Raw genomic sequence first — 57,671 nt, 5'->3', positions numbered from 1 at the left:
GCAAAAAAATCCAACGCCCGGGTCGTACTGGTCGGCATGCAACTGCCACCGAATTACGGTACCGATTACACCAAACGCTTCGCCGCGATCTTCCCGACTTTGGCGAAAGACACCAAATCGGCACTGGTGCCGTTCATGCTCGACGGCGTGGTCACGCAGCCACTGCTGTTCCAGGCCGACCGCATCCATCCGACCGCGCAAGCCCATCCGATCATCCTCGACAATATCTGGCCGCAACTCAAGCCGCTCTTAAGCAAATGAACTCATGAAGTATCCGGCCCTGCTCCCTTTTGCCGAAGTGCTGCCGCAACTGGCACAGTTCGACGCCATCATCGATGTACGGAGTCCCGGCGAATTTGCCGAAGACCACCTACCCGGTGCCATCAATTGCCCTGTGCTCGATGATGCCGAACGCATCCGTATCGGCACGCTGTACAAACAGGTCAACGCTTTTGAAGCCAAGAAAGCCGGTGCGGTACTGGTCGCGCACAACATTGCGCGGCATATCGAGACGGCGTTTCTTGACAAGCCCAAAGACTGGCAGCCGCTGGTCTACTGCTGGCGTGGCGGCAATCGCAGTGGCGCGCTGACGCACATCCTGGCCAAGATTGGCTGGCCGGCGATCCAGCTTGATGGCGGTTACCGGGAATTTCGCCGGCACGTCAATACCAGTCTGCCGGAACTGGCAGCACGACATCATTATCGGGTTGTCTGCGGGACCACCGGCAGCGGCAAAAGTCGCTTGCTGCAAACACTGGCCGCGCAAGGTGCGCAGGTACTCGACCTCGAACAACTGGCCGAACATCGCGGCTCCGTACTCGGTGGCTGGCCCAGTGCGCCGCAACCCAGCCAGAAAATGTTCGAAACCCGGCTGTGGCAGGCACTGCGCGGATTTGATAGCGGACGTGAAGTCTTCGTCGAATCGGAAAGCAAGAAGGTTGGCAATGTCCGCGTGCCGGAAGAATTGATGGAACGTATCCGGGCTTCGCCGTGCATCGCATTGGGCCTGTCGCAACCGCACCGGGTGCAACTGCTGATGCAGGAATATGACAATTTTGTCGACGCCCCCGACACGCTGGCCGAACAACTGTCCTGTCTGGTAACGATGTACGGCAAAGAGCGCATCGGCGTCTGGCAAACAATGGCCCGCGATGGCCACCTGCCGTTACTGGTCGACGAACTGCTGGTGCAACACTACGACCCGGCTTATCTGAAGTCGATCGAACGCAACTTTAGCCAGTACACGCAAGCAGTCAAACTGGATTTGCCGGATATATTGCCGGCAACCTTTGAAGCTGCCGCGCGACATTTGCATCCGGCCTGATCGCCGTCAGGCCAGCACAAGATCCGGCTCGGTCTGCCGCGCGGGAACCGATGCGGTCATTGTCAATTGCAGTGACGGTAGCGAGCCGCCGGCGCGGTAACAAAAACTGACCTGCAGCACGTCACCTTCGATCACATCGACCGGTTCATTGAACGGCAGGATCATGAAATTATTGAGCCAGTCGATGGTCGATTGCTGATCCATCAGGACTGCCAGGACATTTTTGGTAATGAAGCGCAGCGAAGTGACCGTGCCGCTGTGCGCCATCGTGAATTGCCCGCTCCAGCTAATCAACGGCTCGACATCGGTCTGAAAATCGAGCGTGCTGTAGACCTGCGGCTCGGCCATTTCAATCGTGTCGTCGGCATCCCGGGTCAGTTCGCGAAATTGCACGATCGGCGCGTTATACCCTTCAAAGTCGTAGTCCAGCTGCAATGGTTGCACCGCCATGATGATCGCATCCGGCACGAACAGCGGCAGTGGTCCGCCGAAACGGGCCAGGTAGCGCTGCTTGAACGAGTCCATCATGTCGACCTGTTTTTCCCGCAGCATCGCGACATGAATCATTTCGCAGATCACCACATCGACCGGTTCCGGCGGCAGGTAGTCAAACGCATCTGCCTCGATGACCTCGACCTTGTGGACGTGCAGGTTGCGCGCGAGCAGGCGACGTGCTTCATTGACCATGTCCGGATTGAATTCCACGCACCAGACTTTTTCAGCGGTCGCCGCAGCAAAAAAAGACAGGACGCCGGTGCCACCACCCAACTCAAGAACTTTTGCGCCAGGGAACACCACCGCGTTGATCGCCGCCTTGAAATTTTTCATCCGGCGCTGATCCATCAGCATGTTGTGATGGTATTGCAGTGGAATGAATTGCCCTAGATAACAACTTTCGATTTCACGTTCGGTCAACATCGGTATTTCCTGATTGTTAGGCTCGAAATGATTATCCATGGCATTCCCCGGTTCAATTAAAAGAGCAGACGCACTTTTCTGCATTTACTTGTTTTAGACCAACATAATCTAAAGTCACTCAGATGTACATCTAGTTTCATTGCTGATGTGAGTGCCTGTCCAGCATGGCAAGCCGGGATACGTAGCTGGAGATACCGTTGACGAAGAAGATGCTTTTGTCGAGACGCGACTGGCCCGGTGAAGAGAAAGTCAGGAGATCTGAAGAAACGTTTTATGCGGATAGATCAACAAATAAGCAATGTGGCAGGTGGAACAGGCGTGGCATCGTCGCAAGAAAACGCGACGCCAACCACGCTAAACAAGCTTGCTTCAGACGGCATCCGATCCGGTCTCACCAGTACGAATCCTGACGACTTGTTCGACATTTTGAACAAAAATCTTGCCATCACCAATCTTGCCGGTACGTGCCGCCTTGATGATGGCATCGACCGCCGCATCCATTGCGGCGTCGTCGACGATTGCTTCGACCTTCACCTTGGGCAGGAAATCAACAACATACTCGGCACCACGATACAACTCGGTATGCCCTTTTTGGCGACCAAACCCTTTGACCTCGGTCACTGTCAAGCCGGTAACACCCACTTCGGCGAGTGCTTCACGAACTTCATCAAGCTTGAATGGCTTGATGATGGCGGTTATCTGTTTCATGGTGGATCCTTTGATGGGCTGACGCCGTGACGACAACAATGATGAATTGATTGTAAACTACGCACGAAATTTCGATGTGATCGGATAGCGCCAGTCGCGCCCGAAAGCGCGATGCGTGACACGAATACCGACGGGCGATTGACGACGCTTGTATTCGTTGATCTTAATCAAATGAGTGATGCGGGCGACATCTTCGGTCCGAAAACCGGCTGCGACAACTTCGTCAACACTGCGGTTTTCTTCCATGAACAGCTGCATGATACCGTCGAGTATTTCGTAAGGCGGCAAGGAATCCTGATCCGTCTGGTCCGGCCGCAGTTCGGCCGATGGCGCGCGGGTCAGAATGCGTTCGGGAATAATCGGGGAAATCGTATTGCGATAGGCGCACAAGCGGTAGACCAGCGTCTTGGCGATATCCTTGAGCACGGCGAAACCACCAGCCATATCACCATACAACGTACAGTAGCCGACCGCCATTTCACTCTTGTTGCCAGTGGTCAGAACGATCGCCCCATGCTTGTTCGACAAAGCCATCAACATCGTTCCGCGAATGCGAGCCTGAATGTTTTCTTCCGTCGCATCGAGCGGCAACCCGGCAAAGTCGGACGCCAGTGTGCCAAGGAATGCATCGAAACAAGTGGCGATGGGAATTTCGTCGTAGCGCACACCGGTGCGCTTGGCCATGTCGCGTGAATCAATCCATGAGATTTCAGCGGTGTAGGGCGACGGCATCATCACGGTACGCACTTTGTCTGCGCCGAGCGCATCGACGGCGACTGCCAGCGTCAGCGCCGAATCAACCCCGCCCGACAAGCCCAGCAACACACCCGGAAAACCATTCTTGCCAATGTAATCGCGCACGCCCAGTACCAGCGCCTGATAGACCTGCGCCTCGACAGACAGGCGTTCGGCAATATTGCCAGGCAACGGCACAGCGCCATCGAACTCAATCAGCTGCAAGTCTTCTTCGACATGCTTGAGTTGCGCTTGCAACTGGCCGGCCTGATCCATCACGAACGAATTCCCGTCAAAGATCAACTCGTCCTGACCACCGACCAGATTCACGTACACCAGCGCCAGTCCCTGCGCACAGACATTGGCGCGCATGATGTCGTCACGCAGATGCAGCTTGTGCATGTGATACGGCGAGCCGTTCGGCACCAGCAACACCTGCGCGCCGGCAGCCCGGGCGCGACCCGGTGCGCGCTCGAACCAGGTATCTTCACAAATATTGATGCCAAACGTCACACCCTTGACCGTGAATAGACAGACTTCCTCACCGGCGGAAAAATACCTTTTCTCGTCGAAAACAGCGTCATTGGGTAATTCAGCCTTGAAGTAAGTCGCGCTGATGCGACCGTCGACAAGCACCACGACGGCGTTGAAACGCGCACCCTCTTTCATGATCGGCAAACCGACCAGAACATGGAGGCCGGGAAACACTGCCAGGTCAGCAGCCAGCCCGGCGACTTGCTCGGCAGATTGTGAGTAAAATGCTTCGCGTAGTAGCAGGTCTTCGGGAGGGTAGCCCGCCAGTGACAGCTCTGGCGTCACCACGATGTCAGCACCTTGCGCGGCAGCACGCTCGGCAAACGCAAAAATCCTTGCGCGATTACCGCTCAGGTCGCCGACGGTACTGTTAATTTGTGCAATGGCAACTTTGACTGTCATGGATGCAATTCTTCAAGCAAGAGATTCAAGCGGGTCGGCAGCATAGGCAACCGGAAGAACTACCGATGGTTGTCACACGCCTCCGCTCGCTACGTTAAAACGGCATAAAAGCCACATAGGGAAACTCTGTGAATTATCGCACGCAAATCATCTCCTCCCTGAGTGCCGTCGGCCAGCCTGCATGGGATGGCCTGCTGGCTTTGCAGGACGATGCCAACCCGTTCCTGTCGTACGCTTTTCTGGATGCTTTGCATGAGACCGGTTGTGCGTCCATCGCCTCCGGCTGGCAACCGCAATTCCTGATTTTATGGGATGACGAGGCGTCAACACCGCAGCTGGTCGCAGCTATGCCGCTCTATGCAAAGATGCATTCGTACGGCGAGTACGTGTTCGACTGGGCCTGGGCCGATGCCTACCAGCGCAATGGCCTCGACTATTATCCGAAGCTGCTGTCATCCATTCCCTTTACACCAGTAACAGGTGGCCGCTTGCTGGCGCGCGATGACGCTGCACGCACTGCGCTGGTGGAAGCGCTGTGCGCCATACAGGTCAACAGCCAGGTGTCCTCGACGCATGTGCTGTATCCCCCTGAAGCACAGGCAAGCCAGTTGAAAGAGGCCGGCTTCATGTTGCGCGCCGGCGTACAGTTTCATTGGCTCAATCCTGGCTATGCCAGCTTCGATGATTTCCTCGAGTCGCTGGAGCGCAAGAAGCGCAAGAACATCCGGGCCGAACGACGCAAGGTTGCCGAACAAGGCATTGTTTTCCGCCAGGTTGCCGGCACCGATGCCAGCGCAGCTGATTGGGAATTTTTTAATCGCTGCTATGCGCAAACCTATACCGAACACCATTCAACGCCGTATCTCAGCCTCGAGTTCTTCCTGCGCATCGGTGCCACGATGGGTCACAACATCCTGTTGATCATCGCAGAGCGGGCCGGCAGTCCCATCGCGGCATCGCTGGTTATCCACAATGGCCATACGCTTTACGGGCGCTATTGGGGTGCCATTGCCGATGTCCCTTGTCTGCATTTCGAGACAGCGTATTACCAGCCACTCGAATATTGCATTGCCAATGGTCTGACCTGTTTTGAAGGCGGCGCTCAGGGCGAGCACAAGATGGCACGCGGTTTCCTTCCACAAAAAACCTGGTCCGCACACTGGCTGGCGCACCCGTCTTTTTCAGATGCGATTGAACGCTTTCTGGAACGTGAAACCGGCGGTATCGAGTCCTACATGGATGAACTGCACGAACGCAATCCGTTCCGCACTGCCAATAGCGCCGACATCTGACCAGGTCGGTTGACGGCAGCGTCCGTGCGCGGGTAGCGTGTAGCATGTTTATTTGACACGTTCCTTACCATGAGCCTGCACGCCTCTTCGACTCCCGCCATGCCGTCCCGCAACCGGATCGGGCGCTTTCACATCACGCGCGAACTTGGTCGCGGAACGCTCAGCACCGTGTATCTGGGACATGATCCGATCATCGACAGACCGGTCGCGATCAAGACGTTTCACTGCAACCTGTCGCCGCAACAACGCCGCATGCAGGACCGGCAACTCATCAACGAAGCGCGTGCGACAGCGCGACTGTCTCATCCGCACATCGTGACGATCTTTGAAGCCTCCATTGAGGGACCGGAAACGTATCTTGTGATGGAGCACCTCGAGGGCAGTGCGCTGAGCACCCTGCTCAACACCGGCCACAACTTTGAATTCGACGGGATCGCCGCGATCTGCTCCAAGCTGGCCGGTGCGCTCGATCATGCCCATCGTCACCACGTCGTGCATCGGGATATCAAGCCGGCCAATATTTTTCTGGTCGACGATCATCAACCCAAGCTGATTGACTTTGGCATCGCACGCGCACCGAACCGCGTCGCTGTCCACATCGCTTCCACCGACAATCCCAACACGCTGTTTTGCAACAACCTGCTCGGCACGCCCAACTACATGTCCCCCGAGCAGGGCAGCGGCCAGCGCGTCGACCACCGGACCGATATCTATTCGCTCGGTGCCGTCATGTATCAAATGCTGACAGGGCGCACGCCGTTTCATGCGGTCGAGACGGACACGCTGCTTGAACTGATCAAGAACGACATTCCGGAGCATCCCCATGCGCTCGATGCGAGGATGCCGAAGGCGTTATCACGCATCGCCATGAAAGCCATGAGCAAGCAGCCCAACAAGCGATATCAACACGCGGCCGACATGATGCTGGATATCCGGCGTTATCTGGCCGCCAGCAAACTCACCCGGCGACGACTGCGCATGGCCTTGAGCGAACCTGAAGCACGACACGCGACCGCTGGCATGCCGACGCCACGCAGCGTCCTGCTACTCTGCTGTGCTGCATTGGGCGCAGCGCTCGCCGTCTGGTTACTGCTGCGCTAGGATCATGGCGATCAATGGTGCGGCTTCAGTACTGCCAGGACCTGCCCTTTCAGCATCTTGATCAGGGCGGTCTCTTCACTCGGGATACCCTCCGGTGCCGTATGAATTCGATCGGCATACACCAGTCCGAATGGCTTTCCCGTGATCAGCAACGGCAAGACAATAAAACTGCGGGCATCGGGCAACAAGCTGCGATGCCAGGCGGGAATCAGTGCGGCAATGTTGGTCGCGCCGGCATCCGAAATCAGCAAGTCGGCGTCATTGGCCAATGCCAGACCAAACAGATCGCGGCCATTCGCCGTTGAGAAAACGAGTTCGGGCTGAACCGATGGCGGACAATGCCCCAACGACAACCGTGCACGACATTGACCACTCCGGGAATCGAACACGCACAGCGTCGCGAAGCGAAATCCCAGACTATGGATGAGCGTTTCGAGGACCAGCAATATCAACTCATTGGTCTTGCAGCGGCCTGAAGAGATCATTTCGGTGACGTCTTTCACGCCAGCCAATAGCCGCAACCGTGCGTTCATCGGCTTTCCGCTCGGGTAAAAGGTCTCGACGACCATGTCCATGTCCGGTTCACCGTGCAGCATGATGTCTGATGGCAATATCGAGTCCTGCGCGATAGAAATCTGGCTTGCCTCGGGCAATGGCTCCGGTCCATTCAACGCAATCAGTGCCCGGCTTTGCGCGATCACCGTTTTATACAACGCGACCATGTCAGCCTGATCAAGGTTCAGTGCCGTGCCGAATTGCTCCAGCAGCAAGCGACTGGCCGTGTCGTCCGCCGGATCACGCTTCTCGATAATCAGGGCCGCTGCAGCCGCGCTAAATGCCGCTACCTGCTGCAGCCACTCAGGTCGGCTTCGCGCAACCTTGACGGCTCCAACCGGCAACGGCGCGAGCGCCTTGACAATACTGTCGGGGATCTGCCATTCATTGAGTACGCCTTCGGCCAGCGCTTCGTAACTACACCCGATACATACCAGCGAAGCCCGTGCAGCCGACAGGCCGCTGGTACGCATCAGCGTGGCAATCTCCTCATAAAGCGGGTGATCACGCGACGCCACCAGCAAGCGTCCCATGTTCTTGAACAGGGCAGCCACGGCCGCTTCTTCGGAATCCTTGAAATGACTGCGTCGCGCCAATTCACGGCCGACGATACTGGCGCACAGGGCTTGTGATAACTCGGCCCTCACATCTTGCGCATGCTTGCCCGACATCCCGTCGACCAGCAGCATCGCCAGCGCACTGGTTTTCACTGCATCGAAACCCAGCAAGAAAATGGCCTTCGAGATCGTGGTTACCTGTCCGCCGGAGGCGGCGCGATAAAACACCGTGTTGGTAAGGCGAAGCATTTTCTGAGTCAGGCCAGCATTCGACAACACGTAATGCGCCAGATTGCGAACTGCCTCATCACCGGATGAAGCCAGCTGGATCACCTGGCAAATCGAACTGCCCAGTGCCGGCAAGGCCGAGTCGCTGCTGATCTTTTGCAGAAGTGCATCACGGACCGACGTCTTGTCAGTATTGGAGGGTGGAGAATAATCAGCTGTCATGGACGCAATCACAGGTAACGGGTTGAACTCAGGTCACGGCCACGCGCAGTGATGCGTGCAATGGTTTCGATCATGCCGCATCCGGTCAACTCTGTCGATATCGCTCAGCAATCGGTTCTGCAAAAGGGTAATGTCCCGGACAACCTGCCGGCAAGCCGTACAATCGGGCCTTCATTTCCATTCGCCCCGATCATGCAACCCACCGATATCCTGCTCGCTCTCGCTGTCGTCATCATCTGGGGATCGAACTTCGTCGTCATCAAACTGGGCTTGCAGGGTTTGCCGCCCATCCTGTTCACCGCGCTGCGTTTCCTGTTTGCGGCCTTGCCGCTGGTGTTCTTTGTAAAGCGTCCAACGCTGCCATTTCGTTTGCTGGCGGGCTTCGCGCTGTTCCAGTTTGCGCTGCAGTTCACGTTGTTGTACTCGGGTATCGAGCTGGGATTTCCACCGGGGCTGGCGTCGCTGGTCATCCAGCTGCAAGTCTTTTTCACGATCGGCCTGGCCGTGTTGCTGCTGGGCGAACGCCCTCACTTGCCGCAAATTGCCGGTGCCCTGATCGCGCTGGCCGGCATGGCGCTGGTGGCCTCGCAACTGGATGCGAAGCCGACTGTCATTGGTTTCGTGATGGTGATCGCCGCCGGTCTGTCGTGGGCAACGGCAAACATTTTTTCCAAGCAAATGGGCAAGGTCAATGCGATCGAACTGGTGGTCTGGGCCTCGTTGCTGGCGGTGCCACCGTTGGTCGTGGCCTCGCTGCTGGTCGAAGGTGTCGATGCCTGGATCAAGGCGGCCACGCAACTGAACTGGACATCGGCGTGGGCGATCCTGTTCCAGTCGTATCCGAACACACTGGTCGGATTTGGCATCTGGTCGATTTTGATGCGCAAGTACCCCACCTCGACCATCGCGCCGTTTGCGCTGCTGGTGCCGGTCACCGGCATGCTCAGTGCGACGCTGCTGTTGGGCGAACCAATGCAATGGTGGAAGATTGTTGCCGGCATGCTGGTGCTGGGCGGGTTGGGCGTCAATCTCTTCGGCACACGCGTTGGACGATGGCTAAACCTTCAGCGGGCTGGCTAGCAAGTGCACGCTGCAGTGGTGCCGACGCACTTTGCCGATCTGCGCCAGACTCATGGTTTTTCATCCCGATGAGTGTTCATGGCTGACCTGATTGTTGCCCGCCCCGAAGGCTTGTACTGCGTACCGGGACAGTTCTATATCGACCCGTGGCGCAAGGTCGACCGCGCCGTCATCACGCATGGGCACGCCGACCATTCACGTACCGGCCATGGCCATTATCTGGCGACGGCGGCCGGTGCCGGCATCCTGCACAGCCGGCTCGGCAAGATCAATTTGCAGACACTGGCCTACGGCGAAACCCTGCTGCATAACGGCGTGACGATTTCGCTGCATCCGGCCGGCCATGTGCTCGGCTCGGCGCAGGTCCGCATCGAATACAAAGGCGAAGTCTGGGTCGCGTCAGGCGATTACAAGGTCGAGTCAGACGCTACCTGCGCTGCGTTCGAGCCGGTCCGTTGCGACACCTTCATCACCGAATCCACCTTCGGCCTGCCGATTTATCGCTGGCAACCACAACAACGGATCTTCGACGAGATCAACGACTGGTGGCGCGCCAATGCCGCCGACGGTCGCGCCAGTGTGCTGTTCTGCTATTCGTTCGGCAAAGCGCAGCGCCTGCTTGCTGGCGTCGATCACACCATCGGTCCGATCATTTGTCACAGCGCCGCAGAGCCGCTGAATCGCGTCTACCGCGCCGCCGGCATCGCCCTCCCCGACACCCGACTGGTCACCGACATCACGGACAAGGCCGATCTGAAGCGCGCACTGGTACTGGCCCCGCCGGCGACAGCAGGCTCGTCCTGGCTCAAGCGCTTTGGCGATTACAGCGACGCCTTTGCCAGTGGCTGGATGCTCATGCGCGGTGCCCGGCGACGACGTGCGGTCGATCGCGGCTTCGTGCTGTCGGACCACGCCGACTGGCCCGGCCTGATGCAGGCCATCAAGGCGACTGGCGCACAGCGGGTCATCGTCACGCACGGACAGGTTGGCGTGATGGTGCGCTGGCTGCAGCAAAACGGCCTCGAAGCCGGTGCTTTCCAGACCGAATACGGTATCGAGGAAGACGATAGCCAACCAGAACCGGCGGTGGACCATGCGTGAATTTGCCAGCCTGTACGACGCACTCGATGCGACCACCTCGACCACTCGCAAGCTGGCGCAGCTGGTGGCGTACTTTCGCTGTGCGCCAGCGGAGAATGCCGCATGGGCTGTGTATTTCCTCGCCGGTGGCAAGCCGCGTCAGGCGGTGCCGACCAAGCTGCTGCGGCAGTACGCAACCGAAGCGGCCGGCCTCGATGACTGGCTGTTCGACGAGTGCTATCACGCGGTCGGTGACCTGGCCGAAACCATTGCGCATATCCTGCCGGCACCGCAACGCCAGAGCGATCTCGGACTGGCACGCTGGATGGATGAGCGCATCACGCCATTGCGCGGTGCGCCACCCGAAACCATCCGCACGGCGATGCTGACGTACTGGGATGAACTGGAACCGCGCGAACGCTTCTTGCTGGTCAAGCTGATCGGTGGTGGCTTTCGGGTTGGCGTGTCAAAGCTGCTGGTCACGCGTGCGCTGGCCGAAGTCGCCGCGCTCGACAGCAAGCTGATCGCGCAACGCCTGATGGGCTGGACCGATGCGCGCCAGCGTCCCAGCGCCGCACGCTTCACGGCACTGGTGGCAGCGACCTCGGATCAGGAGCAGGCACTGCGAGGCGGCCAGCCGTTTCCGTTTTTTCTGGCGCATCCGTTGCAGGCCGAACCGGCCTCGCTGGGACCGCTGGCCAATTGGCAAGTCGAATGGAAATACGATGGTATCCGCGCCCAGCTCGTACGTCGCGATAACCAGTCCTGGGTCTGGTCACGCGGCGAAGAATTGATCAGTGAAGGCTTTCCGGAAATCGCGGCCATCACTCTGCCCGAAGGAACCGTCATCGATGGCGAAATCCTGATCTGGGGTACCGATACCCATGCGCCTTTTTCCGAGCTGCAAAAACGCATCGGACGCAAGACACTGAGTGCGAAATTGCTTGCCGAACTGCCGGCCGTGCTGATGGCCTATGACGTGCTCGAACACGACGGCATTGACTTGCGCGAAGAAACCCAATCGGCACGGCGTGCCGTGCTGGAACGCGTGGTCGCCGGCGTCGGTTCGGACCAGCTAAAACTGTCGCCGCTGATTGTCGCAGCCGACTGGGAAACGCTGGCCGCCGTGCGGTCGCAGTCCCGTGCACGCGCCGTCGAGGGCATGATGCTCAAGGCGGTCGATGCCCGCTACGGCGTTGGCCGGACCAAGGATGTGGGCGTCTGGTGGAAATGGAAAGTCGATCCGTATAGCGTCGATGCGGTATTGATTTACGCCCAAAGCGGACATGGCCGGCGCGCCTCGCTCTATACCGATTACACCTTTGCCGTGTGGGATGAAGCCAGCGATGGCAGCCGCACGCTGGTGCCGTTTGCCAAAGCGTATTCGGGCCTCACTGATGCTGAAATCGCGCTGGTTGATGCACGCATCCGCAAGACCACGATCGAAAAATTCGGCCCGGTGCGTAGCGTTACGCCGACACTGGTATTTGAAATCGGCTTTGAAGGCATTGGCCGTTCACCGCGCCACAAGTCGGGGATTGCGGTCCGTTTTCCGCGCATGTTGCGCATGCGCGATGACAAGCCGGTCGACGAAGCCGATACCTTGCAGACATTGCTCCGCATGCTGGTCTAGAGCAGGATTACTCGTCCACGCGGAACACGACGACATGATCCACATCAAGTCGCATGCCGATGCGTTCGCCGATCGCATGATTGTGGTGGCTAGGCACCAGCGACAGCACCTGCGCGCCGCTGGCTAGCTGCAAGGTGTACAAGAAATGCGCGCCGCGAAAGGCCTTGGCCAGCACCTCTGCCTGCAGCGGGCTGGCATCGTCGTGCACCACGTCATCGGGGCGCAGCAGAACCGTCACGCGGCTGCCAACTTTACCGGCGATGGCATCGGCATCGCCGCCAGCGAGCATGTTGCTCGACAAGATGCCCAGCTCAATCTGGATGCGGCTGGCACTGACCACTTCGCCCGGCAGGAACACGCCCTGCCCGACAAAATCCGCGACGAAGCGGTTTGCCGGCTGATGATACAGGTTGTAGGGCGTATCCCATTGCTGGATGCGGCCCTCATGCATGACGCCGATCACGTCAGCGATGGTGAACGCTTCATGCTGATCATGCGTGACCAGAATCGCAGTGATCCCTTCGGCAATAAGAATGCTGCGCACTTCCAGCGCCAGTCGCTCGCGCAACTCGACATCCAGGTTTGAAAATGGCTCGTCGAGCAACAGCAGTCGGGGACGCGGTGCCAGCGCCCGGGCCAGCGCGACCCGTTGCTGCTGGCCACCCGACAATTCATGCGGGAATTTTTCGCCCTGACCTGCCAGGCCAACCGTCTCCAGCAATGCCTGCACGCGCGCCTGCTGCGCCGCCACCGGACTGCCGCGCAAACCAAAGGCGATGTTGTCGATCACAGTGAGATGCGGAAACAGCGCGTAATCCTGAAACACCATGCCGATGCGGCGACGCTCGGCCTCCACATGCAAGGCCGGACTGCTGAGCAGATCGCCAGCCACCCGGATCGTGCCGCTGCTGACCGTTTCAAATCCGGCGATGCAACGCAACACCGTCGTCTTGCCGCAACCGGACGGACCAAGCAGGCAACCGATCGAACCGGCGGGTAGCCGCAACGACAATTGCTCGACCACTTTTTGCGCGCCATAGGCGTAGCTCACGTCCTGCAATTCCAATAAAGCCATTGCGTCGCCCAGTGAATAGAGAGCGTCAATTATAATTCGCCTTTTGATACAGGCTTATTTTGCAGACCATCACGACATCCATTGCGCGAACAGCGCCCCGTCGACACTGGTCATTGCTGGGCATACTGGCCATCCTTATTGCGGCATTGGTGGCGTTACCGATCCTGAGCGTCGTGGCCAATCTGTTTGCTGTCGGCGACGGCTCCGATACCTGGGAACACCTGGCCTCCACCGTCTTGCCAACCTACATTGCCAACACGCTGATCCTGTGCGTCGCGGTCTCGGTCGGCGTCATTCTGGTTGGCGTCCCGACCGCCTGGCTGGTCAGTGTTCATACCTTTCCGGGTAGGCGTATTTTTGAATGGGCTCTGGTTTTGCCGATGGCGGTACCGGCCTACGTGATGGCTTACACCTATACCGACTTCCTGCAATTTGTCGGACCGGTACAAACCTGGCTGCGCGATGGTCTCGGCTGGGAGCCGGGCCAATACTGGTTCCCCGATGTGCGCACGCTGGGCGGCGCGGTCGCGGTCTTCATTTTTGTGCTGTATCCGTATGTGTATCTGATGGCGCGCGCCGCCTTTCTGGAACGCGCCAGCGGCATGCTCGAAGTCGGCCGTTCGCTCGGACTGGGACCGTGGCAAAGTTTTTTCCGGGTTTCGCTACCGCTGGCGCGCCCGGCCATTGTCGCCGGCACCTCGCTGGCGCTGATGGAAACGCTGGCCGACTACGGCGCGGTCTCGTATTTTGGCGTGCAGACTTTCACCACCGGCATATACCGCGCGTGGTTTTCCCTCGGTGATCATATCGCCGCGGCACAACTGGCAACCGGGCTACTGTGCTTCGTGGCGCTCATCCTTTTTCTGGAACGATTTTCACGCGGCCGCGCGCGCTTCAACAACACGACCGGACGCAATCGCCCGCACGCCAGCATGCGCCTGCAAGGCTGGAAAGGATGGGGCGCTGCGCTGATTTGCCTGATTCCGCTGACGCTCGGCTTTCTGTTGCCGGCCGGACTGCTGTTGGATATGGCACTGAACAATGGCGATGCGCAGTTCGGTGCGCGCTTCCTGGTCCTGGCGCGCAACAGCTTCATCCTCGCGGCAGTGACCGCCCTGATCGCGGTATCGATCGCCGTGCTGCTGGCATACAGCGCACGGCTGTCCCGAAAAATCTGGCCGATCCTGCTCAACCGCACCGTCGGACTGGGCTACGCCTTTCCCGGATCAGTGATTGCCGTCGGCGTGCTGATACCGGTCACCCGGCTCGATGCCTGGCTGGCTGCCAGCATCCTGTCGTGGACCGGACACAACCCAGGATTGCTGCTGACCGGTGGCATTGCCGCTCTCGTCTATGCCTATCTGGTGCGCTACCTGACGGTATCGCTGCAAACCGTCGAAACCAGCCTGAGCAAAATTACGCCATCGATGGATGATGCCGCCCGCTCGCTCGGTTATGGCCAGGCAAGCACGCTCTGGCACATCCATCTGCCATTGCTGCGCGGCGCATTGCTGACAGCCGGTTTGCTGGTATTCGTCGATGTCATGAAGGAGTTGCCCGCCACGCTGGTGATGCGACCGTTCAACTTCGATACGCTGGCCACGCAGGCCTTCACCCTAGCCTCCGACGAGCGACTCGGCGAAGCCTCGACATCGTCGCTGGCCATCGTTGTGGTCGGGATCTTGCCGCTGATTCTGGTGTCCTGGCAAATTACACGCAGCAAAAAAGTTAGATAAAAAAAGGCGCCGCAGCGCCTTTTTTTAAAAACTGCCTGACTTTATTGCCAGCCCGCCCGATCATAAATCTTCTGCACTTCATTCTGGTTTTTCGCCAGCACACCAACGTTGAGCGTCTCGGGCTTGAACTTGCCCATTTGCTCCAGCGCCGGATTGCTGATCTTGACGCTAGTGACCACTGGCCATTCATTGTTACCGTCCGCAAAATACACTTGCGCCTGATCCGACGCCAGATACTCAAGGAATTTCACCCCAGCTTGCTTGTGCGGCGCATTTTTCAGCAAACCGCCACCGGAAATATTGACATGCGTGCCGGTGGTTGCCTGATTCGGCCAGACAATACCGATCGACGACATCGCCTTGCGGTCTTCCGGCTTGTCCGAGCGCATCAGGCGCGCGACGTAATACGAATTGGCCAGCGCCACACCACACTCGCCTGCGGCCACTGCGCGGATCTGATCGGTATCGCCGCCCCTCGGTGAACGAGCGAAATTACTGACCATACCTTTGGCCCAGGCACTGGTTTTTTCTTCGCCCTGGTGCGCCAGGAACGAGGCACCTAGCGACAGGTTGTAAGGATGGGATCCTGAACGCACACAGACTTTACCCTTCAGACGCGGATTGGCAAGGTCGTCGTAGGTCTGTATTTCAGCTGGATTCATCGCCACCTTGTTGTAGACGATGACACGGGCGCGGGTCGAAAACGCGTACCAGTCATCAGTACGCAAGTTAGCCGGTACGCGTTCGGCCAGCAGCGTCGAATTAGTCGGGCCAAACAGATTGAGCTCGTCGGCTTTGGCCAGACGGGCCGCATCGACGGTGATGAACACATCGGCCGGACTGTTGATGCCTTCGTTCTTGATTCGCTCCAGCAATTCGTTTTCACCTGCTTCGATACGGTTAACCTTGATCCCAGTGAGCTTCGTGAAGTTTCCGTACAGGGCTTCGTCAGTCTGGTAGTGCCGTGCCGAATAAATATTGACGACATTTTCCTGTGCCGCTGCCGGGATCGCCGCCAGGATGAACAATGATGCTACTGCTGTGCCAAATGGATTCATGGAGCCCGCCCGTTAAAAAGAGAAGGCAAGCGTAGCAAAGTTCGCTTGCGAATGCAAACCAGTCGCATTTACGGGCGATTGCCTGCGCCGCAATACGGTAACTTCGGCAGGCAAAGCAGCCCACTCGCTTATAATGCGTCGCTTGACCAAGACAAGGAATTTTTCGTGGACGTAAAAGATAGCAATGGCAACCTGCTCGCAGACGGTGATTCAGTCAGTCTCATCAAGGACTTGAAAGTCAAGGGCACCTCGGTCACGCTCAAGCGCGGCACCATCGCCAAGAACATCCGATTGACCGATGACCCGGAAGAAGTCGAATGCAATGTCGACAAAGTCAAAGGACTGGTCCTGAAAACCTGTTTCCTGAAAAAAGCCTGACCCGCACCGTTGCCATGGACATCGACACGACCGCCGTCAATCGTCTGCGGCATCGCTTTGGCGAGCACGAACAAGTCTGGCTGTTTGGCTATGGCTCGCTGATTTTCAAGGCAGATTTTGCTTACCTTGAGCGCAAACCGGCCAGCATCCATGGTCATGTGCGGCGCTTCTGGCAAGGCTCGCACGATCATCGCGGCACGCCAGACTATCCGGGGCGTGTCGTGACGCTGGCACCACAAGCCGGAGCGACGTGTTCCGGCATGGCCTATCTGATCCGGCCTGACGTTTTCGATTACCTTGATCATCGTGAAAAAAATGGCTACCTGCGTTTCAGCACGACCCTGACATTTGACGATGGCAGCAACGCCCAGGGGCTGGTGTATATTGCCGACCCGGATAATGCGGCCTACCTTGGACCGGCAGCCGATGCCGCGATCGCCGACCAGATTGCCGCTGCCAGCGGACCAAGCGGACGCAACCGCGATTACCTGACCGAACTGGCCGACGCCCTCGACCTGCTCGGCAAAACCGATCCGCACGTGCAAGCCCTCATTGATTGCCTGCCTCCCGACTCTTCACCCCGACACCCTTAACAACACCGATTCACGATGAACATCCTCTACCTCGATTTCAATGGCGTACTGCACGACAGCATGGTCATGCGCAACCGCAAGCGCGGCCTTTACCTGGCCAAGGCCGAACGGAGTTTTTTTGAATGGATGCCCATCCTCGACGAACTGCTGGCCCCCTATCCGGACCTGAAAATTGTGCTGTCGACCAGCTGGGTGCGCGCCGTCAGTTTCGATACGGCCAAATATGATTTATCGCCGGGCTTGCAGGACCGCGTGATCGGTTCGACCTTCCATCATCCCGGTCTGTCGCAAACGGCATTCGATACGATGTCGCGTGGCTTGCAGGTGCTCGGCGATGTCGAACGACGCAAGCCAGCTAACTGGTTTGCCATCGACGATGATGCCTTCGGCTGGCCGGCGGCACACCGCAGCAAACTGGTCGAGACCAAACCCGATCTGGGCTTGAGTGATCCGGCCGCGCAGGATGCCGTGCGTTCGATGTTGAAGGCGCTGTAAGCGCATGAACAGCCTGTTGTATGTCATGGCATTTTGCGCTGGCGCGGCGATCTCGATGCAGGCCGCCATCAATGGCCGGCTCGCGCTAAACGTCGGCGGCAACACCGTGATGGCTGCATTGATTTCCTTTTGTATCGGTACGATCGTGCTGACCATTGCGGCAGTCGCGCGCGGTGGCGTTGGCAACAGCCTCGCTGCCCTGCCCGGTCAGCCGCCGTGGGTATTTGCCGGTGGCGTGCTGGGGGCAGGTTTTCTGTTTACGACCGCCTTCCTCGCACCCCGCATCGGCCTGACCAGCATGCTGGTGCTGATCATCGCCGGACAATTGCTGATGTCGATCACGGTCGACAATTTCGGATTGTTCGGCTCGGACTTGCGCCCCGTGTCGCCGGTGCGACTGATCGGTGTCGCGGTGGTGTTGGGCGGCGTGCTGCTGACCCTGTTCGGTGACCGGATCGGCAAGTAGCCGCAGCGCCGCAACCTTAGCCGGCAACGCCGACCGGCACACCTTCCTCGTCAAAACCCTGCGCAACCGAGATCGCCACGATGCCGATCATGCCCAGCGCATCGCGCACGTCAGCCAGTTCGCTGTCGAGATCGGCCGTCTGTAACAACGGCTTTTCCGACGATGCCACCAACGCCGCATCACTGCTGGCGTACAGATTGACGCGCAATACTTTCTCATCACCGACTTCGGCCGGTCCGACTACGGCATAGGTCGCGGCAACGTCCACGCCCTGCTCGCTCAACGCATGGTTCAGGTCCGACATCATCTGCAACATGAAGTACTCGGCAATCCCGCGCTCTTTGCCGCCATGAAACAGATCCTGATAAAGGAAATGCACGTCGACCTCCCGCTCGGCCGGACCAAAACAACGCCGTACCAGGGGCGTGACTTGCTCGGTCCATTGCTGGAAACGACTTTCACGTGCGGCGTACCAGGCATCGGCAGCGGCTTCGTCGGCCGGTGCCTGATAAAACTTGTCGTCCACCGATTTCATTGAAAAGCCGAGCAGAAAACGCAATTCAACAGCCAGGTCATCGGCCGCAAACGGTTCGTCGATCGGCTCGGCAAAGCTGCGCGAAATCGCTGTCGCGGTGGCCGCGCGCATGTCGTGCATCGATGCATGGGCGTCGCGGACCATTTCATGCAGATGGCTAAACGTGATGCTGTCGATTTCATCGAGCTGATAAGCGTGATTGACCAGCACGACCGTGGCGTCCGGACTTTCCAGTCCGGCTTCCTGCAAGCTGCGGGTCAGCAGTTCGTAGGCTTCCTGATCCTGAAAACACTGCGCGCCTTTCAAGCCGCCGGTGGTGTGCAGGAACAGCGGGATGACGAAGGCATTGATCTCGGTGGCTGCGCCACCCGGGCGGGCGATCACGACGACTTCGGCGACTTCTTCCATGGCTTCTTTGAGCAGCACATGCGCACGGACGGCATCCTGACGGGTCCATTCCAGCGCTTCGTAAAGGATGTCGTCTTTTTTCTGATGCAGGCATTTCCTGATGATCTTGTAAAAGTCTTCCCGGTTCTGCACCGTCGTGGCATTCTTCGCCGGGCTACCCGCCAGGTAGGCTGACAACGCACATAATTGCCGCGTCATCGCTTCGTCTTTTTGCTCCGGCGATTCGGCCGATTTACGGGGAGCGGGCTTTTTATTTTTTGGCATGGTGTTCTTCAGGGTAAGGTCAACATAGTAATGAAATCGGAACTGCCTGCGCGGCGCGCGCACTGTGCGCGCTGTCTGCGACCGCAGACCACCTGCATCTGCGCGTGGATCACGCCGGTAACTGTATCGACCGAGGTCGTCATCTTGCAGCATCCGCTGGAAACCGACAACGCCAAGGGCAGCGCACGACTACTGCAACTGAGCCTGTCCGGTAGCCAACTGGTGCAGGGTGAAACATTCACCGAAGCACAATGGCAAACGCTGCTGGCGGACCGTCATACGGTATTGCTGTATCCGGATCAGCCCGGAAGCCCGGCATCGCCGTCGCTGGCCGGTACGGACTTGATGCGATTGCGCGTGATTGTACTGGATGGCACCTGGCGCAAGAGCCGAAAAATGCTGTTTCGCGATCCACGCCTGCAGCAATTGCCGCGCCTGACGTTGCAGGATGCGCCGGCCTCGCACTATCACATTCGCAAAGCCCAGCGCGCCGACCAGCTATCAACACTCGAAGCGACCTGCCATGCACTGCTGCAACTGGGCGAACCGGCAGGCGAGCTGCAACACTTGCTGCAAGCATTCGATGGTTTCGTGACACGACAAGCGCGCTACAAAATAGACCATCAAAAATAAGCACGGCGATCAGCACGACAGTATTGCCAAGAGTAAAATCCGCACTCCAAAATAAGTTTGCCCACCTCGATGCCGATCACTGTTCCCAGCCGCCGTACCGCCGTTCTCACCGAAGTGGCCAAGTTATGGCACCTGGCCTGGCCTGTGGTGATCGGTCAACTGGCTACCGTGGGCATGTCGGTCGCCGATGTGGCAATGACCGGCCACCTGAGTGCCGACGACCTGGCGGCCGTGTCGCTGGGGGCGTCGATCTGGACCATCGTGATCGTCACCGTGATGGGCATCATGATGGCCATCAATGCCGTGGTCGCCCACGAAGTCGGTGCCGGCACGCCGTCGCGGATTCCGCATGCAGTACGACAATCGCTATGGAAAGCCGTTGGCATCGGTCTGATCGCGACGGTACTGACCAACTGCTCGACGCTCATCTTCGACCACCTCGGCCTGGAACCGCTGGTGCGCGACAAGGCCACGCTATTCGTCCACATCATCAGCATCGGCGCACTGCCGTTTACAGCATTCCGGGTCTTGTACGGCTACAGCGCCAGCCTGAACCAGACCAAACCGGCGATGGTAGTTGCCCTGATCGGATTGCTGTTCAATGTCTTCGTCAACTGGTTGCTGATTTTTGGCAACTGGGGTTTTCCGCAACTCGGTGCGGTAGGTTGCGCATGGGCCACCTGCCTCGGCTTGTGGCTGATGCTCGCAGCCATGATCTGGTGGATACGGCACGCGCCGGCGTACCGCAGCAGCATGCCATTCACCCACTGGGAGCGGCCTGACTGGCCTGAAATCCTGCGTCTGCTGAAGATGGGTTTGCCAATTGGCGTGACCTATTTTGCCGAGGTCAGTGCCTTCTGCATGATCGGTTTGCTGGTCGCACGTTTCGGCGCGGTCACCGTGTCGGCGCACCAGATTGCGCTGAATTTTTCTTCGCTGGTATTCATGGTTCCGCTCGGGATCGGCATTGCGCTGCTGACCCGTGTCGGTCAGGCCGCTGGCGAAGGCGATCCGCAACGCGCCCGCTTCGTGGCGTGGGTCGGAGTCGGTTTGTCGCTTGCCTTTGCCGTCGTGTCGGCCGCCTTCATCACCCTGTTTCGCTATCAGATCGCCGCGGCTTACACCTCCGATCCGGCAGTCCAGGAACTGACCGCGCATCTGCTGCTGCTGGCCGCCTTGTTCCAGCTGTCCGATGCGACCCAGGTCGCGGCCTCGTGTGCGATCCGCGGTTACAAGGTCACCCGGCCGCCAATGCTGATTCATCTGATGGCGTTCTGGGGGTTTTCGATTCCGCTCGGTTGCGTGCTGGGACTGGCACCCGCCTGGATGCCATGGGCACCCGCGGCACCGATGATGGCGACCGGTTTCTGGATCGGACTGACACTGGGTCTGTCGATCGCGGCAGTCTTGCTGGTATGGTATCTGCACCATTTGTCGAATCAACGGATCGCGCGCTGGCGCTCCGATGCGCTTGGCATCTGACGCCCTTTCAGTAGGTTTTACTGAGAGACAACGCGCATCAGGTACGATGCAGCGAACTCTTCCGCCTTTAGACCAGGAGCGCCCATGACGCATCCCGCATTACACCAAAAATTCTTCCTGCTTTTGCTGGTCGTGGTCACCGTTGCCTTCGGCTGGATCCTGCTGCCTTTCATTGGTGCCGTGTTCTGGGCTTCGGTGCTGGCGCTGCTGTTCGCCCCCCTGCACCGGCGTCTGCTCACTCGCTTAGGCCAGCGCCCTACGCTGGCAGCACTGGCCACGCTGATGCTGGTGCTGTTCATCGTAATTCTGCCGCTGACACTGATCGGCGTGTCGCTGGCGCAGGAAGGTGCCCTGGTGTATCAGAAAATTCGCACGGGTTCGCTCGACTTTGGCACGTACTTCCAGCAGATTATCGCGGCGCTGCCGCAGTGGCTGGTCACGCAATTGCAGCGCGTCGGCATGGCGGATTTCACCGAACTGCAAGTCAAGGTGTCGCAGGTCATCCAGCAAGGCAGCCAGACCATCGCGAGTCAGGTTCTCAATATCACCCAGAACACGTTTGAGTTCGTCATCGGTTTCGGCATGATGCTGTACCTGCTGTTTTTTCTGCTGCGCGATGGCGCGACACTGTCTGCCCGTATCAAGCATGCCATTCCGCTGGAACGTGAACAGAAAAAGCAGCTGATTGCCAAGTTCGCCACCGTGATCCGTGCCACCGTAAAAGGCAACATCGTCGTTGCCGCTAGCCAGGGTGCGCTCGGCGGCATCATGTTCGCGTTCCTCGGCATTCAGGGTGCGCTGCTGTGGGGCGTACTGATGGCGGTCTTGTCGCTGTTGCCGGCTATCGGCGCAGCGTTGATCTGGGGCCCGGTGGCGATCTACTTCCTGCTGACCGGCGCGATCTGGCAGGGCGTCACGCTGATTGTCTTTGGCGTGCTGGTGATCGGTCTGGTCGACAATATCCTGCGCCCGCTGCTGGTCGGCAAGGACACCCAGATGCCGGACTACGTGGTGCTGATTTCGACCGTCGGCGGCATTTCGATCTTCGGGCTCAGTGGCTTCGTGGTCGGCCCTTCCATCGCCGCGATGTTCATGGCAGGCTGGACGCTGCTGGAACGCGAACAAGACCAGGCAAGGACCTGACATGATCCCGGACGACACCCCAGCAGCGGCCCCTCTCCTCGACACCACCATCACTGCCCAGCATTACCGCTCGCTGTTCGATCAGCATCCGGACGCGGTCGCTTCGTTTGACATACGCGGCAATTTTGTCGCACTCAATCCGGCCGCCGAAATGCTGCTCGGTTACAGCGCAGCGGAATTAATCGGCACCACCTATTTTTCGCTGATCGCCGAAAGCCACCAGCAAATCGTGTTCGACCATTTTTTGCTGGCGCTCGCTGGTACCAGTGCGACCTACGAAATGCGGAGCAACGTCAAATCCGGCACAACAATTTTGCTCCAGGTAACCAACCTGCCGATCATGATCGATGGTGTCGCCATCGGCATCTATGGCATTGCCAAGGACATCACCAACGCAGCAGCAGCGGCTGACCACCAGCGCATTACCAATGAACGCTTTCGCAATGTCGCCCGTGCCACCACCGATACGATCTGGGACTGGGACCTCGGCGACGACTCGATCTGGTGGAGCGACGGCATGCACGCGCAGTTCGGCTACCGGGCGGGTGACATTGATCCCAACAGCCACTCCTGGTCCGAACGCATCCATCCGGAAGACAGGCAACGCGTGCTGCGCGGTATGCGCGCCGTCATTGACGGAAACGCTAACGACTGGACCGACGAATATCGTTTTCGCCGACATGATGCCAGCTATGCCTTTGTCGCCAACCGTGGCTTCGTGATTCGCGATAACGACCAGCATCCGGTACGCATGATCGGTGGCATCAGCGATGTCAGTGCGCGTCATGCATCGACCTTGCTGCTGGATCGTCTCAACCGTGCCCTGCGCATGCTCAGCGCCAGCAACAAAGTACTGATCCGCGCACGCTCCGAACAGGAATTGATCGACAGTATTTGCCGTATCGCCTGTGACTTCGGCGGCTACCGGATGGCCTGGGTCGGCTATGCAGAGAGCAATCCGCAATGCAGCATCCGCCCAATGGCACATGCCGGCATCGATCCGGGCCTGCTCGCCAGCACGCCAGTGAGCTGGTCTGCCGACTTGCCCACCGGTCAGGGACCATCCGGTCAGGCGATCCGCAGCGGCGAACCTGCCGTGATGGAAAACGTCCTGCAGGATGCACGCTTTGCGGCGTGGTGGTCGCATGCCGAACGAATGGGATTTTCCACCGTCATCAGCCTGCCGCTGCGCCATGACGGCAAGACCTTCGGTATCGTCACGCTGTATTCCTGCGAGGCCCGCACGGTGCCGCCGGAAGAAATGACATTGCTGTGCGAACTGGCCGACAACCTCGCCTTCGGAATCGAAAACCGCCGGATTGAAGAAGAACGCCGGCGCCTGCAAGTCACGGTCGAAAAAGTCGCTGCGGCGGTATCGTCGACCTCGGCCAGCAAAGCCGAACTGTTCTTTGAACAGCTCACGCGCAACATGATCGACGCAGTCGATGCGCAGGCCGGATTCATCGCCCGGGTGGATGGCGACCACAAGCAATCCACCCGGACGGTGGCGGCGATCACGGGTACCGAAGTGCATCCTAACTTTGTCTGTACATTGCATGCCACGCTGTGCGCCGACCTGCTCGAGCGCGGTGAATGCGTGATGTCGGATGTGCTTGGAGCGCACTTTCCTGGTCCGTCTACTTTTCTGGGCGAAGCGATGCGCAGTGTCGTCGGCTTGCGACTCGACAGCGCCGACGGACGGCCGATTGGCATGCTGTTCGTCCTGTTTAGTGATCGTCTGGAACGCACCAACCACATTCGTTCGACGCTGCGTATTTTTGGTGCCCGTGCCAGTGCGGAACTGGAACGGCAAAGTGCCGACGTGCGCCTGCGCGACCAGGCCGCGCTGCTTGATCTGGCGACCGATGCGATCATCGTGCGTGACATGCAGGGTGCGGTCACTTTCTGGAACCTTGGCGCACAACGGTTGTATGGATGGTCCAGTATCGAGGCACAGGGTCAGGATATGCCCAGCCGCACCAGCGCCGAAACACTGGAGTTGCACGACCCGCTGGAACGTATCGTGCAGGATGGCGACTGGCGCGGCGAACTGCTGCAGCGACGCAAGGATGGCGGTTCGGTCGCGGTCGAGGCACGCTGGACCCTGATCCGTGGCGACGATGGCGCACCGTTGTCGATCCTGGCCATCGAAACCGACATCACGCAGCGCAAGTTTGCCGCCAGCGAAATCGAACATCTGGCTTTTTATGATCGACTGACCGACTTGCCAAACCGGTTGTTGCTGCGTGACCGGCTGCAGCACGCGGTCGAAGCCAATGAACGCAGCGGCCGCAACGGCGCACTGCTGTGCATTAACCTCGATAATTTTAAAACCCTCAACGACACGCTCGGCCATGACATGGGCGACTTGCTGTTGCAACTGGTGGCGGTCCGCCTGAGCTATTGCCTGCGTGCCAGTGATACCGTCGCCCGCATTGGTGGCGATGAATTCGTGATCTTGCTGGTCGACCTGAGTGCGCAGTCGGATGAAGCGGCCTCGCGCGCCAAACTGGTTGCCGAAAAAATTCTCGATGCCTTCAAGGACCCTTTCCAGCTCGGGGACGACGAGCCCTGCACCACACCGAGCATCGGCATCACGTTGTTTTCGACGGCTACCGACAGTATCGACGAACTGCTGCGTCGTGCCGATCTGGCGATGTACCAGGCCAAGTCGGCCGGTCGCAACACGATGCGGTTCTTTGATCCCGACATGCAGGCCGCCATCAGCGCACGTATCGTGCTGGAAATCGAATTGCGCAGTGCGCTACGACTGGGCCAGTTTCTGCTGCACTACCAACCACAGGTCAATACAACTGGTCGACCGACTGGTGCCGAAGCCCTGGTGCGATGGAATCATCCGCAACGCGGCATGGTGCCGCCGTTTGCCTTCATTCCGATCGCCGAAGAAACCGGCCTGATCCTCGCGCTGGGTAGCTGGGTGCTCGAAACAGCCTGCCTTGAACTGGCCAGCTGGGCCAGCGATCCGGTACTCGCCGAGCTCAACATGGCAGTCAATGTCAGTGCCCGTCAGTTCCGCCAGAGCGGGTTCGTCAACGAAGTGCTCGACATCGTGCAGCGCAGCGGTGCTAATCCGCACAGGCTGAAACTGGAGTTGACTGAAAGTCTGCTGATCGACGACGTCGAACAAACTATCCTGACAATGACGCAACTCAAAGCGCATGGTGTCGGTTTTTCGCTGGATGACTTCGGCATTGGTTACTCGTCCCTGTCGTACCTGAAACGCTTACCGCTCGACCAGCTAAAGATCGACCAGTCGTTCGTGCGCGACATTCTGACCGACGCCAACGATGAAGCCATCGCCGGCACCATCGTGGCACTTGGCACCAGCCTCGGACTGGCGGTCATTGCCGAAGGGGTGGAAACCGCCGAACAAAAATCGCGGCTGGCCGGACTCGGCTGCTTTTCCTACCAGGGGTATTACTTTAGCCGGCCCGTTCCGGCCGACGTCTTTATCGCCTTCGTGCGTGATCCGGTACCGGCTGGTTAGTGATGGACCAGGCGTGTCACGCAGCACCAGGAAAGGACCGAATAAAACAGGACAAGCGCCATCACCTTTAAGTGCGGTGGCGCACAATCTTCCGCATGCTTTGTCACTATCCTGTGGCTTTAGCTATCCTGAAGCGGAACCTGTGGCAGCCCACGCGCCATCTGTTTCCGCAGACCGCAGACAACATGCTCAGCGAAGAAGACATTCATTCAGCAAAAATCCTCATCGTCGACGATAGTCAGGATAACGTCAGATTGATGCTGGCTGTCCTTGAACAGGATGGCTACGTCAACGTCAGTGACACGACGAAGCCGCAGGACGTGGCAGAATTGCACCGGCTTAACAAGTTCGATCTGATCCTGCTCGACATCCAGATGCCAATGATGGACGGCTTCAAAGTCATGAAGGCATTACAAGACCTGGCGCAGGATGCGTGGCTGCCGGTACTGGCTATCACAGCCCATCCGGATCACCGGATCAGCGCGCTCGAAGCCGGTGCGATGGACTTCATGGTCAAGCCATTTCACCTCGATGAAATTCTCCATCGCATTCACAACATGCTGGAAGTACGCCTGTTGTTCAACAAGGCCACCCGCAACGGTGACGCGATGTATCAGCTAGCCCTGCATGACCCGCTGACCGGCTTGCCGAACCGGCGCCTGCTCGACGACAGGATCAGTATCGCGCTGGCCCACGCCCGGCGCGACCGCACGTTGGTCGCACTGATGTACATGGATCTCGACGGTTTCAAGCAGATCAACGACACCATGGGCCACGGGCATGGCGACGAGTTGCTGCAACTGGTGTCGCAACGCCTGGTGGCAACTGCCCGCAGCGAAGATACCGTGGCCCGTATCGGTGGCGACGAATTCGTTCTGGTCATGGGCAACCTGACGAACCTGCAGGATGTCCACGCGACGGCGCAAAAAATGATCAATGCCGTCGGCAACCCGTACACGATCTGCGATGCCGAAGTCAATATCACGGCAAGCATCGGTATTTCCCTCTCTGGCACCGCTCCGGCCGAGGGCTTGATCCAACTGGCCGACGCGGCGTTATACGAGGCCAAACGCAATGGCAAGAACCGTTACCATGTCGACGCACCACCGTGCGCGACCGATGCCTTTCAACAAAGGAATCTGCAATGATCGCCAGATTCGATTTTTCCCACGTGATGCAGGCGCTGCCCGCCAACGTCGTCGTGCTGTTACCAGACCGGCACTATACGATCGTTGCAGCCTCCGATAATTTTCTCAAAGCAAACGCCAGGGAACGCCAAGAAGTGATTGGTCGCCCCTATTTCGATGCTTTTCCCGAACCGGTCGACGCCGACACCGGCGCGTTGCGCCTGAACCTCGATACCCTCTGCGAAAACCGGATTGACGCAGCAACGCCCGCGCCACCGCACCCTATCGTGACAGGTCAGCAGTGCTGTCCCGCGCTGCATCCGGTCATGAATGCCAATGGTGAACTGGAAGCCATCCTGCTGCAATTGCAGGAAACCGCCATGCGAAGTGACGATACCGATGACTACATCATCCGGCTGGCACGCTGTGCTGCGGCCGCTGAACTGGGCACCTTCGAATACCAGCCCGATAGCGACCTGGTGGTCGGCAATCCGGCATTCCTGTCGCACCTGTTCCTGCCGCCCGACACGGTGCTGACGCTGGAACAGTTACTGCACGTTTTGCATCCGGAGGACAGCGCCCGTACCCGTGCCGCACTGTCGACCGCCATCCGTAACGCCACTCCCTATGACGTCCAGTATCGGGTGCTGGCAGCGGACGGCCGGGTGCGCTGGTTGCGCGCCAAGGGCTGCATGGCCGGTAACGCCGCGCTGGGCACCGCCAGTTTCAATGGCATCACGATCGATATTTCCGCCTGCAAGCTGGTGGAGCAAGCCCACAACGACAACGCCGAAGAGTCCGATCTGGCACGTACCTCTGCCGAGCATGCCAGCCTGATCAAGGATGAATTTCTGTCGACGCTGTCGCATGAATTACGCACCCCGCTCAATTCGATCCTGGGCTGGACGCAAGTCCTGCAACGCAGCAGTGAAAGCATGTCCGACAAGGCTGTTGCTGCGCTGGCCATCATCGAGCGCAGCGCACGCCAGCAAGCCCGGCTCATCGATGACCTGCTCGATGCCAGCGCCATCATGGCCGGCAATATTCATCTGAACCTGCAGCCGACGCGCTGCAACGACGTCATCAGTGCCAGCGTGGCATTGTCGGCACCGATGGCTGCAAGCAAAAATATCCAGCTCGATGTCCGCATCGACGAACCCGGTATGGTGATCGAAGCCGACCATTCGCGCCTGCAGCAAATCCTGTTCCGCTTGTTGTCCAACGCCATCAAGTTCAGCGCCAACGACAGCACGGTGACGATCCGTCAGATGACCAGCAACCACCGCGTCATCATCACCATTACCGATAGCGGCCAAGGTATTGCACCGGCCTTTTTGCCCTCTTTGTTTGCCCGTTTTTCACAAGCCGATGGCAGCATCACGCGCAGCCATATGGGACTCGGGCTCGGACTATCAATCGTCAAGTCGCTGATCGAACTGCACGGCGGCACGGTCAGTGCGACCAGTCAGGGCATTGCACGCGGTGCCACTTTCACGATCGAATTACCGGTTCTGCAAGCCGGCCTGCACCCGCAGCAGGTTGCCCGGGCGGATCGTGACGTCGTTGCCAGCGAGTCCGGTATCAGCTGGTTTGCTGATATCGTCGTCGTCGACGACGAGCACGACACAGGCACCGTGATACAGGAGATTCTGCAAAACGCCGGTGCCACGGTAAGGCTGGCCAGCTCGGCCATCGAAGCGCTGGCAATGATCAGCGCGCACCGTCCCGACCTGCTCATCAGTGATATCGGCATGCCGCAAATCGATGGCTACCAGTTACTGCATCTGTTACGCAAGCAGGACGCACCTGACGCACCCAAGTTACCAGCGATAGCACTGACCGCCTTCGCCCGCCCCGAAGACAAGCACCGTGCAATCGACGCCGGCTACCTGATCCACCTTGCCAAGCCGGTCGAGTCAGACGATCTGGTGACCGCCGCCAGGCTGGCAGTGCGACGGCCTAGCAGGATTGCAGGACAGGACTGACCGGTGTGCAGAAGTCTTGCCGAGGCAAGACGTTCAAGGTTTATTTCATGCGCTACGCGGCAACAGAATCTGACGTCCGACTTTCAGGATATCGGTCTGGCCGCACAATGCCATCGTGATGTCGAGTTCCTTGTGGATCACTTCGAGGCATTTGCTGACCCCTTCGCCGCCCATCGCGCCGAGTCCGTACAGTACTGGCCGACCAATGTAGACACCCCGCGCACCCAGTGCCACGGCGCGCAATACGTCCTGACCGGAACGCACGCCGCCATCCATGTGGACCTCAATGCCGTCACCGACAGCTTCGATCACGCCCGGCAAGGCGGCGATCGACGAGGCTGCCCCGTCGAGCTGGCGACCGCCGTGGTTGGAGACAATCAGCGCATCGGCACCGCTACGCATGGCCAGTTGCGCATCTTCCGGGTCCATGATGCCTTTGAGGATCAGCTTGCCGCCCCATTTGTCCTTGATCCATTGCACGTCGTCCCACGACAGCGCCGGATCAAATTGCTGGGCCGTCCAGGCTGACAGCGACGACATGTTTTCGACACCCTTCACATGGCCGACGATATTGCCGAAGGTGCGGCGTTTGGTGCCCAGCATGCCCAGGCACCAGCCGGGCTTGGTCATCATGTTGACGATGTTGGGGAGGGTCAGTTTCGGTGGTGCGGACAAGCCGTTTTTCAGGTCCTTGTGACGTTGCCCGAGAATTTGCAAGTCCAGTGTCAGCACCAGTGCCGAGCACTTCGCGGCCTTGGCGCGGTCGATCAGGTCATTGACAAAGCCGCGGTCCTTCATCACGTAGAGCTGGAACCAGAATGGCTTGCTGGTGTTGGCCGCGACATCTTCGATCGAGGCAATGCTCATCGTCGACAGCGTGAACGGTACGCCGAACTTTTCGGCTGCACGTGCGGCAAGAATCTCGCCATCGGCACGCTGCATGCCGGTCATGCCGCACGGCGCAATGGCGACCGGCATTGTCGCGTTCTGGCCGACCATCGTGGTTTTCAGCGACCGGTTTTCCATGTTGATGGCGACCCGCTGGCGAAATTTCAGGTCATTGAAATCACTGACATTGGCGCGGTACGTCGTTTCGGTCCAGGAGCCGGAATCGGCATAATCGTAAAACATGCGCGGCACGCGGCGCTCGGCAAGGACACGCAAGTCTTCAATATTGGTAATCATGGGATGGCGTCAGAAGGGTTGGACAAGGCGTTAATGTAAGCGCATTAAAGCGCCAGTTGGTTGAAAGTTCTTCATCGATGCCATCAGCAACGTGCGAAAGTACGACCAGCCATGTCACTGTGGGATACTGCGTTCACTCCGATTACCGCACTGCGACCCCAACCCATGCATGATTTCTGGCTCAACTCCGGCTTCAACCTGACCGACCGCGACGGCGACGGCAAACTGATCGTCAGCGATGCACTGCTACGCGCATGGTGGAGGCGACCGGAAGTCGCGCCAGTGCCAGAATCCTGTCCGGCAGAACTGGTCTTGCACCAGGCCCTGCTGGCTACGCCACGCCGGCCGGTGAGCGCTGCCGAACTGGCCGCACTGCACGACCCCGATGCGCGCGAGAACTACGGCGTGATGCTGGCATTTCGCGATCGCCTGCTGGCCGCACCGACACTGGAGGCTGCGTACTTCGGGATTTTTCGTTCCGGCGATGTGACAGTGCCACCGCTGTTCATCGATCAGCTCGTGCAACTGATCTTGCGCGGCATGCTCGACGGCACCGATGACGCTGTCCTGGCACGCACTGCCGAACTGTTTTTCAGACCACAAAAAGTCGCGCTGGAAGACGGCTCCATCCTGCTCGCCGATGCCGCCACGGTCGAACTGCATGAGTCCGGCAGCAACTACGGCGACCTTGGCCGCTTGCTGGTGGAAGCCAACACCAAGCCGCGCCGGGTCGACCTCGACGTACTCGAACAGGCCAACGCAGACCGTTACTGGAAACGAGATGAAGCCCACGATACGGTGCTGGCATTCGGCCAGGATCGGCCCGCGCTGGACGCGTTGTGCCGTCTGATCGAACGCTGGGTCCAGCACTTTTTCAGCGTCACCGTGACGGTCGAACCGGTACCCCGCATCGATGACAAAAAATGGGCCTGGCACATCGGCCTTGATGCGCAAGCCACGGCGATCCTCAACGACCTGTACCAGGGCAAGTCGCTCGACGCCGCACGCAACCGGCGCATCCTGTCCCTGTTCAAAATGACCTTCGCCGATCGCTCGCTGGTGCGGCCGGACGTTGCCGGCCGGCCGGTATACCTCGCCTGTGCGATGGATGGCAAAGACCTGCTGCGCATCAAGCCGCAAAACCTGCTGCTCAATTTGCCGCTGGCATCGATTTCCTGAGTGTCGCCCAACGGCTACGGATCAGGTCATGAACCCGAGGTTTCTGTTCGCAAAGTGTCCAATACCCGGAAACACCTCGGCGATTTGTGAAGTACCCAGACCAAACCAGCTAGCCAGTGTTGCACCGTACTGATCGACGGAATATTGCGGCAGCAAGCTGCCACCGCCGATGTCTTGTGGATGATCGAGGCCGGTCACCGGGAAAGCGCCGATGATATCCTGCCCGCGCACCGCGCCGCCCATGACAAGGTGATGCCCGCCCCAGCCATGATCGGTGCCATCGCCGTTACTCCTGAAAGTGCGGCCAAAATCGGACGCCGTGAAAAGCGTGACTTGACTGCGCAGGTCAGATCCCTGCAGGTTCCCGAGTACACCATCGAAATACGCCATCGCGTGGTCAAGCTGCGCCATCAGTTCGGCATGTCGGCCGAGCTGATTATCATGCGTATCAAAGCCTCCCAGATTCACAAAAAAAATCTGCCGTCTGGCACCCAGTGCACTGCGACTGGCGATGACACGGGCGACCGTTTGTAACTGTACCGCCAGCGCATTCCTGGCCAGCCCGCCGCGACGCGGGCTGTCATACCGGGTCGGGTCGGGAACCCCCGCCGCGCCAGCAGGCACCAACCCGGTTGCCAACTGGCTCTGTGCCGCGATCGAGCGCCGCGTCACTGCGGCATATTCTTTTTCAAACAGATTACTGTGATCGTTACTGATGATGGCTTCCAGTGCATTGGCCGACGCGCTTGATCCGAACAGCTCACCATGCAGATCTTCAATCGGCACGGCACCCGCCGCGCTGATCTGGTACTGGTTGATGAGTTGACCTGCCAGGAACACCGCATTCCCCGACACCGAGATCGAGGTGAAGATCGGTGCCGAATTGGACGCCATGAACAGGTCTCCCATCCGCCCGCCCCAGCCTGACTTGGCTCCTTCCGGCATCGACGATTGCCAGAGCGATTGCTGGTCATTATGCGAAAACAGTTTTTGTGGCAGGGGCACACTGCGGGCGAGATACTGCGTAGCCGTCGTCGGCACCACCAGCGGTCCGACATTCGGTACCACCGCGAGGCGACCGGCATCAAAGAGATTCTTGAGTTGTGACAGATTCGGATGGAGCGCAAAGCGGCGTCCGGCTTGGGCGGTTTTCGGCACGATCGGCAACACGCCACCCGGATTGCCGGGAGCGGGCAAGGCAATGACGCCATCGTCGGGGGACCCGCGCAAACGCAGGTAAGCAGACCAGGAAGTAGGGTCGGTTGCCAGCACGGTATTGAAGCTGTCATTGCCGCCGTTCATGAACAGACAGACCAGGGCCTTGTAATCGGACCGCGCAGTTTGTGCCGCCGCCGCACCGATGGTCGCCAGGTTGAGCGCGAACGGCGCAGCAGCAGAACCGAGCAGCGACAACATGGACGCCGTGCGCAGAAAAGCACGACGGGACGCACAAGGGGATTTGAAATGAGTTGACTTCGTCATGATGAACTCCGGGTTATTTCTGAACAAGATAGTCGGGCGATGCGAGTGCCAGAAAAACCGCTAGCCAGACGCGATTTATTCTGCCTTCCGCCGCAGCGGCAACATCGTTGATCGGGACGGGAACCGACTTCACGGCGGTCATGATCTGAGCGCGCAATACCGGGCTCATCTGGTTAGCCAGCAGCATCAGATTGACGCGATCGACCAGCTTGTCCGGCGTCTCGGCCAGATGGATCTCGGTGGCGTAATCACTTTTGATATCGCCATCGAGACCGATCCCGTCAGCGACAGTCTCATGCATCGTGTTCAGATAACCGACCACCGACGTATCCCCGGTGATCTGCATTTCGGGCGCAACGAGGTTGGCATTGGCGATCGTCGTATTCGGCGGCACATAACCGGGGCGGTAAAAATTGAATACCGACGGTGCCCGCAACGGCGACTGGCCGATCGAATCGATCGCATCATCGGTGTTACCGATGAGGAAACGCCCGGAGGCCGACCTTGCCTCGAAGGCACGCATCCAGCCGGACAGCCGCAGCACCGGCTCACGTAACTTACCGCTATGGGCCGCGGTGATCGTGCTGTCGCTGCGGGCTTCCGGATCAAGCAGGATGGCCCGGATCACGGCTTTCATGTCGCCGCGCACGCCCTGCCCGTTATTGGCAAAAGCGGCAGCAACCCGTCCGACATAAGCAGGACTCGGATTGCTGGTTACCAGTCGCTGTATCAGCTGGCGGCCAATGAACGGCCCGACATTCGGATGAGCGAACAGACGGTCCAGCGCAACCTTGAGGCTGGCTTCGGGATCGGGCGTGCCCTGTGCCGGTACACTGGCACCGAGAAAATTTTTGACGGAAGTCGAGTGATATTGCGGATAGCTTTGCATCGGCTGCCATTCGCGCTCCGGATTAGTAAAATCCCCGACGAAGCGGTTAAGCGTCTTGTCGGGACCGGCCCAGCTCCACCCGGTGAACACCTTGGCCATGCCGCTGATATCGGCGCTGGTGTAGGTTTCGACCGGAGCACCATTGACCTGCTTCTGACTGCCGTCCGGATTGAGTTCAAACAGGCCAATCGACATCAACTGCATGACCTCGCGGCCATAATTTTCATCCGGCGCACGGGTCGCTGATTCTTTCTGGTTATGCAGCGTACTCAGGTAAATCCCCATCGCCGGATGCAGCGAAACGGCTTCGAGCAAGTTGCGAAAATTGCCGAATGCCTGTTCCCCGAGCATGTCGATATAACTGGCTGCGAGAATCGGGTGATCGCCAATCTCGCCTTCCTGCAGCGAGATCACAAAAATCTGCGAGAGTGCGTAGACCATTCTCTGTCGTAACTGGTCTTCGCTTTCGATGGCTTGCTTCCAGAATGACTCAAAAAAATGCTCTTCGTTGAGCGCTTCGCCGACGCCCAGTCGGGTCTTGAGGCCGTTGACGGTGTCGCGATGAGAGGTCTGAGGGAGAGTAAATTGTTCGTTGATCCAGTCGCTGAAGCCACGGGTAACGACGGCGTTAATGGTGCTGCTGTTGGCACCGAACGATGCCTGAGCCAGGAAGCGTACGGCCTGTGCCGGGGTCGGCAACGCCGACACGACGAGCGGTTCAACAATGGCGGCAGGCCCGGTCGGAGCACCGGAACCGCTGCTGCCGGTGGCTCCGGGTGCAAGGTCTTCATTGCATGCAACAAGTAAAAGCGCCGAGAAAACAGTGACGGCTTTAAAATTTCTAATAGGCATAATTTTTCTCCGGAACAAAAAAAAAACAACCTAAAATTGTTCCGGAAAAAAGTAGCACCATCTGATCCCGTTTTTCCAAAAGTGGTTTTGGCGGAGTCAGACTTTTTTTGGCTTGTATTTTTAAGGCATCGCTGTCAGCATTTTTGCTTCCACAAATTCAATGCAACGCGTTATATCTGCACTCGACGTGCATACCGTTGCGCCAAAACCGCACACACCAGGAATCGCAGCTCATGGAACAGCCTCAGCGGTAGCACGACCGCCCCCGGTGCATGGCCGCCAACGTAAGACGCTGCGCCAATATTCGCTATGAATCACCCCATAAAGCCCAGGTTCTTGATGCTGAAATTGCCAATAGCGGGAAACACGTCCGCAATTTGTGTCGCGCTCAAGCCAAACCAGCTGGCTAGCGTAGCGCCGTACTGATCAACCGAAATCTGCGGCAGCAGACTACCGGACCCAACATCGAGATCGTGTTTGAAACCGGTGACCGGAAACGTGCCGTAGATATCCATTCCGTTGACAGCGCCGCCCATGACGAAGTGGTGCGCCCCCCAGCCATGGTCGGTGCCATCGCCATTGCTGGAGAACGTCCGGCCAAAATCAGACCCCGTAAACAGCGTGACCTGATTGCGCAAGTTGACGCCTTGCAGATTACCCATTACGCCATCGAAATACGCCATCGCATGGGCAAGCCGTGCCATCAGGTCGGCCTGGGTTTTCCGTTGTCCGTCATGGGTGTCAAAGCCTCCCATGCTGACAAAAAAGACCTGCCGCTTTGCACCCAGTGCGTTGCGGCCCGCGATGGTCCGGGCGATGGTCTGGAGTTGCACTGCCAGCGGGTTGGTCGCCGGTAAACCGGTATTGGGATTGGTGTACCTGGTCGGGTCGGGAACGACACCGGGAACAGCGAACGCACTGCCAAACGTACCCTGTGCATCGATCCCGCGCTTGACGACTGTCGCGTAATCCTTCTCGAACAGATTGGTCCGTTCACCACTGATAATTGCCTGTAGCGGATTGGCGCCTGCACTGGAACCGAACAGTGGTCCCGTCAGTGAACCGATGGGTGCCGCCCCGGCGCTGGAAACCTGATATTGGATGATCGTCCGGCCAGCCAGGAAAACGTTGTTGCCGGTCACAGAGATAGCCGTAAAAACCGGCATCGCATTGGCCGCCATCATCAGGTCCCCCATTCGTCCGCCCCATCCGGAACGGGCGCCTTCCGGCATCGACGACTGCCAGAGCGACTGCTGGTCATTATGGGAAAACAACCTTGGTGGCAATTTCACGCTTTTTGCCTTGTACTGCGCCAGGGTCGTCGGCGTAATGAGCGTGCCGACGTTGGCGATGATGGCAACCCGCTTTGCATCGAATAACTCCTTGAGCGGTTGCAAGGAAGGATGTAACGCAAAGTTGCGGCCCGGTTGCACCGTGTTTGGTGTGATCGGCAGGACGCCTCCAGCGTCGCCAGCCGCCGGCAAGGCAATCGAACCAGCATCACTGGTGGTGCGAATACGCTGGTACTCGGCCCAGGATTGCGGATCGGTCGCCAGTACGGTATTGCCGTGATCGTTTCCGCCAGCCATGAAGAGGCAGATCAGCGCCTTGTAATCGGATGGCGCAGCTTGCGCAGCGGCTGCGCCGATGGTCGCGAGATTGAATGCAAATGGCGCTCCGGCACTGCCAACGATCGACAGCAGGGAGGCAGCGCGCAGGAATTCGCGGCGCGACGGGTTGGGTTTGGTGGTCATGCGGGCCTCCGGGTTATTTCTGCACAAGGTATTCGGTCGAAGCCAGTGTCAGGAACACGGCCAGCAACGCGCGATTTTTCCGGGCACGGTCGGCAGCAGCGATATCGGTTGCCGAGACCGCGACCGAACTGACCGCTGCCAGTATCTGGTTGCGTAGCACCGTCGTCATCTGGTTAGCCAACAGCAGCAAATTGACGCGATCAAGCAGTTTCTCGGGTGTGTCGGCCAGCGCGATTTCATCGACATAATTACTTTTGACATCACGATTGGCTCCGATGCCATTCGACACGACGTCACGCATCGTGTTGAGATAACCGACTATCGATGTATTGCTGACCAGTTGCATTTCGGGTGCAACCAGACCGGCATCTGCAACGACTGTATTGGGCTGCACATAGCCTGGCCGGTAAAAATTGAAGACCGATGGCGAGCGCAATGGCGACTGGCCCAGTGACGATAGCGGATCGTCCAGATTGGGAATGAGGAATCGGCCCGACGCCGAGGTCGCGCCGAATGCCCGCATCCATCCCGCCAGACGCAGGATTGGCTCACGCAACTTGCCATTGTCGGCGGCGCTCAACCGTGCATCGCTGCTGGCCTCCGGGTCGAGCAGGATGGCCCGGATCACTGCCTGCATGTCACCTCGCACCCCTTGGCCATTGTCGGCAAAAACGGCACTGATGCGGGCGACATAAGCGGGACTTGGATTGCTGACGACCAGTCGCTGGATCAGTTGCCTGCCGATGAATGGGCCGACATTGGGATGGTTAAACAGGCGGTCCAGTGCGACCTTCAGGCTGGCTTCCGGATTGGCCGCGCTCTGGGCCGGCACCGTCACGCCCAGGAAAGATTTTTCGGAGGTGGAATGGAATTGCGGATAGCTTTGCATCGGCTTCCATTCGCGATCGGGGTCCTGGGTGCCGCCACCGAAAAAGCGTGTGTTGGTCTTGTCGGCACCGGCCCAGCTCCAGCCGGTAAAGACCTTGGCCAAGCCGCTGATATCGGCACTTGAATAGGTCTCGACGGGAGCGCCATTGACCATCTTCTGGCTGCCATCCGGATTCAGTTCGACCAGCCCGATCGACATCAACTGCATGACTTCGCGCGCGTAGTTCTCATCCGGCGTGCGGGTCGCGTCTTCTTTCTGATTGTGCAACGACGTCAGGTAAATGCCCATGGCCGGATGCAGCGACACCGCTTCGAGCAGCGACCTGAAATTACCAAAGGCATTGGCTGCCAGCGTGTCGTAGAAGCCCGCCACCATGACCGGATGATCGGCAAGAAAGCTGTCTTGCAGCGAGACCACGAAGATTTGGGAAAGCGCATAAGCGACGCGCTGCCGAAGTTGATCATCACCCGTCGCTGCCTGCATCCAGAAGGATTCGAATACCTGGTTCTGTGAAAGCGTGGCACCGTTAGCCAGGGTCGAAGCGATCCGCGCCAGATAGTCCCGATGCAAGACCTGCGGCTTGAGAAACTGGCTCTCGATCCAGCTACGTGTTCCTCCGTCGACGACCTCGTTGATGCTGGTGCCGCTGGCACCGAAGGAAGCCTGCGCCAGGAAGCGCGAGGCTTGCGCTGCTGTCGGCTTGATGTCGGGTGGCGTCGGCGTTGGCGTCGAATTCCCCGATCCACCCGCATCCGGTGAAGACGAGCCGCCTCCCCCGCAGGCACTCATCAGGACCAGCAAGAGCAGCGAAATGACCGAACCAAATTTTCTGGAAAGCATATTTCACCCCGATTGAAAACGCATCAATCGATGATCGGGTAAAACGTATTTCTGGTTGCACTATTTTTTTAATTTGTGGTGTCTGCGCTGAAAAAAACGTCTCTTTCCAGGATAAAAATGACCTTTTGCAAAGTCATTTATTGAAGTGCTATTAACGAATTATTCACACGTTGGCAACGCGTCAACCCGCCTCGCGCAACGGCTCCTCCCGCCGCGCATATCGCTGCGCCAGCACCGCACACACCATGAGCTGCAACTGATGGAACAGCATCAGCGGCAGTACGACCGCCCCCAGTGCATGACCGGCAAACAGGATTTTGGCCATCGGGATACCACTAGCCAGGCTTTTTTTAGAACCGCAAAACACGATGGTGATTTCGTCTTCCTTGTTGAAGCCGAGCACGCGGCTGCCGAACGTGGCGATCAGCATGATCGCGCCCAGCAACAGCGCATCAATGAGCAGCAAACCGAGCAGCGAATGACTTGGCAATTGCTGCCACAAGCCCTGATTGACGGCTTCGCTGAAGGCGGTGTAGACCACCAGCAAGATGGCACTTTGATCGACCATCTTGAGTACCGGTTTGTGCGCATCAACCCAGCCGCCTATCCAGCGCCGGAACAATTGGCCTGCGATAAACGGCAACAGCAATTGCAAGGCAATATTGCGAATCGCATCGAACGAACCCAAGCCGCCACTGTGCGCAACGACGACCAATCCCACCAGCACCGGCGTCAAAAAAATCCCCAGCAAATTTGACGCCGATGCCGCCACTACCGCCGCCGGCACGTTGCCGCGCGCTACCGAGGTGAACGCGATCGACGATTGCACTGTTGATGGCAGCACACAGACAAACAGAATGCCCAGATACAGGTCGGGCGTCACCAGCGGTGCCACCAGTGGTTTAAGCGCCAGACCGAGCAGCGGCAACAACACGAAGGTGCAGACCAGCACCATCAGATGCAGACGCCAGTGCGTCGCGCCGGCGATCACCGCTTGCGGCGGCAGCTTGGCACCGTGCAGAAAAAACAGCAGGCAAATTGCCACGTTGGTGACGACGTTGAACACGCCCGCCGTGGTGCCATGCGCCGGCAACAGCGTGGCGGCAACCAGCGTTGCCAGCATCATCAGCATGAAATTGTCAGGCAAAAAACGCGGGCGTTTCATCATGCTCAGCTTCATCCTCAGTATCCCGCCACGCCACCGTCGGAGCGCGGATCGCTGGCCCCTTCGAGCATGCCGTCGGGATGGCGCACCAAGGCACCGGCATGGCCCATGGTTTCATCAAACGGCAGCAAGACTTCGACATCATGGCCACGCGCGGCCAATGCCTCGACCACCGCTGACGGAAAACGCTGTTCGAGTTTCAGCGTGTCGGTGCTCTGGCCCCACGTGCGACCAAGCAGCCAGCGCGGTGCGGTCACCGCAGTTTGCAGCGGCTGGCCGAACACCACATGGCGCGTGAACACCGCCGCTTGCGTTTGCGGCTGACCGTCGCCACCCATTGTTCCGTAGACCATCGTGCGGCCATCGTTGAGGCGGGCCGCGGCTGGATTGAGCGTATGAAATGGTTTCTTGCCGGGCCGCAGCGCCAGCAATTTGTCGTCATCGAGACTGAACGATGCGCCGCGATTTTGCCAGTTGATGCCGGTCGTCGGCAGCACCACGCCGCTGCCGAACTCGTGATAAATGCTCTGGATGAACGACACCGCCAGACCGGATTCGTCGATGGTGCCCATCCAGATCGTGTCGCCCGGTCCTTTGCCTGCACCCCACGGTGCCGCTTCGCCGAGATGGATCGTCGCGGCCAGGACATCGAGCCGTTCCGGTGCCAGCAGCGATTGCGGATCGACCGTCATGTAAGCCGGATCGGTGATGAACTGGTCGCGCAGACCAAAGGCGCGTTTGGTCGCTTCGACCACGAGGTGAACATGGTCGGCGCTATCGGCTTCGACTTGCGCCAGACCGGCGCGATCGAGCAGCCCGAGGATCGCCAGCGAGACCGCACCTTGCGTGGGTGGTGTCATGTTGAATACCGTGCCGGCCGAATGCGCGAGGTGCAACGGCGTCTTGCGCTGCGCGTGGCAAGCGGCCAGATCCGCGCCCGCGAGCAGCGTGCCGACCGTCTGCAAATCCGCAGCGATCGTGCTGGCCAGTTCACCGCGATAAAAACTGTCGAGCCCGTCGCGCACCAGCAATCCCAGCGTGCGCGCCATGCGCGGTTGCACAAAGCGTTGACCGGCCAGCGGCAACGCGCCGTCGATCAGAAAGGTATCGGTGAAACCCGGTTGCGCGGCCAGTTCCGGCAGCTTTGCGGCGGTCGCGTTTTGCTGGCTGAGCGTCACCGGCACGCCGTCCTGTGCATAGCCGATCGCGTCGCGCAACAGACGTGCGAGAGACATTGTTCCGCCCAGCTCGGCGGCCACGTCCAGCGCCGCTTGCCAACCGCCGATGGTGCCGGCAACCGTGTTGGCTGCCAGCGGTCCGCGAATCGGAATGGCCGACAGACCACGGCTGCGATACGCCTCGATGGTCGCGCCCAGCGCAGCCTGACCACACGCATCGATGGCAATCGGCTCGCCACCCGGTGGCAGGATGACCCAGAACGAATCGCCACCAATGCCATTCATGTGCGGATAGACCACGGCGATGGTGGCCGCAGCAGCGACCATCGCCTCGATGGCATTGCCGCCATCGCGCATCACGGCGAGAGCGGATTGCGAGGCCAGATGATGCGGGGCGACGGCGATGGCGTGGGTGGCACGGGCGGTGTTCAACATGGTGATCCTTGTTCTTGTGGTGGTAGTGGTGTTATCTCGAAACGAAAAGTATCACGTTGGCGCAGTTTTACCGGGTTCGGAACCGGCCACCCGCGCCGTAGCGCTGCGCGCCGACACGAGGTGCGCGCGCATCTGGCGCTGGGCCGTCGTCACGTCGTGGGCCAGCAGTGCTTCGATGATCACGGCATGCTCTTCATACGACGCGCTCATCCGTTCGACATTGCGAAATTGCGAGCGCCGGAACGGTGCGATCCGATGCCGCAAACCGAGCGTCATCTCGATGAGCACCGGGTTGCCGCAGCCGTGAATGATGACCTGATGCCAGGCGTGATTGAGATGGTCGTACAGGTCGACATCACCGGCGCGCATCGCGTCGCGCGACTGGGCATGCAATGCGCTCAGGTGTTCTCGTTCGGCCGCCGACAAGCGGATTGCTGCATACCGGGCACAGGCTGCTTCGAGTTCGCCGATCGCTTCAAACATGCGGTCGCGCTGCTCCGGTGTCAGTTCGGCGACGACCGAGCCGCGATTCGGACGACTCACGACCAGTCCCTGAATGGCCAGCTGCTTGAGTGCTTCGCGCACCGGCGTACGCGAGACGCCGAACAGTCCGGCCAGCATCGCTTCATCGAGTCGGGCACCGGGTGCGAAACGACCGAGCACGATGTCGTCGGCAATCTGCTTGCTGATCTCGTCGGCGCGCGCGCCGCGCAGGCGTTCGGGCCCGTTCATGCCGGCACCAGCGGATGCCAGCAGGCCAGTCGCGTTGCGCCATTGGCCAGCACCGGTGGCACTTCGCTCACGCAGCGCGCACTGGCATGCGTGCAACGCGGCGCAAAACTGCAACCCGCCGGCAGTGCCGCGAGATTGGGTGGCGCGCCGGGGATCGCAATCAACGGCTGGCCACGATGTTCGGCCGATACCGTCGAGGCCAGCAATCCGGCGCTGTACGGATGGCGCGGTGAGCGCACGATACCGGCAACCGTGTTGTCTTCGACAATGCGACCGGCATACATGACAGCGATGCGATCGGCGACTTCGACGGCGGCACCAATGTCATGCGTGACAAAAATCACGGCCATGCCGGTCTCGCGCTGCAGCTCGCGCAGCAATAGCAAAATCTGGATTTGTACGGTCGCATCCAGTGCGGTGGTCGGCTCGTCGGCCAGCAGCAATTTCGGTTTGCAGGCCAGTGCCAGTGCAATCATCGCGCGCTGGCGCATGCCGCCCGACAGCTCGTGCGGATAGGCATCGAAGCGACGCCGCGCCTGCGGAATCTGCACGCGCTCGAGCATCTGCAGGGCTTGGGCGCGAGCACTCGTCTCAGAGATTTTTTCATGCGCGCGGATCGCTTCGGTGATCTGCTGGCCGATGGTATAGACCGGATCGAAGGCCAGTCCCGGCTCCTGAAACACCATCGACACGACGCCACCGCGATACGCATCGAGCGCCCTGCCCTGCAGCGCCAGCACGTCCTGCCCATCGACATGCATGCTGCCGCTGATGCGGGTGGTGCGCGGCGAGTGCAAGCGCAGCAAGGTGCGCAGCGTGACGCTTTTGCCGGAGCCCGATTCACCCAGCAAACCGAGCACTTCGCCGGCGTGCACATCGAAGCTGACATTGTTCAAGGCGCTGGCGACGCGGTTGCCGTGAAATTGCACGCTAAGGTCTTTAACTGAAACCAGGGGCGCGCTCATGCTGCGTGCTCCAGCGCGATCGCGCTGTGGCCGGAGCGCGGATCATTCATGTGACAGGCGACTTGATGGCCGGGCAAAAAACGCGCTGGCAGCAGCGCAGGCGATTGCGCGCAGACCGCTTCGGCATGCGGACAGCGATCCCGAAAACGGCAACCCGGCGGCGGGTTGATCGGGTTCGGCGGGTCGCCGGCCAGCGGCGGTTTTTCGGTGCGGTGATCCGGGTCCATCGACGGCACGGCCGACAGCAATGCCCGCGTGTACGGATGCGCGGCCTGACCATAAATCTGCTCGACCGGACCGATCTCGACCACCTGTCCGAGGTACATCACCATCACTTCATCACACAGGTAATGCACGACATGCAGGTCATGCGAAATGAACAGATAGGTCAACTGGTGCTCGGCCTTGAGTTCCTGCAGCAGGTTCAGTACTTGCGCCTGGACCGATTTGTCGAGCGCGGCGACGGCTTCATCAAGAATGACCAGACGCGGATTGAAGGCCAGCGCACGGGCAATATTGACGCGCTGGCGCTGACCGCCGGACAACTCGTGCGGATAGCGCGAACCGAACTGGTCCGGCTCCAGACCGACCCGCGCCAGCAGAGCGCGGGCGCGCTCGGTGGCTTCGGCTGAAGTCAGCCCGTGCACTTGCGGACCGTAGGCGATAGTCTCGACAATTGTCAGGCGCGGATTGAGCGAGGCGAACGAATCCTGAAACACCATCTGCAAACTTTGCCGGAAGCTTTTCAGTTCGAGTCCGCGAAATTCACCGACGCCTTCGCCATCGAAAATCATCGTGCCGCTGTCCGGGTCCATCAGCTTGGCAATCAACCGCGCAGTGGTCGATTTGCCGCAACCGGATTCACCGACGATGCCCAGCGTCGTGCCTTTGGTGATTGAAAAGCTGACGCCGTCCACGGCATGGACGAACTGGCGTTCGCGCTCCAGTACGCCGCGACGCACCGGAAAATATTTTTTCAGATTGCGAACGATCAGCAGCGGTTGGGCGGGTCCGCCACGGTCGGGTGTAGCAGGAATCAAGGTGGTCATTTGCGAATATCCATGGCCGAGCGCACGCCATCGGCGAGCAGGTTGAAAGCAATCGACGTAATAAAAATCATCGCGCCGGGCAATGCAGCTACCAGCGGGTTCATAAAAATTGCCGAGCGTAAGGTGTTGAGCATCAGGCCCCATTCCGGCTCCGGCGGTTTCACGCCCAGACCGAGGAAGGACAAGCCCGAACCGAGGATCATGCTCACACTGAGCAGACCGGTTGCGTACACGAACACTGGTCCCAGCACATTGCCGAGCACATGCACACGGATGATCGAGAATGCCGATGCGCCGCTCATGCGCGCCGCTTCGATGTAATCAAGACGGCGCACCTGGGTCGTCACGCTTTCGGCCACCCGCACCATTTGCGGAACGAACACCAGCGTCAGGGCGATCAGACTGTTGCTCATGCCGGGGCCGAGCGCACCGGCAATCGCGACTGCCAGCAGCACCGACGGAAACGCGTAGAACACATCGAGCACGCGCATCGTGATCATGTTGGCGCGACCGCCGACATAACCGGCGAACAAGCCAATCGAGGTGCCGATCACGAACGCCGCCAGCACCGGCACCACGCCCATCAGCAGCGACAGGCGAGCGCCATACATCAGCCGTGTGAGCATGTCGCGGCCCAGTTCATCGGTGCCCAGCCAGTGTCCGGGCGAACCGACCTCCAGCAAGCGGCGCAGCATGCTGGCCTTGAACGGATCGGCCGGTGCCAGCCATGGTGCAAAGAGCGCGGCACCAATGATCAGCATTAGCACGAAGGCGCTGATCATCGCGACCGGATCGCGCCGCAACTGGCGACCGGTGACGTGCCAGAAGCTGCGGCTGGGGGCCGCTGGAATAATCTCGGGAAGAGCGGCGGGGATAATTTCAGCGAGGTTCATTTAAGCGCGTCCCATCCGTGGATCGATCAGTGGTTGCAGGATATCGACCAGCAAATTGAGGGCGACAAAGAACAGGCACAGCACGAGTATCGTGCCTTGCAATAGCGGGATGTCGCGCTGGAAGATGGCTGTGTTGAGCAGGAAGCCAGTGCCGGGCCAGGCGAAGACGGTTTCGACCAGGATCGATCCGCCCATCAGGTAACCGAGCTGCAAGCCCGCGACCGCAAGGACGGTCGGTGCGGTGTTCTTGGCGACATGGCGGAAGATCGCGGTGTTACGCAATCCTCTTGCACGCAATGCAATGACGAACTCCTGTTCCAGCATGTCGGCCACCAGCGCCCGCACGGTGCGGGTGATGATGCCCAGCGGGATCACCGACAAGGTCAGTGCCGGCAAGACCAGATAGCGCATGTGTTCGAGGTCCCACAGCCATTCGGCCGAGCCACCCGGACCAGCACCCATCGCCGGGAACCAGGCCAGCTTGGTCGAGAAAATAATCGTCAGCACCAGCCCCAGCCAGTAGTGCGGAACGCTTACGCCGATGACGGACAACACGGTGGCGATACGGTCGATCCAGCCGCCATGCCAGTAGCCGGCCAGCGCACCGAGAATACAACCGGCCAGCACACCGGCCAGTCCGGCGACACCTGCCAGCAGCAGCGTATTGCTGACCGCACTCAGGACTTCGGTGACGACTTCGCGTCCCGAGGCAATCGACTTGCCGAGGTCGCCCTGGACGGCGCGCAGCAGCCACTTGCCGTACTGGATCGGGATCGGTTGATCCAGCCCGTAAGCCGCTTTCAAGGCAGTGATCACTTCGGCCGGTGCATCGGCCGGGGCGATGGCATTGAGCGGATCGCCAGGGGCCAGATAGACCAGCATGAACGACACCAGCGTGACGCTCAGTACGATCGGAATGGTGTAAAGCAAACGTTTGAGAATGTAGGAAAACATGGGAACTTTCAGCAGGACAGCATCATTCGCAGGGAGCCAGGATGTGCATCCCGGCTCCCTGCGCGGACTACATCTTCAACGTCGTCAAATCCTGGAACCAATGCTGCGCCTGGATGAAACCCTTGACCTTCGGTGACAGCGCATGCGGATTGACATCATGGACAACCCACAGCATCAACGCTTCATCAACCATGGTCTGGTGCACTTGCGCCAGCAAGCCGTCTTGTACTTTCGGGTCGAAGCTGGTCTTGATCTGATCGATCAGCGCATCGACTTTCGGATTGTTGTAGCCGCCCCAGTTGACGCCGTTCGGTGCGATGGCACGGCTATCGACAAAGCGCGTGATGCCATAAAACGGATCGGATGTGACGTAACCAAGATTGATCGCGCTGATGCCTTTGCCGGCATTCATGTCGGCTTTGATGCCACTGCGCCAGTGCAGGTACAAGGTCTCCAGTTCGACCACTTCAAATTCAAGCTGGATGCCGACTTCGGCCAGGCTTTGCTGGATGTATTCATTCATCGGCAAGGACAGCATCTGACCCGTGCCGCCCTGGGCGATGATGACCTTGGCTTTGAGTGGTTTGGCCTGGCTGTAACCGGCTTGCGCCATCAGCGCACGGGCCGCAGCGATGTCGTAAGTCAGCTTGAAGGTCGGCTTGCCGAACCACGGACTGGTGGTGTCGACCTGACCTTTGGCTGGAATGGCCAGGCCGTTCATCAGCTTGACGATACCGTCGCGGTCGATGGCAAGGTTGGCTGCCTTGCGCACACGAATATCGGCCCATGGCGAACCGGGCTGGGTACTGAAGTGATACGGCCAGACATGCGGCGTGATGTTCGTCACCAGCTTGAAGCCGGCGCTCTTGAGCTGCGGCACGACATCCGGTGGTGGTGATTCGATCAGATCGACCTGACCGCTGAGCAGCGCGTTCGAGCGCGTCAGCGCATCGGGAATCGGGATCAGCACGATGCGATCCGTTTGGGCCATCCGGTTCTTGTCCCAGTAGCCAGCATTCTTGATCAGATCGGCGCGCTCGCGCGGCACCAGTTTGTCGAGCTTGAACGGGCCGGTGCCGGATGGTTGCGAAGCAAATTTGTTCCAGTCGCGACCGAGCTTTTCCCATTGTGCCGGGCTGGAAATCAGGAACCACGGCAACTGGTACGGGAACAGCGCATCGACGGTCTTGGTCGTGATCTCGACGGTATATTCGTCAACCTTTGCATAGGTCGCAATCGACGGAATGCGGGGTCGCACCTGTGCGCTTTGCTTGGCATCGAATTGCGGTGATTTGTCGTTGAGGACCTTGTCGAGATTCCAGATCACGGCGTCGGCCTTGAACTCGGAACCATCATGAAACAGGGCACCCTTGCGCAAGGTGAAGGTCCATTTCTTGTTGTCTTTCGGATCGACTTTCCAGCTGCTGGCGAGGCCGGCGATCAGCTTGCCCGGGCGGGTGCCGATGTTCGATTCCCATGCCACCAGCGGATCGTAAATCGTGTGGCCGGTGAACTGGTATGCACCAGCACCGCGATCGGGCTGGCCGGTTGTCAGCGGAATATCAGCCATCGATATGCCGTAGCGCGCGACCGTTTCAGCAAAGGCGCTGGCGTGCAATGCCAAGGCAAACGGTACGGCAACCAGGCAGCGGGAAAATAACTTGGGCAACGTGGACAGATGGTGCATGCAAATCTCCAGAAAGTGGACAGGACCGACCTCCTATTGCATGCAACGTGCCAGCTCTTGCTTTTTTACATTGTTTTTTTCAAGCACTTGTTTTTACACGGCTAACTGGACGTTGTTCTTGGCATCGGATCAAGGAGCTTCATTTACCGCATCCTGATGCAGGAACAATGGCACCCGAGTGCACCAACGAAAGGCGAGTGCATGGTGCAACACAGCCAGAATGGGGCTGTCTGGTCGCGCATTTTTAACCCGACTTACTTCCTGGCGGCAATGCATTGTTCTTCGCCAGGCTGGGACCATGTGTTGTTCGAGCTGGCGATGCCCGGTGCCGCCAGCCGTTGTCCGACCTCCAGTCCGTAACGTGCTGCGGCGCCGGCGCAGAGTTCGAGGCAACCGTAAGCGGTCGGCTCGACGGCCATCCCGAAGGGTCGCACGCGCGGGTAAATGGCGACCACCGTACCGGTCAGATCGATGAAGACGACATCAATGGCAAAGCGCATGAAAGCCGTATGGATATTGTTGCAGGGGACCAGCAACAAGGCACTGTCATAAGCCAGACGACGTTTGCCAAGCAGACCCACCAGACGCTGCAAGAACGTACTCGCGACGGTAACGCGCAAACCGGGTATGCCGGCAATGTCGATGATGTTCATTCTGGAAGCGAGATCGAGTAACTGTAATTTTGATAGGCGCTCTGGAATCCCGTGATCAAGTCGAGCAGGCCGCTGTCCGGGCCAATCATGCTGACACCGAGTGCCAGCATCAGCGCGGCGCACACCAGCAGGTATTCGACCATCGACTGGCCCGACGGTCGGCGGCCCGTATGCATTTTCATGGAGATCTCTGTAGGGTCATTGTGGTGTTCAACACGATCGAAGTCTGGTCGCCGCTTCGGCTGATGACGGCCATCGCGTCCTTGCCCGGCGACTTGAAAACCAGCGTGCGGGCATCGGCAAGCTGCGACGGCAGACTGCGCTGCACCGTGGCATCAACGCCGATCTCGCGTTCCAACTGGAATCCATCGGCCGTCATCAGGCGCAGCAATGCATCCCGATTGACGGACTCGGCGTGGCGATTGAGGATCACCATGTGGCGCGCCTGCCGGCCATTTTCCTGCGAGGTCATCTGACTGCTGAGGATGGAACCAGCCGGCAGACGGTCGAGCCAGCGCGCAGTCGTGTCCTGCCCTTGCGCGTGGTCCCTGGCCATTGCCGCAAAGTCGGTCACTGCGACGACACCTTTACTGCCGCTGCCGGCGGCTTCGATTTGCACCGTCACATAAAACCCACCCTCGGCGCGGCCAAGTATCTGCTTGCCCGACGCCGTACTTTCAACCAGCGGTTGACCGAGCGAGCGCCGGAATGCTTCGATCAATTCGGCAGGACGACGCGGTGAAATGAATCCTTTCAGGCGCATCGGCAAGTCGTTGACGGTCAGTTGATCCGCGATAGGGAAGGTGTCGAGACCGGCGGGTAATACCGGACTTGGCCATGGCGTTGCAGCGAACACGCTGGCACTGGCACAGCGCCAGACCAGCACCAGAAGCAGATAGCTACGCGCAAGGTTCGTCATCATTTACTCGGCCGGTCTCAGGCGATCCTGCGGGACGACATCGCGCCACTTTTGCAGGTTGCCGAATTCGGGTGGAGTGACTTTGAACATGTCGACATAGTTCACACCCAGGTCAATGATCGGTGAAAGGGCCGACAGCGCGCCCGGGACAGGTGCCAGCTTGCCAAACCGGTTTTCGGTTTCTTGCGGTGACGGCGAACTCCAAGGCTCGAACAGCAAACTGGTATGGCGCTGCATCGACAGGTCGATCGTATCGAAGGGAACAATGCTCTTGATGCCTGCTGGCAGGTTGGCTAATTTTACGGAGACATTGGCGGTATAAATACCGGGAGCCTGCAAGCCCATCGTGCCGGAATTTGCCAATGGCACGCGATTAAATGGTGTGCTATCGAATGCGGTGCTGAAGCCATCGGCATGCGTGCTGCCGCCGTTGCCGAAAGTCAGACTGACATCGCTGAAGCGCTCAATCAACGGATTGTTGTACGGGTCCCGCCAGGCCAGATTGCGGTTGGCATCAACGTCCCCTGCGACATCATTGGTCTTGATCGGCGCACTGCTGTTGCTGAAAAACCGCCGCCGTATTTCATCGGCCAGTTGCGCTTCCGGTTTCCAGCCATCGACGCTTTGAATGTCATTGCGCGTGGTCGCATCGAAGGCTGCATAGCGACTCGCCATTTGGGTCGCGTGGCGGATATCCTGGTATTTGCCGATCAGCGGAAAGAGCAGAAAGAGCGGGACCAGCGCGACGGAAAGGACGAGGAATTCAACGACAGATTGACCGCGCTGCGAGATGGTTGCCGAATGCGTGGGGCGGTTCATGGAGGTGACACCTTTTGCATGAGTCGTACCTGCCAGTAAGGATTAAACAGGCTGCCGATTTCACGCCTGTCGGGACTGCCAGTTTTTGCAGCGTACTGGTTGTCATTGCCTTGTGACGGATCATTCGGAACCGTCAATGGGCGCTCGAAAAACACTTCGCCTCCTGCTACGGCGGTCATCACGCCATCGGCAAAATTGTTCTGGAAATTGTTCAGGCGCGGGGTGCTGGCGATGGCTGACGTTCCGGCAGACGTCCGTGTGCCAGCTGCGCTGCGGGTCAGGCGTACACGAAATTGCATGACCGGATTCCTGGTGGGATCAAGATCAGACAGATCGTAAAAGGAAGGTAAACCGGTGTAGGCAGTCCACGCCGATGAGGAAGCAGCGCCACTCGCGCGCGGGTTGGTTCCGGGAGACCCTCCGAGCTGTGCACCGGATTCATCCTGATCCATTTCAGAAGGGCGGGCCTGTTGTTCACCATAACCAATCGGATGCTCGGTTAAATTACATCTCGTATTGAGCAACCCGCCTCCATTCGTAAATCGCCAGGAGGATTCCGTATCTTCCGCTTTCCATTCATCCAGATTAATCAGTTCAGTGCCGCCGCGCCTCTTGACGGAGTTCTTCTTGTTTCTCCACACACATTTCCATTCGTGAGGAGGTGAGACCAGGGCCTCCGAAGTCCAGTTTCGCTCACGAACAAAATCATCCGAGTAGGCAGCAAGCTTGGCGACTTCAGCAAACCGTAACCGCGCCGCATCGGCATACTGTGTCGTAAAGCCGTTGAGCACATCTGTCGCTGCGGGGCTGGCTCCCGAAGGTAAGCCAGTGAATGCGGCAACAGTCACTGCACCATCGCCCGCATAGTTACGATCAGCGACTTCCTGCATCACGCGCAGGCTGGCATTCTGCAAATAGGCCGGCGCATGCAACAGTGCTTGAGAAGACAGAATTGCTCTTTTGCTGGCTTCGACGGGAATGATCACAGCAGCCGCGCCCGTCGTCACAGTCCGACCTGCGAGATCGATTGCGCCAACACCGAAGCTCGTTGTCGCAAAACAGAAAATGCCGTAAAGCAGGTCATAGTTGTAGAGAGCGGCAGGGATCGCAATTACGGGATTGCGGCAATCAGGAAACTCCCTCGTCAGATTGTCCGCATGCGTCGACACATACTGCCCCCACGAAGACAAACTCACCATTTGCGCCACCAGCACCTCATTGGCTACCAGCGCCCGATTACTGTATGCATCGAAATTCAACGCCCTCGCCTGCATCACGCCCGCGCTATAAGCGACTGCGTCGGCGGTGTTGACGAGCTTGGTTTTTTCGCTGCTTAGCTGGCCGGTATTGAACAGAAAAAATAGCGCCGTCAGTCCGCCCATCAGGACAAAAATGCCGTAGATCAGCGCTTGTCCGCGCTGGAACTGACTGCCTCGATGCATGAATGCTCCGGCCTGCTGTTGTTGATGGAATGGGAAGTGAAATGGTTACCAAAACAAAAAGACTCTGCTTTTTTGTAACCAGTTTTGTCATCGTAGCGAAGCCCGGCAGTGCCGCAAAAAAAGTGCGTTGGGAGAGGCGATATTTTTGAAGTCGGCCAACCATCGACCGATTCAGTTGTAGAAATGCAAACCCACAGTGCGTGCTGTGTGTTCGTGCTTCGTGCTTCGTGAGTTTAGTCCGTCAACTGCTGCAGCAAATACAGCTTCTGGTAAATCCCGTCCTCAATCGCCATCAGCTCGTCGTGCGTGCCCTGCTCGTCGATGCGGCCATGGTTGAGCACGATGATGCGGTCGGCATCGCGGATGGTCGACAATCGGTGGGCAATCGCGATCAGCGTGACACTGCCGCGCAACTCGTCGAGCGCGGCTTGCACCACTTGCTCGGTTTCGCTGTCGATATGCGAGGTAGCTTCGTCCAGAAACAGGATGCGCGGCTGGCCCGCCAGCGCGCGCGCGACGGCGATCAGTTGCTTCTGCCCGGTCGACAGACGCGCCCCGCCTTCACCGAGCGACGTGTCGTAACCCGCTTCGAGGGCGAGGATGAAATCGTGTGCCTTGGCAGCGCGGGCTGCGGTTTCGATCTCGGCCTGACTGTAGCCGCGACCCATGTCGATGTTTTCACGCGCGCTGGCAGCCAGCAGAAATGGCTCTTGCGGGACCAGCCCGACGTCAGCCCGGAATGCCTCGTCGCCGATTGCCCCCAATGGAATCCGGTCGATGGCGATGCTGCCCTTTTGCGCGGTATAAAAACGCAGCAGCAAACTGAGCAGTGTCGATTTGCCGCTGCCGGTGTGACCTACCACGCCATAAAACGCACCGGCCGGCACATCCAGAGTGAGATCGTGCAGCACGTCCTGACCCGGCACATAGCCAAAACGCACGTTGCGAATCGAGACCGCTCCGGCACTGATGCGCTCATTGCTCTTGCTCGCGACAACCTTGTGTTCATTGAGTAGCGTATTGACCCGCGCGGCTGCCACGACCGATTGCTGCAACTGGCTGAACTGCAGCGTGATCTGGATCAGCGGATCGACCACGCGGGCGATGTAACTGACGAACGCATACAGCACGCCGACTTCGAGCCCGCTGAACTGGCGCTGGCCAAAACTGTAAATCACGCCGACCAGCAACAACACATTGAGCAGGTCCAGCGCCGGACGCAGCAGCCACGCATTGGCCCGCAGTTCGGCCACGCGGGCGTGATATTGCAATTGATTGGTGGCGCGGAATCGGTCACCAAAACGCAGCGCCGCATTGCTTGCTTGCAGCACCGGCATGCCGCCGATTGACTCGGCCACCTGCGCATTGATTTCGCTGCGCAGTTCGCGTGCACGCATCACGGCTGGCGCGCTGCTGCGCTGGTAAAACCAGACAATCACGATCACCGCCGGGAACAGCATCAGCACCACCAGCATCAGTCGCCAGTCGAGCCAGGCCATTGCCAGCATCGCGCCGGTCAGCACGATGCTGCTGTCAAGGATCACGAACAGCACCTGGATGTACAGGTTCTTGACGGCCTCGGTATCGTTGGTCACGCGGCTGACCAGCTGGCCGGTAATGGCCTTGTCGAAAAACGCCATCGGCAGGCGCAGCACATGACCATAGACCGATTCGCGCAAGCGTCGCACCGACCGCATCGCCAGTCCCGACAAGCGCGTCAGCTGGAAATAACGGACGACGCTGGCGACCCAGCCGGTGACCAGAATGCCGACCAGCAGCGCAATCATGCGCGGCCAGTCCAGCTGATGCGGCAGCAAGTGATTGTCGATCAGCGACTTGCCCAGCAGCGGGCCGATCACTTCGAGGCCGGCGGCCAGCACCAGCCAGGCGGTACCGATGAACAGGTGACGCCGGTCCGGCGCGGCCGAGGTGCGCAACAGCGCAATGGCTTGACGGGTTTCAGAGCGCATCGAGACTGGCCTCCAGTTGCTGGTAACGCCATTGACTGGCGTACCAGCCATCGCCATCGAGCAATTGCTGATGGCTGCCGCGTTCGGTGATGCGACCTTCGCGCAGGACCACAATCTGGTCGGCGTCGGCCACGGCACTGAGCCGGTGGCTGGCGATGATCACGGTGCGGCCGTTGCGGGCAACCCGCAAGTGTTGCAGGATGCTCGCTTCGGTGCCGGTGTCGACGGCCGACAAGGCATCGTCGAGCAGCAACAGCGGACTGTCGGCCAGCAGCGCACGGGCGATCGCGACCCGTTGGCGCTGGCCGCCGGACAGGGTCACGCCGCGCTCGCCCACAGCGGTTTCGTAACCTTGCGCGAAACGCAGGATATCGTCATGCACAGCTGCCAGCCCCGCAGCGTGTTCGACTTCGGCACGGCTGGCATCGGGGCGCGCCAGTGCGATGTTGTCGGCAATTGATGAGGAAAACAAAAACGATTCCTGCGGTACCCAGCTAATTGCATTGCGCAGGGTTTCGAGCGCATACGCATCCAGCGCCTGCGCGCCCCACACCACGTTGCCATGCAGCGGCCGGAACTGGCGCAGCAAGATGCGCAGCAGGGTTGACTTGCCGGCACCGGTCGGGCCGACCAGACCGAGCGTCTGGCCAGGTTCGAGTTGCAGCGAAATATCCTGCAAGGCCAGCGCGCCTTGTCCCGGATAGGAAAAGTCGATCTTGTCGAGTGTCAGCAAACCGGGTTCGAAACGGGTCACCGCGCCGTTGTCGTCGACCGACAGCGGCAAGGCCAGTATCGGCGCGAGCCGCTCCCAGCCGGCCCGACCGCGCTCGATCAGCGACAAGACCCAGCCGGCGGCAAACATCGGCCAGATCAGCTGGCCCAGATACATCGAGAAGCTGGTCAGTCCACCGATGGTCAGTGCGTTATTCCACACCAGATAACCGCCCAGCGACAGCGTCAGCACGCCGGCGGTCGACAAGGTGATACCGACCGCCGGTTCGTAGGCGGCTTCCCAGCGTTGCGCGCGCAGATTGGCGGCCGCGGCGTGTTCGGCCAGTTCGGCAAAATGCACTGCGCTGCGCTGCTCCAGCCCGAGCGCACGCAAGGTGCGCACGCCGGCCAGGGTTTCCTGCACGTGGTCATTGAGATCACTGAAGCGTTTGAGGGAATCGGTCGAGGCGAGGTGGATCTGATTCGAGATGCGCCAGAACGCAAACGCCATGAACGGAAATGGCACCAGTGCAATGAGCGTCAGACGCCAGTCGACGCCGATCAGCATCATCGCCAGCACCATCAGCAACGTCAGCGAGCCATCGAAACCGGCCAGCATCGCTTCGCCGGCAGCCATCTCGACGGCATCGATATCATTGGTGGCCAGCGCCATCAGGTCGCCGGTACGCTGCTTCTGGTAAAACGCCGGCCCTTGCAGCGCCAGCCGGGCATACAGCCGGGTGCGCAGTTCAACACCGAACTGATAAGCCGCCTTGAACAATTGCAGCCGCCAGCCGACCCGCAGAAAGTAAATCGCCACACCGATCGCCACCAGTACCGCCAGTTCCTGCAGCAACGCCGCGCCACCCAACTGCCCGGCGACCAGCGCATCGATGATATGACCGACCTTGCGCGGCACCCAGACCGTCAGCAGCGCCACCGCAGCCAGCATCGCACCGGCGGCGATATACGACTGCCAGTGGCTGCGCACGAAGGTGCCGATGAGTCGGGACAAGGTCATTCGAACTGCCTTTGCAAGGGATGGCTGGAAAGTGGATACGGCGGGCCGGCGGATCGCGTCGGGGGGCGCATTTTACCGCATGTTGGTGGATCGGATTGACGGCTGATTGGCGGCTGATAGACGGCGGCCTCTCTGCGGAAAGGGGTCCAACACAATGGCAACCAACCCGTAGCGATTCCTACGCAAGGATCAGACGCCGGTACAAAAGTGCTTATGAAGAACCCGGAATCTCGCCGCGAGTGTTGTGTGATGGACTAACCCGGCTATCCCGACAGTCAGGTAAATCGTAGCGTCGCAATCCTGCCAGCACCATCCAGATCAATGACTTGTTGAGTAGAGAACCGCATTTTTCCTACACGTCACCGCTGACGTGCGTAAAAAATGCGATTTTCTATGCACGTCATATTGGACATGCGTAGAAAATTGGGTTTTCTACACATGTCCAGCTCGAGGATTTGTTCACGCATCCCTATACAAAGATCGACTTTGTGCAGCGGGATTTACAGGCTTCACGGACGACGGCCACCAAGTATCTGGAGGCACTGACAGCCGACGGATTCCTGCAAAAGAAGACCATCGGACGTGGCAACTTATTACGTCAATACGGGGTTAAGTACTATTCTTGCGAGCGGTGTCAGGTGACTAGCCGCATCATTTTTCTTAAAGAAATTCACAAATAACCAGTTGCTGCGTACCGGCTGCGACGCTACGCCTCGGCAACCCCGCCCCGGCACGCCTGCGACCTGCGGCGACCCTGCTGGAAAATCAGGCTGAAGTGATGTCCGACTGCTCCTGATGCCATCTGCCAGCAACTGTTCATTACCGAAGCGGTAATCGCTTTTGTAGCGCGCCATCAACGGCCGTGAGAAGCGGTCGAGCGCCTGGTCATAACCGGCGCGGGCAGAGGGCGTGTGGGTAATCGTCGCGGAAATCGGCAGGATGTATGGTGCCGGCACGGCGTTATCGCGGCGCAGGATGTCATTGACGAGGAAACGTGAAATCCGGCATTTAAAACCAATGAAATTATTCATATTTCGTTTACAACGAATATATTTCTTGTAAATTACCACGCCAAACAAATAAAACGTTTATTTTTAACCTCGCTCTTGCTCCCATACAAGCACCATCCAGCTCATCGCGCCAAAAACTGCAAGTCGCCATACCAGGCCGTCGCCTGTTCACCGGTATTGTCGGTATCCGTCGCCAGCGCCACGACGACCACGTCCGGTGCTTCTTCGCCATAGGCCGCGAGAAAATCTGCCGCCACGTCGCGTGTTTCAGTGACCCACTGACCGGCCTTGTCGCTTCCACTTTCAACGACCAGCATACGGGCGCGGTCGGTGTAGGTATTGTTTTGCCAGGTGCCGATCGGCTGGCGGTTATCCCACAGGTAGTTGATGGCGGCAGTCGGGATTTTCATGCCGTACAGGGCTTCGCCGATTTTCAGTTTGGCGCGGGTGGCGAAAGAGAGTTTCTCGACCGGGTAGTCGAACAGCACGTAGATCCGACCGGCGTAATCATCGCCGGATTTTTTGGTCATATCGGCACCCTTGACCGGTGCTGCGATCTTCCAGCGCCAGCGTAAGAGCGGCGTTTTTTTCAGATCGATCCGTACCGTGTGCGCCATGATCGACATCGATTGCACCGACTCGGCCTTGAGTACGGTCTGTCCGTCGTCACGCACCAGCGTGTAAATGGTGTCCGGCACTTTGGCCGCCGGCTTGATCACACTCCAGCCGGTTACCGCTGCGCCGGGTTGCATCTGCGAGAACGCTGGAATATCCACTGCCTGCACGCCAGCGGAGACCAGCAGCAACAGCAGACTGCAGGAGATTTTTTTCATCAGGAAATGCCTCAGTAAAGTGGGAGGATACGGTCCGGCATGGCCGACAGTTTTTTATGTAGTAGCTGATAGACGTCGCGATCAAAACGTGGCTGGCCTTGTTCGGTCAACTGGCGCGCTTCAGCTTCACACGTGGCCGTGCCCAGATAGCTCCAGTTATCGATGACATGCAGCGCCGCTTCTTCGCGAATACCGATCGGCCCGGCATAGGGCCACGGTTTCATGCGGCTGGTTTCGAGTGCCATGCGCAAGCGCGCGGTGTGCGACGCGAGGCTTTCGCGCGCACAGCACGCGCCCTTGCACTGCGCGACCTGGCTGGCAAAACACGGCTTACCGGCAGCGACTTTTTCCAGTCCGAGCAAAACCCGGCAAAGCTGGTGTGCGGTAGCAAGTGCCGTCAGGGCGGTCGTAGCTTTGCGGTGGGTGGCAAACGGGCCGAACAGCTCTGCCTCGTCGGCGGCTTGCATCTCGTCGGTCTTCACCAGCGTCAACTGCGATTGCGCATCCAGACGCCAGAGGCACGCGGCGTCAGACCGACGCAATTGGCGGTTATGCGAGGGTGACATTTGCTTGATCAGCATCGCTTCCTTGAGCAATGCCCCCAGCTCGCCAGCGGTTTCGACCCATTCGATACGCCGGATTTGCTGCGACAGTTCCAGCTCCTTGGCCGAATGATGATCCCCACTGAAATGCGACAACACGCGACGGCGCAAGTTGTTGGCCTTGCCGACATACAGCGGCAACGCCCCTTCGCCATAAAACAGGTAGACGCCGTGCGTGGAAGGCAAGTCATCGACCATCGCAGCATCCAGATTGGAGGGCAAATTCGGCCGCGCAGTGAGTTCCTTGACGGCGGCATTGATCACCGCATGCGGCAAAGTGGCATGGATGGTTTCCCAGAATTGCCAGA

49 protein-coding genes and 2 pseudogenes (2 of these 51 cut by a window edge) are annotated in these 57,671 nt (G+C 59.1%); 20 read left to right on the top strand and 31 right to left on the bottom strand.

Annotated elements, in window-relative coordinates; all coding sequences use genetic code 11:
* A protein-coding gene (locus QN370_RS06785; protein ID WP_322129143.1) for an arylesterase crosses the window boundary here: on the top strand, positions 1-261 show its 3' portion. It extends 357 nt beyond the left edge of the window; the window shows 261 of its 618 coding nt (coding positions 358-618); the start codon falls outside the window, past its left edge; its stop codon occupies positions 259-261.
* A 4-nt stretch (positions 262-265) separates the two neighbouring features.
* A complete protein-coding gene (mnmH, locus tag QN370_RS06780) occupies positions 266-1,324 on the top strand; it encodes a tRNA 2-selenouridine(34) synthase MnmH (protein WP_322127651.1) in 1,059 nt (352 codons plus the stop codon).
* A 6-nt stretch (positions 1,325-1,330) separates the two neighbouring features.
* On the opposite strand, the gene QN370_RS06775 is transcribed toward mnmH, so the two are convergent.
* The 3 genes from QN370_RS06775 to QN370_RS06765 all read right to left on the bottom strand — a co-directional run bounded on the left by QN370_RS06775 (position 1,331) and on the right by QN370_RS06765 (position 4,621).
* A complete protein-coding gene (locus QN370_RS06775; RefSeq protein ID WP_322129144.1) occupies positions 1,331-2,242 on the bottom strand; it encodes a methyltransferase domain-containing protein in 912 nt (303 codons plus the stop codon).
* Between the two features lie 369 nt (positions 2,243-2,611).
* Positions 2,612-2,950, bottom strand: a complete 339-nt coding sequence (locus QN370_RS06770) for a P-II family nitrogen regulator (RefSeq protein ID WP_322127652.1) — start codon at positions 2,948-2,950, stop codon at positions 2,612-2,614.
* 57 nt (positions 2,951-3,007) lie between these two features.
* Complete coding sequence (locus QN370_RS06765; protein ID WP_322127653.1) at positions 3,008-4,621, bottom strand: NAD+ synthase; 1,614 nt, start codon at positions 4,619-4,621, stop codon at positions 3,008-3,010.
* A 128-nt stretch (positions 4,622-4,749) separates the two neighbouring features.
* On the opposite strand from QN370_RS06765, the gene QN370_RS06760 reads away from it, so the two are divergent.
* Positions 4,750-5,913: a GNAT family N-acetyltransferase gene (locus QN370_RS06760; RefSeq protein WP_322127654.1), complete on the top strand. Its 1,164-nt coding sequence runs from the start codon at positions 4,750-4,752 to the stop codon at positions 5,911-5,913.
* Positions 5,914-5,982: 69 nt separating this feature from the next.
* Positions 5,983-7,014, top strand: coding sequence for a serine/threonine-protein kinase (locus tag QN370_RS06755; RefSeq protein ID WP_322127655.1), 1,032 nt, complete (start codon positions 5,983-5,985; stop codon positions 7,012-7,014).
* Positions 7,015-7,025: 11 nt separating this feature from the next.
* On the opposite strand, the gene QN370_RS06750 is transcribed toward QN370_RS06755, so the two are convergent.
* Positions 7,026-8,576 carry an HDOD domain-containing protein gene (locus QN370_RS06750; RefSeq protein WP_322127656.1) on the bottom strand — a complete coding sequence of 517 codons (1,551 nt, stop codon included), beginning with the start codon at positions 8,574-8,576 and terminating at the stop codon, positions 7,026-7,028.
* Positions 8,577-8,768: 192 nt separating this feature from the next.
* Between QN370_RS06750 and QN370_RS06745 the strand changes: the two genes are divergently transcribed.
* From QN370_RS06745 to QN370_RS06735, 3 genes are all read left to right on the top strand, one after another.
* A complete protein-coding gene (locus QN370_RS06745) occupies positions 8,769-9,656 on the top strand; it encodes an EamA family transporter (protein ID WP_416172175.1) in 888 nt (295 codons plus the stop codon).
* A gap of 78 nt (positions 9,657-9,734) precedes the next feature.
* Positions 9,735-10,757 (top strand): ligase-associated DNA damage response exonuclease, encoded by a 1,023-nt coding sequence (locus QN370_RS06740; protein WP_322127658.1) that lies wholly within the window; start codon positions 9,735-9,737, stop codon positions 10,755-10,757.
* Positions 10,750-12,369: an ATP-dependent DNA ligase gene (locus QN370_RS06735; protein WP_322127659.1), complete on the top strand. Its 1,620-nt coding sequence runs from the start codon at positions 10,750-10,752 to the stop codon at positions 12,367-12,369. Before QN370_RS06740 ends, QN370_RS06735 begins: the two co-directional genes overlap by 8 nt.
* A 7-nt stretch (positions 12,370-12,376) precedes the next feature.
* Here the strand turns inward: QN370_RS06735 and QN370_RS06730 are convergent, their stop codons facing one another.
* Positions 12,377-13,444: an ABC transporter ATP-binding protein gene (locus QN370_RS06730; RefSeq protein ID WP_322127660.1), complete on the bottom strand. Its 1,068-nt coding sequence runs from the start codon at positions 13,442-13,444 to the stop codon at positions 12,377-12,379.
* 59 nt (positions 13,445-13,503) lie between these two features.
* Here QN370_RS06730 and QN370_RS06725 point away from each other — a divergent pair, with 59 nt between their 5' ends.
* Positions 13,504-15,180 carry an iron ABC transporter permease gene (locus QN370_RS06725; RefSeq protein WP_322127661.1) on the top strand — a complete coding sequence of 559 codons (1,677 nt, stop codon included), beginning with the start codon at positions 13,504-13,506 and terminating at the stop codon, positions 15,178-15,180.
* A 41-nt stretch (positions 15,181-15,221) separates the two neighbouring features.
* Here the strand turns inward: QN370_RS06725 and QN370_RS06720 are convergent, their stop codons facing one another.
* On the bottom strand, positions 15,222-16,238 hold the full coding sequence (locus QN370_RS06720) for a Fe(3+) ABC transporter substrate-binding protein (RefSeq protein WP_322127662.1): 1,017 nt from the start codon (positions 16,236-16,238) through the stop codon (positions 15,222-15,224).
* Between the two features lie 171 nt (positions 16,239-16,409).
* Between QN370_RS06720 and QN370_RS06715 the strand changes: the two are divergent.
* The 4 genes and pseudogenes from QN370_RS06715 to QN370_RS06700 all read left to right on the top strand — a co-directional run.
* A pseudogene (locus QN370_RS06715) lies at positions 16,410-16,616 on the top strand (alkylphosphonate utilization protein); the annotation flags it as partial.
* A gap of 14 nt (positions 16,617-16,630) precedes the next feature.
* A complete protein-coding gene (locus QN370_RS06710; protein ID WP_322127663.1) occupies positions 16,631-17,209 on the top strand; it encodes a gamma-glutamylcyclotransferase in 579 nt (192 codons plus the stop codon).
* 15 nt (positions 17,210-17,224) lie between these two features.
* Positions 17,225-17,704 carry an HAD domain-containing protein gene (locus QN370_RS06705; protein WP_322127664.1) on the top strand — a complete coding sequence of 160 codons (480 nt, stop codon included), beginning with the start codon at positions 17,225-17,227 and terminating at the stop codon, positions 17,702-17,704.
* Positions 17,705-17,708: 4 nt separating this feature from the next.
* Positions 17,709-18,170 (top strand): DMT family transporter, encoded by a 462-nt coding sequence (locus QN370_RS06700; RefSeq protein WP_322127665.1) that lies wholly within the window; start codon positions 17,709-17,711, stop codon positions 18,168-18,170.
* A gap of 16 nt (positions 18,171-18,186) precedes the next feature.
* Here the strand turns inward: QN370_RS06700 and QN370_RS06695 are convergent, their stop codons facing one another.
* A complete protein-coding gene (locus QN370_RS06695; protein WP_322127666.1) occupies positions 18,187-19,377 on the bottom strand; it encodes a hypothetical protein in 1,191 nt (396 codons plus the stop codon).
* Positions 19,378-19,407: 30 nt separating this feature from the next.
* Here QN370_RS06695 and QN370_RS06690 point away from each other — a divergent pair, with 30 nt between their 5' ends.
* The 6 genes from QN370_RS06690 to QN370_RS06665 all read left to right on the top strand — a co-directional run bounded on the left by QN370_RS06690 (position 19,408) and on the right by QN370_RS06665 (position 29,255).
* Positions 19,408-20,010: a tRNA-uridine aminocarboxypropyltransferase gene (locus tag QN370_RS06690; RefSeq protein ID WP_322127667.1), complete on the top strand. Its 603-nt coding sequence runs from the start codon at positions 19,408-19,410 to the stop codon at positions 20,008-20,010.
* Positions 20,011-20,079: 69 nt separating this feature from the next.
* Positions 20,080-21,492 carry an MATE family efflux transporter gene (locus tag QN370_RS06685; protein ID WP_322127668.1) on the top strand — a complete coding sequence of 471 codons (1,413 nt, stop codon included), beginning with the start codon at positions 20,080-20,082 and terminating at the stop codon, positions 21,490-21,492.
* Positions 21,493-21,576: 84 nt separating this feature from the next.
* Positions 21,577-22,635, top strand: a complete 1,059-nt coding sequence (locus tag QN370_RS06680; RefSeq protein ID WP_322127669.1) for an AI-2E family transporter — start codon at positions 21,577-21,579, stop codon at positions 22,633-22,635.
* Position 22,636: 1 nt separating this feature from the next.
* A complete protein-coding gene (locus QN370_RS06675) occupies positions 22,637-26,143 on the top strand; it encodes an EAL domain-containing protein (RefSeq protein ID WP_322127670.1) in 3,507 nt (1,168 codons plus the stop codon).
* A gap of 185 nt (positions 26,144-26,328) precedes the next feature.
* Complete coding sequence (locus tag QN370_RS06670) at positions 26,329-27,291, top strand: diguanylate cyclase domain-containing protein (RefSeq protein WP_322127671.1); 963 nt, start codon at positions 26,329-26,331, stop codon at positions 27,289-27,291.
* Positions 27,288-29,255: an ATP-binding protein gene (locus tag QN370_RS06665; RefSeq protein ID WP_322127672.1), complete on the top strand. Its 1,968-nt coding sequence runs from the start codon at positions 27,288-27,290 to the stop codon at positions 29,253-29,255. The genes QN370_RS06670 and QN370_RS06665 overlap by 4 nt, the downstream gene beginning before the upstream one ends.
* A 45-nt stretch (positions 29,256-29,300) precedes the next feature.
* On the opposite strand, the gene QN370_RS06660 is transcribed toward QN370_RS06665, so the two are convergent.
* The gene (locus QN370_RS06660) at positions 29,301-30,440 is read right to left on the bottom strand and encodes an alpha-hydroxy acid oxidase (RefSeq protein ID WP_322127673.1); all 1,140 of its coding nucleotides are present in this window, start codon (positions 30,438-30,440) and stop codon (positions 29,301-29,303) included.
* 111 nt (positions 30,441-30,551) lie between these two features.
* On the opposite strand from QN370_RS06660, the gene QN370_RS06655 reads away from it, so the two are divergent.
* The gene (locus QN370_RS06655; RefSeq protein ID WP_322127674.1) at positions 30,552-31,619 is read left to right on the top strand and encodes a DUF6352 family protein; all 1,068 of its coding nucleotides are present in this window, start codon (positions 30,552-30,554) and stop codon (positions 31,617-31,619) included.
* A gap of 21 nt (positions 31,620-31,640) precedes the next feature.
* Here QN370_RS06655 and QN370_RS06650 read toward each other — a convergent pair whose 3' ends face one another.
* From QN370_RS06650 to QN370_RS06555, 20 genes and pseudogenes are all read right to left on the bottom strand, one after another.
* A complete protein-coding gene (locus QN370_RS06650) occupies positions 31,641-33,101 on the bottom strand; it encodes a DUF1501 domain-containing protein (RefSeq protein ID WP_322127675.1) in 1,461 nt (486 codons plus the stop codon).
* Between the two features lie 13 nt (positions 33,102-33,114).
* A complete protein-coding gene (locus QN370_RS06645) occupies positions 33,115-34,842 on the bottom strand; it encodes a DUF1800 domain-containing protein (RefSeq protein WP_322127676.1) in 1,728 nt (575 codons plus the stop codon).
* 170 nt (positions 34,843-35,012) lie between these two features.
* A pseudogene (locus QN370_RS06640) lies at positions 35,013-35,108 on the bottom strand (bile acid:sodium symporter); the annotation flags it as partial.
* Positions 35,109-35,156: 48 nt separating this feature from the next.
* Complete coding sequence (locus QN370_RS06635; protein ID WP_322127677.1) at positions 35,157-36,596, bottom strand: DUF1501 domain-containing protein; 1,440 nt, start codon at positions 36,594-36,596, stop codon at positions 35,157-35,159.
* A 13-nt stretch (positions 36,597-36,609) separates the two neighbouring features.
* Positions 36,610-38,325 carry a DUF1800 domain-containing protein gene (locus tag QN370_RS06630; protein ID WP_322127678.1) on the bottom strand — a complete coding sequence of 572 codons (1,716 nt, stop codon included), beginning with the start codon at positions 38,323-38,325 and terminating at the stop codon, positions 36,610-36,612.
* 181 nt (positions 38,326-38,506) lie between these two features.
* Positions 38,507-39,490 (bottom strand): bile acid:sodium symporter family protein, encoded by a 984-nt coding sequence (locus QN370_RS06625; protein WP_322129145.1) that lies wholly within the window; start codon positions 39,488-39,490, stop codon positions 38,507-38,509.
* 17 nt (positions 39,491-39,507) lie between these two features.
* Entirely contained in the window at positions 39,508-41,103 is a 1,596-nt protein-coding gene (locus QN370_RS06620) for a gamma-glutamyltransferase family protein (RefSeq protein WP_322127679.1), read from the bottom strand.
* 51 nt (positions 41,104-41,154) lie between these two features.
* On the bottom strand, positions 41,155-41,835 hold the full coding sequence (locus QN370_RS06615; RefSeq protein WP_322127680.1) for a GntR family transcriptional regulator: 681 nt from the start codon (positions 41,833-41,835) through the stop codon (positions 41,155-41,157).
* Positions 41,832-42,800: an ABC transporter ATP-binding protein gene (locus tag QN370_RS06610; RefSeq protein ID WP_322127681.1), complete on the bottom strand. Its 969-nt coding sequence runs from the start codon at positions 42,798-42,800 to the stop codon at positions 41,832-41,834. The genes QN370_RS06615 and QN370_RS06610 overlap by 4 nt, the downstream gene beginning before the upstream one ends.
* Complete coding sequence (locus tag QN370_RS06605; protein WP_322127682.1) at positions 42,797-43,849, bottom strand: oligopeptide/dipeptide ABC transporter ATP-binding protein; 1,053 nt, start codon at positions 43,847-43,849, stop codon at positions 42,797-42,799. Before QN370_RS06605 ends, QN370_RS06610 begins: the two co-directional genes overlap by 4 nt.
* Positions 43,846-44,742, bottom strand: a complete 897-nt coding sequence (locus QN370_RS06600) for an ABC transporter permease (protein ID WP_322127683.1) — start codon at positions 44,740-44,742, stop codon at positions 43,846-43,848. The genes QN370_RS06605 and QN370_RS06600 overlap by 4 nt, the downstream gene beginning before the upstream one ends.
* Positions 44,743-45,696: an ABC transporter permease gene (locus tag QN370_RS06595; protein WP_322127684.1), complete on the bottom strand. Its 954-nt coding sequence runs from the start codon at positions 45,694-45,696 to the stop codon at positions 44,743-44,745.
* Between the two features lie 67 nt (positions 45,697-45,763).
* Positions 45,764-47,383, bottom strand: coding sequence for an ABC transporter substrate-binding protein (locus QN370_RS06590; protein WP_322127685.1), 1,620 nt, complete (start codon positions 47,381-47,383; stop codon positions 45,764-45,766).
* A gap of 254 nt (positions 47,384-47,637) precedes the next feature.
* Positions 47,638-48,036, bottom strand: a complete 399-nt coding sequence (locus QN370_RS06585) for a DUF192 domain-containing protein (protein ID WP_322127686.1) — start codon at positions 48,034-48,036, stop codon at positions 47,638-47,640.
* Positions 48,033-48,218: a hypothetical protein gene (locus tag QN370_RS06580; protein WP_322127687.1), complete on the bottom strand. Its 186-nt coding sequence runs from the start codon at positions 48,216-48,218 to the stop codon at positions 48,033-48,035. Before QN370_RS06580 ends, QN370_RS06585 begins: the two co-directional genes overlap by 4 nt.
* Positions 48,215-48,958 carry a hypothetical protein gene (locus QN370_RS06575; protein WP_322127688.1) on the bottom strand — a complete coding sequence of 248 codons (744 nt, stop codon included), beginning with the start codon at positions 48,956-48,958 and terminating at the stop codon, positions 48,215-48,217. The genes QN370_RS06580 and QN370_RS06575 overlap by 4 nt, the downstream gene beginning before the upstream one ends.
* Positions 48,959-49,774 (bottom strand): hypothetical protein, encoded by an 816-nt coding sequence (locus tag QN370_RS06570; RefSeq protein ID WP_322127689.1) that lies wholly within the window; start codon positions 49,772-49,774, stop codon positions 48,959-48,961.
* Positions 49,771-51,216 (bottom strand): pilus assembly protein TadG-related protein, encoded by a 1,446-nt coding sequence (locus tag QN370_RS06565; protein ID WP_322127690.1) that lies wholly within the window; start codon positions 51,214-51,216, stop codon positions 49,771-49,773. The genes QN370_RS06570 and QN370_RS06565 overlap by 4 nt, the downstream gene beginning before the upstream one ends.
* Before the next feature lie 233 nt (positions 51,217-51,449).
* Complete coding sequence (locus tag QN370_RS06560; protein WP_322127691.1) at positions 51,450-53,186, bottom strand: ABC transporter ATP-binding protein; 1,737 nt, start codon at positions 53,184-53,186, stop codon at positions 51,450-51,452.
* Positions 53,176-54,918: an ABC transporter transmembrane domain-containing protein gene (locus QN370_RS06555; RefSeq protein WP_322127692.1), complete on the bottom strand. Its 1,743-nt coding sequence runs from the start codon at positions 54,916-54,918 to the stop codon at positions 53,176-53,178. The genes QN370_RS06560 and QN370_RS06555 overlap by 11 nt, the downstream gene beginning before the upstream one ends.
* Positions 54,919-55,406: 488 nt before the next feature.
* Here QN370_RS06555 and QN370_RS06550 point away from each other — a divergent pair, with 488 nt between their 5' ends.
* Positions 55,407-55,598 carry a hypothetical protein gene (locus QN370_RS06550; protein ID WP_323581692.1) on the top strand — a complete coding sequence of 64 codons (192 nt, stop codon included), beginning with the start codon at positions 55,407-55,409 and terminating at the stop codon, positions 55,596-55,598.
* Here QN370_RS06550 and QN370_RS06545 read toward each other — a convergent pair.
* The 3 genes in view from QN370_RS06545 to QN370_RS06535 are tightly spaced (at most 53 nt apart) and all read right to left on the bottom strand, a layout consistent with a single transcriptional unit that may run on beyond the window.
* Complete coding sequence (locus QN370_RS06545) at positions 55,512-55,997, bottom strand: hypothetical protein (protein WP_323581694.1); 486 nt, start codon at positions 55,995-55,997, stop codon at positions 55,512-55,514. The two genes, QN370_RS06550 and QN370_RS06545, sit on opposite strands and share 87 nt — an antisense overlap.
* 53 nt (positions 55,998-56,050) lie before the next feature.
* A complete protein-coding gene (locus QN370_RS06540) occupies positions 56,051-56,761 on the bottom strand; it encodes a DUF3047 domain-containing protein (protein WP_322127694.1) in 711 nt (236 codons plus the stop codon).
* 11 nt (positions 56,762-56,772) lie between these two features.
* Positions 56,773-57,671 carry the 3' portion of a 3'-5' exonuclease family protein gene (locus tag QN370_RS06535; RefSeq protein WP_322127695.1) on the bottom strand. 490 nt of this gene lie beyond the right edge of the window, so 899 of the gene's 1,389 nt are visible here — the last part of the coding sequence; the start codon falls outside the window, past its right edge; its stop codon occupies positions 56,773-56,775.

Source organism: Actimicrobium sp. CCI2.3, assembly GCF_035019065.1.
Lineage (GTDB): Bacteria > Pseudomonadota > Gammaproteobacteria > Burkholderiales > Burkholderiaceae_D > Actimicrobium.
Note: the sequence above shows the minus strand (reverse complement) of the source record. Positions and strands in the feature narration are given on the sequence as shown.

Coding starts and splice junctions, on each gene's coding strand:
- mnmH (WP_322127651.1), top strand. CDS start 266: ATGAAGTATCCGGCCCTGCTCCCTTTTGCCGAAGTGCTGCCGCAACTG.
- QN370_RS06775 (WP_322129144.1), bottom strand. CDS start 2,242: ATGTTGACCGAACGTGAAATCGAAAGTTGTTATCTAGGGCAATTCATT.
- QN370_RS06770 (WP_322127652.1), bottom strand. CDS start 2,950: ATGAAACAGATAACCGCCATCATCAAGCCATTCAAGCTTGATGAAGTT.
- QN370_RS06765 (WP_322127653.1), bottom strand. CDS start 4,621: ATGACAGTCAAAGTTGCCATTGCACAAATTAACAGTACCGTCGGCGAC.
- QN370_RS06755 (WP_322127655.1), top strand. CDS start 5,983: ATGAGCCTGCACGCCTCTTCGACTCCCGCCATGCCGTCCCGCAACCGG.
- QN370_RS06750 (WP_322127656.1), bottom strand. CDS start 8,576: ATGACAGCTGATTATTCTCCACCCTCCAATACTGACAAGACGTCGGTC.
- QN370_RS06745 (WP_416172175.1), top strand. CDS start 8,769: ATGCAACCCACCGATATCCTGCTCGCTCTCGCTGTCGTCATCATCTGG.
- QN370_RS06740 (WP_322127658.1), top strand. CDS start 9,735: ATGGCTGACCTGATTGTTGCCCGCCCCGAAGGCTTGTACTGCGTACCG.
- QN370_RS06735 (WP_322127659.1), top strand. CDS start 10,750: ATGCGTGAATTTGCCAGCCTGTACGACGCACTCGATGCGACCACCTCG.
- QN370_RS06730 (WP_322127660.1), bottom strand. CDS start 13,444: ATGGCTTTATTGGAATTGCAGGACGTGAGCTACGCCTATGGCGCGCAA.
- QN370_RS06720 (WP_322127662.1), bottom strand. CDS start 16,238: ATGAATCCATTTGGCACAGCAGTAGCATCATTGTTCATCCTGGCGGCG.
- QN370_RS06710 (WP_322127663.1), top strand. CDS start 16,631: ATGGACATCGACACGACCGCCGTCAATCGTCTGCGGCATCGCTTTGGC.
- QN370_RS06705 (WP_322127664.1), top strand. CDS start 17,225: ATGAACATCCTCTACCTCGATTTCAATGGCGTACTGCACGACAGCATG.
- QN370_RS06700 (WP_322127665.1), top strand. CDS start 17,709: ATGAACAGCCTGTTGTATGTCATGGCATTTTGCGCTGGCGCGGCGATC.
- QN370_RS06695 (WP_322127666.1), bottom strand. CDS start 19,377: ATGCCAAAAAATAAAAAGCCCGCTCCCCGTAAATCGGCCGAATCGCCG.
- QN370_RS06690 (WP_322127667.1), top strand. CDS start 19,408: ATGAAATCGGAACTGCCTGCGCGGCGCGCGCACTGTGCGCGCTGTCTG.
- QN370_RS06685 (WP_322127668.1), top strand. CDS start 20,080: ATGCCGATCACTGTTCCCAGCCGCCGTACCGCCGTTCTCACCGAAGTG.
- QN370_RS06680 (WP_322127669.1), top strand. CDS start 21,577: ATGACGCATCCCGCATTACACCAAAAATTCTTCCTGCTTTTGCTGGTC.
- QN370_RS06675 (WP_322127670.1), top strand. CDS start 22,637: ATGATCCCGGACGACACCCCAGCAGCGGCCCCTCTCCTCGACACCACC.
- QN370_RS06670 (WP_322127671.1), top strand. CDS start 26,329: ATGCTCAGCGAAGAAGACATTCATTCAGCAAAAATCCTCATCGTCGAC.
- QN370_RS06665 (WP_322127672.1), top strand. CDS start 27,288: ATGATCGCCAGATTCGATTTTTCCCACGTGATGCAGGCGCTGCCCGCC.
- QN370_RS06660 (WP_322127673.1), bottom strand. CDS start 30,440: ATGATTACCAATATTGAAGACTTGCGTGTCCTTGCCGAGCGCCGCGTG.
- QN370_RS06655 (WP_322127674.1), top strand. CDS start 30,552: ATGTCACTGTGGGATACTGCGTTCACTCCGATTACCGCACTGCGACCC.
- QN370_RS06650 (WP_322127675.1), bottom strand. CDS start 33,101: ATGACGAAGTCAACTCATTTCAAATCCCCTTGTGCGTCCCGTCGTGCT.
- QN370_RS06645 (WP_322127676.1), bottom strand. CDS start 34,842: ATGCCTATTAGAAATTTTAAAGCCGTCACTGTTTTCTCGGCGCTTTTA.
- QN370_RS06635 (WP_322127677.1), bottom strand. CDS start 36,596: ATGACCACCAAACCCAACCCGTCGCGCCGCGAATTCCTGCGCGCTGCC.
- QN370_RS06630 (WP_322127678.1), bottom strand. CDS start 38,325: ATGCTTTCCAGAAAATTTGGTTCGGTCATTTCGCTGCTCTTGCTGGTC.
- QN370_RS06625 (WP_322129145.1), bottom strand. CDS start 39,490: ATGAAACGCCCGCGTTTTTTGCCTGACAATTTCATGCTGATGATGCTG.
- QN370_RS06620 (WP_322127679.1), bottom strand. CDS start 41,103: ATGTTGAACACCGCCCGTGCCACCCACGCCATCGCCGTCGCCCCGCAT.
- QN370_RS06615 (WP_322127680.1), bottom strand. CDS start 41,835: ATGAACGGGCCCGAACGCCTGCGCGGCGCGCGCGCCGACGAGATCAGC.
- QN370_RS06610 (WP_322127681.1), bottom strand. CDS start 42,800: ATGAGCGCGCCCCTGGTTTCAGTTAAAGACCTTAGCGTGCAATTTCAC.
- QN370_RS06605 (WP_322127682.1), bottom strand. CDS start 43,849: ATGACCACCTTGATTCCTGCTACACCCGACCGTGGCGGACCCGCCCAA.
- QN370_RS06600 (WP_322127683.1), bottom strand. CDS start 44,742: ATGAACCTCGCTGAAATTATCCCCGCCGCTCTTCCCGAGATTATTCCA.
- QN370_RS06595 (WP_322127684.1), bottom strand. CDS start 45,696: ATGTTTTCCTACATTCTCAAACGTTTGCTTTACACCATTCCGATCGTA.
- QN370_RS06590 (WP_322127685.1), bottom strand. CDS start 47,383: ATGCACCATCTGTCCACGTTGCCCAAGTTATTTTCCCGCTGCCTGGTT.
- QN370_RS06585 (WP_322127686.1), bottom strand. CDS start 48,036: ATGAACATCATCGACATTGCCGGCATACCCGGTTTGCGCGTTACCGTC.
- QN370_RS06580 (WP_322127687.1), bottom strand. CDS start 48,218: ATGAAAATGCATACGGGCCGCCGACCGTCGGGCCAGTCGATGGTCGAA.
- QN370_RS06575 (WP_322127688.1), bottom strand. CDS start 48,958: ATGATGACGAACCTTGCGCGTAGCTATCTGCTTCTGGTGCTGGTCTGG.
- QN370_RS06570 (WP_322127689.1), bottom strand. CDS start 49,774: ATGAACCGCCCCACGCATTCGGCAACCATCTCGCAGCGCGGTCAATCT.
- QN370_RS06565 (WP_322127690.1), bottom strand. CDS start 51,216: ATGCATCGAGGCAGTCAGTTCCAGCGCGGACAAGCGCTGATCTACGGC.
- QN370_RS06560 (WP_322127691.1), bottom strand. CDS start 53,186: ATGCGCTCTGAAACCCGTCAAGCCATTGCGCTGTTGCGCACCTCGGCC.
- QN370_RS06555 (WP_322127692.1), bottom strand. CDS start 54,918: ATGACCTTGTCCCGACTCATCGGCACCTTCGTGCGCAGCCACTGGCAG.
- QN370_RS06540 (WP_322127694.1), bottom strand. CDS start 56,761: ATGAAAAAAATCTCCTGCAGTCTGCTGTTGCTGCTGGTCTCCGCTGGC.